This is a genomic window from Amycolatopsis sp., assembly GCF_036008905.1.
Classification (GTDB): Bacteria; Actinomycetota; Actinomycetes; order Mycobacteriales; family Pseudonocardiaceae; genus Amycolatopsis.
Window position 1 is genome coordinate 1 of the sequence record NZ_DASYMU010000245.1, and the last position, 51,630, is coordinate 51,630.

General features: G+C 68.4%; 47 protein-coding genes and 1 pseudogene. 17 read left to right on the forward strand and 31 right to left on the reverse strand.

Going from position 1 to position 51,630, the window contains the following annotated elements:
* The 3 genes from VGP60_RS39285 to VGP60_RS39295 form a co-directional block, all read right to left on the reverse strand.
* The coding region (locus VGP60_RS39285; RefSeq protein ID WP_327553303.1) for an aromatic ring-hydroxylating oxygenase subunit alpha at window positions 1–827 on the reverse strand (827 nt) is incomplete at its 3' end.
* 46 nt (window positions 828–873) lie between these two features.
* Entirely contained in the window at window positions 874–1,317 is a 444-nt protein-coding gene (locus VGP60_RS39290; protein ID WP_327553304.1) for a hypothetical protein, read from the reverse strand.
* Window positions 1,314–1,799, reverse strand: coding sequence for a hypothetical protein (locus VGP60_RS39295; RefSeq protein ID WP_327553305.1), 486 nt, complete (start codon window positions 1,797–1,799; stop codon window positions 1,314–1,316). Before VGP60_RS39295 ends, VGP60_RS39290 begins: the two co-directional genes overlap by 4 nt.
* 103 nt (window positions 1,800–1,902) lie before the next feature.
* Here VGP60_RS39295 and VGP60_RS39300 point away from each other — a divergent pair, with 103 nt between their 5' ends.
* On the forward strand, window positions 1,903–2,748 hold the full coding sequence (locus tag VGP60_RS39300; protein WP_327553306.1) for an alpha/beta hydrolase: 846 nt from the start codon (window positions 1,903–1,905) through the stop codon (window positions 2,746–2,748).
* A gap of 56 nt (window positions 2,749–2,804) precedes the next feature.
* Here VGP60_RS39300 and VGP60_RS39305 read toward each other — a convergent pair whose 3' ends face one another.
* Genes VGP60_RS39305 through VGP60_RS39325 form a run of 5 tightly spaced genes read right to left on the reverse strand, consistent with a single transcriptional unit; the run spans window position 2,805 to window position 11,002 of the window.
* Window positions 2,805–4,262 carry an NAD(P)/FAD-dependent oxidoreductase gene (locus tag VGP60_RS39305; protein WP_327553307.1) on the reverse strand — a complete coding sequence of 486 codons (1,458 nt, stop codon included), beginning with the start codon at window positions 4,260–4,262 and terminating at the stop codon, window positions 2,805–2,807.
* Window positions 4,259–4,954, reverse strand: a complete 696-nt coding sequence (locus tag VGP60_RS39310; RefSeq protein ID WP_327553308.1) for an SDR family NAD(P)-dependent oxidoreductase — start codon at window positions 4,952–4,954, stop codon at window positions 4,259–4,261. The genes VGP60_RS39305 and VGP60_RS39310 overlap by 4 nt, the downstream gene beginning before the upstream one ends.
* Window positions 4,951–6,606: an AMP-dependent synthetase/ligase gene (locus VGP60_RS39315; protein ID WP_327553309.1), complete on the reverse strand. Its 1,656-nt coding sequence runs from the start codon at window positions 6,604–6,606 to the stop codon at window positions 4,951–4,953. Before VGP60_RS39315 ends, VGP60_RS39310 begins: the two co-directional genes overlap by 4 nt.
* Before the next feature lie 11 nt (window positions 6,607–6,617).
* Complete coding sequence (locus tag VGP60_RS39320; protein WP_327553310.1) at window positions 6,618–8,909, reverse strand: hydantoinase B/oxoprolinase family protein; 2,292 nt, start codon at window positions 8,907–8,909, stop codon at window positions 6,618–6,620.
* A complete protein-coding gene (locus VGP60_RS39325; RefSeq protein WP_327553311.1) occupies window positions 8,906–11,002 on the reverse strand; it encodes a hydantoinase/oxoprolinase family protein in 2,097 nt (698 codons plus the stop codon). The genes VGP60_RS39320 and VGP60_RS39325 overlap by 4 nt, the downstream gene beginning before the upstream one ends.
* Before the next feature lie 210 nt (window positions 11,003–11,212).
* On the opposite strand from VGP60_RS39325, the gene VGP60_RS39330 reads away from it, so the two are divergent.
* The gene (locus VGP60_RS39330) at window positions 11,213–11,806 is read left to right on the forward strand and encodes a TetR/AcrR family transcriptional regulator (RefSeq protein ID WP_327553312.1); all 594 of its coding nucleotides are present in this window, start codon (window positions 11,213–11,215) and stop codon (window positions 11,804–11,806) included.
* A gap of 390 nt (window positions 11,807–12,196) precedes the next feature.
* Complete coding sequence (locus VGP60_RS39335) at window positions 12,197–12,796, forward strand: TetR/AcrR family transcriptional regulator (RefSeq protein ID WP_327553313.1); 600 nt, start codon at window positions 12,197–12,199, stop codon at window positions 12,794–12,796.
* A gap of 84 nt (window positions 12,797–12,880) precedes the next feature.
* On the opposite strand, the gene VGP60_RS39340 is transcribed toward VGP60_RS39335, so the two are convergent.
* From VGP60_RS39340 to VGP60_RS39350, 3 genes are read right to left on the reverse strand one after another with little or no spacing between them, the layout of a single operon-like run.
* Window positions 12,881–14,119, reverse strand: coding sequence for an MFS transporter (locus tag VGP60_RS39340; protein ID WP_327553314.1), 1,239 nt, complete (start codon window positions 14,117–14,119; stop codon window positions 12,881–12,883).
* An 18-nt stretch (window positions 14,120–14,137) separates the two neighbouring features.
* On the reverse strand, window positions 14,138–14,947 hold the full coding sequence (locus tag VGP60_RS39345; RefSeq protein WP_327553315.1) for a class II aldolase/adducin family protein: 810 nt from the start codon (window positions 14,945–14,947) through the stop codon (window positions 14,138–14,140).
* Between the two features lie 34 nt (window positions 14,948–14,981).
* Window positions 14,982–16,520, reverse strand: a complete 1,539-nt coding sequence (locus VGP60_RS39350; protein WP_327553316.1) for an aldehyde dehydrogenase family protein — start codon at window positions 16,518–16,520, stop codon at window positions 14,982–14,984.
* Window positions 16,521–16,689: 169 nt separating this feature from the next.
* Between VGP60_RS39350 and VGP60_RS39355 the strand changes: the two genes are divergently transcribed.
* Genes VGP60_RS39355 through VGP60_RS39370 form a run of 4 tightly spaced genes read left to right on the forward strand, consistent with a single transcriptional unit; the run spans window position 16,690 to window position 20,721 of the window.
* Window positions 16,690–17,637 carry an SMP-30/gluconolactonase/LRE family protein gene (locus VGP60_RS39355; RefSeq protein ID WP_327553317.1) on the forward strand — a complete coding sequence of 316 codons (948 nt, stop codon included), beginning with the start codon at window positions 16,690–16,692 and terminating at the stop codon, window positions 17,635–17,637.
* Between the two features lie 17 nt (window positions 17,638–17,654).
* Window positions 17,655–18,659, forward strand: coding sequence for an SMP-30/gluconolactonase/LRE family protein (locus VGP60_RS39360; RefSeq protein WP_327553318.1), 1,005 nt, complete (start codon window positions 17,655–17,657; stop codon window positions 18,657–18,659).
* Entirely contained in the window at window positions 18,656–19,465 is an 810-nt protein-coding gene (locus VGP60_RS39365; RefSeq protein WP_327553319.1) for an SDR family NAD(P)-dependent oxidoreductase, read from the forward strand. Before VGP60_RS39360 ends, VGP60_RS39365 begins: the two co-directional genes overlap by 4 nt.
* Window positions 19,466–19,521: 56 nt before the next feature.
* Window positions 19,522–20,721 (forward strand): amino acid deaminase/aldolase, encoded by a 1,200-nt coding sequence (locus tag VGP60_RS39370; protein ID WP_327553348.1) that lies wholly within the window; start codon window positions 19,522–19,524, stop codon window positions 20,719–20,721.
* 30 nt (window positions 20,722–20,751) lie between these two features.
* Here VGP60_RS39370 and VGP60_RS39375 read toward each other — a convergent pair whose 3' ends face one another.
* The 17 genes from VGP60_RS39375 to VGP60_RS39455 form a co-directional block, all read right to left on the reverse strand.
* Window positions 20,752–21,354 (reverse strand): dihydrofolate reductase family protein, encoded by a 603-nt coding sequence (locus VGP60_RS39375; RefSeq protein ID WP_327553320.1) that lies wholly within the window; start codon window positions 21,352–21,354, stop codon window positions 20,752–20,754.
* Between the two features lie 356 nt (window positions 21,355–21,710).
* Window positions 21,711–22,586 carry an amidohydrolase family protein gene (locus tag VGP60_RS39380; protein ID WP_327553321.1) on the reverse strand — a complete coding sequence of 292 codons (876 nt, stop codon included), beginning with the start codon at window positions 22,584–22,586 and terminating at the stop codon, window positions 21,711–21,713.
* Window positions 22,583–23,377 (reverse strand): HpcH/HpaI aldolase family protein, encoded by a 795-nt coding sequence (locus VGP60_RS39385; RefSeq protein ID WP_327553322.1) that lies wholly within the window; start codon window positions 23,375–23,377, stop codon window positions 22,583–22,585. The genes VGP60_RS39380 and VGP60_RS39385 overlap by 4 nt, the downstream gene beginning before the upstream one ends.
* Window positions 23,374–24,114: an ABC transporter ATP-binding protein gene (locus VGP60_RS39390; protein WP_327553323.1), complete on the reverse strand. Its 741-nt coding sequence runs from the start codon at window positions 24,112–24,114 to the stop codon at window positions 23,374–23,376. Before VGP60_RS39390 ends, VGP60_RS39385 begins: the two co-directional genes overlap by 4 nt.
* Complete coding sequence (locus VGP60_RS39395) at window positions 24,111–25,949, reverse strand: branched-chain amino acid ABC transporter ATP-binding protein/permease (RefSeq protein WP_327553324.1); 1,839 nt, start codon at window positions 25,947–25,949, stop codon at window positions 24,111–24,113. Before VGP60_RS39395 ends, VGP60_RS39390 begins: the two co-directional genes overlap by 4 nt.
* Window positions 25,946–26,818: a branched-chain amino acid ABC transporter permease gene (locus VGP60_RS39400; RefSeq protein ID WP_327553325.1), complete on the reverse strand. Its 873-nt coding sequence runs from the start codon at window positions 26,816–26,818 to the stop codon at window positions 25,946–25,948. Before VGP60_RS39400 ends, VGP60_RS39395 begins: the two co-directional genes overlap by 4 nt.
* Before the next feature lie 13 nt (window positions 26,819–26,831).
* Entirely contained in the window at window positions 26,832–28,001 is a 1,170-nt protein-coding gene (locus VGP60_RS39405; protein WP_327553326.1) for an amino acid ABC transporter substrate-binding protein, read from the reverse strand.
* A 96-nt stretch (window positions 28,002–28,097) separates the two neighbouring features.
* Window positions 28,098–29,306: a DUF5624 domain-containing protein gene (locus VGP60_RS39410; protein WP_327553327.1), complete on the reverse strand. Its 1,209-nt coding sequence runs from the start codon at window positions 29,304–29,306 to the stop codon at window positions 28,098–28,100.
* A 169-nt stretch (window positions 29,307–29,475) separates the two neighbouring features.
* Complete coding sequence (locus VGP60_RS39415) at window positions 29,476–30,564, reverse strand: hypothetical protein (RefSeq protein WP_327553328.1); 1,089 nt, start codon at window positions 30,562–30,564, stop codon at window positions 29,476–29,478.
* A gap of 121 nt (window positions 30,565–30,685) precedes the next feature.
* Window positions 30,686–31,285 carry a helix-turn-helix domain-containing protein gene (locus tag VGP60_RS39420; protein ID WP_327553329.1) on the reverse strand — a complete coding sequence of 200 codons (600 nt, stop codon included), beginning with the start codon at window positions 31,283–31,285 and terminating at the stop codon, window positions 30,686–30,688.
* Window positions 31,286–31,477: 192 nt separating this feature from the next.
* Complete coding sequence (locus VGP60_RS39425; protein ID WP_327553330.1) at window positions 31,478–33,292, reverse strand: M48 family metallopeptidase; 1,815 nt, start codon at window positions 33,290–33,292, stop codon at window positions 31,478–31,480.
* 118 nt (window positions 33,293–33,410) lie between these two features.
* Window positions 33,411–33,968, reverse strand: a complete 558-nt coding sequence (locus VGP60_RS39430) for a hypothetical protein (RefSeq protein ID WP_327553331.1) — start codon at window positions 33,966–33,968, stop codon at window positions 33,411–33,413.
* Window positions 33,965–35,116, reverse strand: a complete 1,152-nt coding sequence (locus VGP60_RS39435) for a hypothetical protein (protein ID WP_327553332.1) — start codon at window positions 35,114–35,116, stop codon at window positions 33,965–33,967. Before VGP60_RS39435 ends, VGP60_RS39430 begins: the two co-directional genes overlap by 4 nt.
* Before the next feature lie 41 nt (window positions 35,117–35,157).
* A complete protein-coding gene (locus VGP60_RS39440; RefSeq protein WP_327553333.1) occupies window positions 35,158–35,589 on the reverse strand; it encodes a FixH family protein in 432 nt (143 codons plus the stop codon).
* On the reverse strand, window positions 35,586–37,118 hold the full coding sequence (locus VGP60_RS39445; protein WP_327553334.1) for a hypothetical protein: 1,533 nt from the start codon (window positions 37,116–37,118) through the stop codon (window positions 35,586–35,588). The genes VGP60_RS39440 and VGP60_RS39445 overlap by 4 nt, the downstream gene beginning before the upstream one ends.
* Before the next feature lie 102 nt (window positions 37,119–37,220).
* Complete coding sequence (locus tag VGP60_RS39450) at window positions 37,221–37,877, reverse strand: response regulator transcription factor (RefSeq protein WP_327553335.1); 657 nt, start codon at window positions 37,875–37,877, stop codon at window positions 37,221–37,223.
* Window positions 37,874–39,064 (reverse strand): sensor histidine kinase, encoded by a 1,191-nt coding sequence (locus VGP60_RS39455; RefSeq protein WP_327553336.1) that lies wholly within the window; start codon window positions 39,062–39,064, stop codon window positions 37,874–37,876. The genes VGP60_RS39450 and VGP60_RS39455 overlap by 4 nt, the downstream gene beginning before the upstream one ends.
* A gap of 397 nt (window positions 39,065–39,461) precedes the next feature.
* On the opposite strand from VGP60_RS39455, the gene VGP60_RS39460 reads away from it, so the two are divergent.
* From VGP60_RS39460 to VGP60_RS39475, 4 genes are all read left to right on the forward strand, one after another.
* A complete protein-coding gene (locus VGP60_RS39460; RefSeq protein ID WP_327553337.1) occupies window positions 39,462–40,298 on the forward strand; it encodes an undecaprenyl-diphosphate phosphatase in 837 nt (278 codons plus the stop codon).
* Between the two features lie 121 nt (window positions 40,299–40,419).
* Complete coding sequence (locus tag VGP60_RS39465) at window positions 40,420–40,992, forward strand: phosphatase PAP2 family protein (protein WP_327553338.1); 573 nt, start codon at window positions 40,420–40,422, stop codon at window positions 40,990–40,992.
* Between the two features lie 286 nt (window positions 40,993–41,278).
* A complete protein-coding gene (locus tag VGP60_RS39470; RefSeq protein ID WP_327553339.1) occupies window positions 41,279–41,971 on the forward strand; it encodes a response regulator transcription factor in 693 nt (230 codons plus the stop codon).
* Window positions 41,972–42,007: 36 nt separating this feature from the next.
* Window positions 42,008–43,315 (forward strand): HAMP domain-containing sensor histidine kinase, encoded by a 1,308-nt coding sequence (locus tag VGP60_RS39475; protein ID WP_327553340.1) that lies wholly within the window; start codon window positions 42,008–42,010, stop codon window positions 43,313–43,315.
* Here the strand turns inward: VGP60_RS39475 and VGP60_RS39480 are convergent.
* Window positions 43,282–43,905 carry a DedA family protein gene (locus VGP60_RS39480; RefSeq protein ID WP_327553341.1) on the reverse strand — a complete coding sequence of 208 codons (624 nt, stop codon included), beginning with the start codon at window positions 43,903–43,905 and terminating at the stop codon, window positions 43,282–43,284. The two genes, VGP60_RS39475 and VGP60_RS39480, sit on opposite strands and share 34 nt — an antisense overlap.
* A gap of 118 nt (window positions 43,906–44,023) precedes the next feature.
* On the opposite strand from VGP60_RS39480, the gene VGP60_RS39485 reads away from it, so the two are divergent.
* The 4 genes from VGP60_RS39485 (at window position 44,024) to VGP60_RS39500 (ending at window position 48,923) form a co-directional block, all read left to right on the forward strand.
* On the forward strand, window positions 44,024–44,728 hold the full coding sequence (locus tag VGP60_RS39485; protein ID WP_327553342.1) for a response regulator transcription factor: 705 nt from the start codon (window positions 44,024–44,026) through the stop codon (window positions 44,726–44,728).
* Window positions 44,725–46,143, forward strand: a complete 1,419-nt coding sequence (locus tag VGP60_RS39490) for a HAMP domain-containing sensor histidine kinase (RefSeq protein ID WP_327553343.1) — start codon at window positions 44,725–44,727, stop codon at window positions 46,141–46,143. Before VGP60_RS39485 ends, VGP60_RS39490 begins: the two co-directional genes overlap by 4 nt.
* Window positions 46,144–46,215: 72 nt before the next feature.
* On the forward strand, window positions 46,216–46,872 hold the full coding sequence (locus VGP60_RS39495) for a DUF998 domain-containing protein (protein ID WP_327553344.1): 657 nt from the start codon (window positions 46,216–46,218) through the stop codon (window positions 46,870–46,872).
* Window positions 46,869–48,923 (forward strand): glycosyltransferase, encoded by a 2,055-nt coding sequence (locus VGP60_RS39500; protein WP_327553345.1) that lies wholly within the window; start codon window positions 46,869–46,871, stop codon window positions 48,921–48,923. The genes VGP60_RS39495 and VGP60_RS39500 overlap by 4 nt, the downstream gene beginning before the upstream one ends.
* Before the next feature lie 85 nt (window positions 48,924–49,008).
* Here VGP60_RS39500 and VGP60_RS39505 read toward each other — a convergent pair whose 3' ends face one another.
* Window positions 49,009–49,671, reverse strand: coding sequence for a response regulator transcription factor (locus VGP60_RS39505; RefSeq protein ID WP_327553346.1), 663 nt, complete (start codon window positions 49,669–49,671; stop codon window positions 49,009–49,011).
* Entirely contained in the window at window positions 49,668–50,786 is a 1,119-nt protein-coding gene (locus VGP60_RS39510) for a sensor histidine kinase (protein WP_327553347.1), read from the reverse strand. The genes VGP60_RS39505 and VGP60_RS39510 overlap by 4 nt, the downstream gene beginning before the upstream one ends.
* Window positions 50,787–51,002: 216 nt before the next feature.
* Between VGP60_RS39510 and VGP60_RS39515 the strand changes: the two genes are divergently transcribed.
* Both VGP60_RS39515 and VGP60_RS39520 read left to right on the forward strand, forming a co-directional pair.
* Window positions 51,003–51,434 (forward strand): DUF6223 family protein, encoded by a 432-nt coding sequence (locus VGP60_RS39515; RefSeq protein ID WP_414640475.1) that lies wholly within the window; start codon window positions 51,003–51,005, stop codon window positions 51,432–51,434.
* A 64-nt stretch (window positions 51,435–51,498) separates the two neighbouring features.
* Window positions 51,499–51,630: pseudogene (locus tag VGP60_RS39520) on the forward strand (IS30 family transposase); the annotation flags it as partial.

A 51,630-nucleotide genomic window follows, 5' to 3' on the forward strand; every position in this document is an offset into this window, starting at 1 on the left:
GGATTCACCGTCAGCCCCGCGCCGGTATTGCCGATCTGCGAGATCTTTCCCTCGTCGGGCTTCTTCTTCCACCAGCGCTTGTTGGTCCACTTGCCGACACCGGGGAAATCGGCCTCCCAGTACACCTCGTCCTGCACCCGGTAGATCCAGCGCCCAGCGGGCACGATTCTGGTGATGTTCCAGGTGGACATCGGCTTGAACAGCCGCCACAGCGACGTCCGGTGCAGGTATTTCGCGTGCCCCTCGTCAAAACCGTTCTCACACGCGAAACGCCAGTTGCCGCCGCGGCGCTGGATGCGGCCGCCGACGATGCCCTCGTTCTCGACCAGTTCCCGCGGGAGTTGCTCGTCGATCGGCGGGGCCGGCTCACTCCCGATCGGGATGTACACCCAGACCAGGCCGAGCCGCTCCCGCACCGGATAGGTCTGCACCGACAGCTTGCCGCAGATCTTCGAGTCCGGGCCGTCGGTGATGACCGCGGCCAGTTTGCCGTCGGTCAGCCGGAAGGTCCACCCGTGGTAGGGACAGCTGACCGTTCCCGGGAACTGCTGGTCGCCCTCCGACAGCGGGACACCGCGGTGCGGGCAACGGTCGTGCAGCGCATAGGCCTTGCCGTCGTCCCGGATGATCGCCAGCTTCTCGCCGCAGACGGTGTAACTCTTGGGATCCTTGGTGATGTGGCTCGACCAGGTCACCGGATACCAGTACCCCCGGTAGCCGCTGCCTGCCTCGTCGTATCGGGGCCACGCGGTCCAATCCTGCCGACCGGCAGCACGTGGTCGCTCCGGGAGCGACATGGTGGCCTCCGATGCCTCGGCACCAGTCATCTGAAGTCCTCTCGAGAAATCTTTTCGGTACACAGATCCTGCGCTGCTACCCGCTGCTCTCCAACGGATTCGGTTCGCTCGGCAGACCGAACGCGCATTTCCTCGCGACCACGGCCTCGCCGACTGCGCAGACAGTGCCGTCGTCGCTGTGCTCGACGAGTTCGAGCTCGATCCGATCGCTGTGCATCGCCCGCACCGATCCGGTGACGGTCAGCACGCAGCCGACGTACGCGGGCGCCCGATTGCGCCACCCGACGCCGAGCACGCCATCCGCGCTGCCCGCGAACCGGGCCGCCGCGCGGAAGAACAACGCACCGTGCAGTTGTGCCATCACGACCCGATCGGTAAGACCTTCGGTGTTCGCGTACGCGGTGTCGTAGTGGATCCGGTGCGCATTGTGGGTGGCGGCCCCGAAGCGCAGCACGCGGACCGGATCCGTCTGCAGCACAACGGATCCGACGGCATCACCGACGCCGATCGAGGTCGTCACCGGACGATGAACCGTTCGGTCACGGTGGCCAGCTCGCCCGCCACGGCGGCGCGATAGGACTTGACGACGGTGATCAGCAGGAATGGCGACTCCGGCCGCCCCTTGCGCTCGACCTCGGCGATCACGCGGCTGACCTCGATCTCCTCGCCGAGCGGTGGTGGATTGCGGAAGACGATGTGCTGGCCACCCGCCATCAGCCGCACGTCGAGACCGGAGGTGCCAGGCACCTCGTCGGCGAACATGCCGTCGTCACGGTATTCGGTGTCCCGCGCACCGAAGGGGCCGCGCAGCAGGCTGGGCAGGTACATCGGGTGCACCGCGAAGGCGGGGTGGGCGGCATCGAGGAACCGGGGGTCGCCCTCCGCGCACGCCCGGGCGAAGGCGATCGACTCGTCGGCGCGCACCCGGCCGAGGCGACGCCGATCGACAGCGCCGATCAACCGTCCCGCCCGCTCCTGCGCTGTACGCAGCTCGGTTCTCATCGATCGAACGTAGGTGCCGGACGGTGCACCCGGCCACGGATCCGGACTGCCCAGCGGACCGCACTCCTTCCCTCACCCGCCCGCGATGCGGTCAGGTGTGCCTATGACACCTCGACCGGACAGCTTGTACGCCACCGCGGACGGCGTGAAGTACCACTTCCATGACCTGGGTGCGGGCTTCCCCACAGTGTTTCTGCACGGAGGCGGCCCCGGGTGCACCGCCTGGTCTGACTTCGGGCCGGTCGCGCCGTTGTTCGCGCAGGATCGCCGCGCGATCCTGGTCGACATCCCGCAGTACGGCCTGTCGGACAAAGGCACTATCGAGGGCCCGATGTGGGACTTCCACGCCGCCAAGATGGTTGCGCTACTGGACGAACTCGGCATCGATCGCGCCGACTTCATCTGCAACTCGTGGGGTGGCACGATCGCGTTGAATCTGGCCGCCAAATATCCGGATCGGGTGCGCTCGCTGGTCGTCACCGGAAGCATGCCGGTGTTCTATGGTCCGCTCGCTCCGCTGCCAGAAGGCGCCCGGCGTGGCCGCAACGCCCGTGACCTCTACTACGGCGGCGAGGGGCCGACCCGGGAGAAGATGCGGCAACTGATCACCCGGCTCGAGTGGTTCGACGGCGACCGGCTCCCCGAGGAAACCCTCGACATGCGCTATCAGCAGAGCCTCGATCCCGAAGAGATGGCGCTGGCCGCGGCGTCGGACAACCCGCGCGGCGACTGGCAGGACCTGACCGCCGAGCTCGGCATGATCAAAGCTCCCGTTCTGTTCGCCTGGGGCATGTACGACGCATTTCTCAGCCCGGACTATCCGCTGATGTTGGCTCGGATGATCGAGCACGGACACCTCTACGTGATGGACCGAGCGTCACACCACCTCCAGGAGGAGCGGCCCTACGACTACCACGCCGTAGTGACCGGTTTCCTCGACCAGCAGTGACCGCGGATGTCGCTCGGAAAGCTTGACGCGCGCCCGGTCTGTCGACATCGCACAGCTCAACTCCGAACGTAATCCCCGAACCTCATCCGCCGGGTCCGCCACCAGAAATTGACCGTGGAAGAAGGCCACAGCAAAGTATTACGCCCGCTTCCCGAATGCTGATACCAGCTCCGGCATCCCCCGGTCTGCCACACAGACCCAGCCAAAGCCCCCTGCAACCATCCGTTGAACCGCCGCTCCACCTCCACCTTGACTTCGATCGCCCGAACCCTCCGCCGACGCATCCGCCTCAGGCAACTGAGCACATACCGGGCCTGGGCCTCGATCATGAACACCTGCGAATTGTGTCCGAGCCCGGAATTGGGCCCCATCATAACGAAGTAGTTGGGAAACCCGGAAACAGTGGTCCCCAGATAGGCCTCCATCCCACCGTCCCACCGATCAGCCAGCTTGACGCCATCACGTCCCACCACGGGCACCGAGGCCAACCCGTGCTGGGTGTCGAATCCGGTCCCGTAGATCAGCACATCCACCGGATGCTCATTCCCGTCCCCCGTCACCACGGAGCGATCGTGAACCTCTCGGACTGACGACGTCTCCACTGTCACATTGTCCCGCGTCACCGCCGGATAATAATTACTGGTGATCAACAATCGTTTGCAGCCGATCGCGTAATCCGGTGTCAACTTCGCCCGCAACTCCGGATCGGCGACCTGCCGCTTCAACAAGGACCGAGCCAGCCGCTCGGTTTCCGCCATCCCCGTGTCCCCGCCGGTGAACCCCTTGCGCCGGGACTCGTGAATCCAGAACAACCGCTCCCGCGCGTACCACCGATAAGGCGAAAACCCTCGCAACCGCCGGTGCGAATCCGTGAACGGCCGATCGGACTTGGGCACGATCCAGCTGGGTGTCCGCTGGAACAACGTCAGATGCTCGACCTCGCCCACGATCTCCGGCACGAACTGGATCGCACTCGCGCCGGTCCCGATCACCGCGACGCGCTTGCCCTTCAGATCGAGCTCATGGTTCCACTCCGCGGAATGCATGGTGTCGCCCTGAAACCGCTCGATCCCGGCGAGATCGGGGATCGACGGCACGTGCAACGCCCCGATCGCCGACACCAGGAACCGGCACGTATACGTCTGCCCACTGACAGTACTCACAGACCAGGTACGCGAGGACTCGTCCCACTGCGCCCCGTCCACCTGCTCACCGAAGCGAATATGCTCGAGCACCCCGTGCCGCCGCGCGAAATCGCGCAGATAGTCGAGAATTTCCGGTTGCCGCGCGAACAGCCGGGTCCACTTGGTGTTCTGCGCGAAGGAAAAAGAGTACAACGGCGAAGGAATGTCGCACGCACACCCGGGATACGTGTTGTCCCGCCAGGTACCTCCCACATCCGCCGCGCGCTCGAGGATCTTGAAGGTAAATCCCTTGCGCTTCACCAACCCCCGCGCGACACACAGCCCGCTGAACCCCGCCCCGATGATCAGGACGTCGACCTGCTCGCTCACTGAGGACGCCCCAGCGAAAGCTGGCTCAACCCGAGTCCGCCGTCGATCTCGATCTCCTGCGCGGTGACATATCCGGCTCCCTCACCGGCCAGGAACGCCGCCAGCCCGGCGATCTCCCCCGGCTCAGCGAACCGCCCCGCCGGAATCGACCCCAGCACCCGTTGCCGGACCTCGTCAGGCATCCCCAGCACCTTCGGCGTGGCCACCATCCCGGGCAGGACACAGTTCGCGGTGATCCCGTGCCGGGTGTTCTCGATCGCCACCGTCCGCATCATCCCGTGCAGCCCGGCCTTGGACGCGGCGTAAGCCACCTGTCCGGAGGCCCCCGCGTGCCCGGCCAAGCTGGAAATCGCGACGATCCTCCCCCACTTCCGCTCCCGCATCCCCGGCAGACACGCCTGGATCACCCGGAACGCCCCGGTCAGGTTGACGTCGATGTCCCGAGACCACTGCTCGGAGGTCATGCGGTGAGCGGGTGCGACCGTGTCGACGATCCCCGCGTTCGACACACAGACGTCGATGGTGCCGAACACCTCCCCGGGCAGCGGGTCGGTCCTGATGTCCAGCCGGAGGTCGCACGGCCCGCTGATGTCGAGGGTGATGACCTTCATCCCCCCGGCACGCAGCCGCTCGACGATCGCCGAGCCGATGCCACCACCGGCGCCGGTGACCAACGCGGTACGCGTGTTCACAGATACAGCCTTTCGATCGTGGCGGCGTGCTTTTCGCTGATGGGCCGCCGTTTCAGCTTCATGGTCGCGGTCAGCTCGTCGCCGTCGGGCAGCCATTCGGCGTCCATCAGCTGCCAGCGCCGGACCTGTTCGACATGCGAAAGCCGGGCGTTGGCAACGGAAACCTCCTGTGCCACAGCCTCGCGCAGCAAAAGATCAGTAACTGTCGACGCATACGCCTCCCCCGCCCGCCCGTGTGCCGCGGCCCAGGCGCTCGCGGCTTCGGGATCGACGATGAGCAGCGCCACGTTGTACGGCCGCCGGTCGCCGAGCACGCAGGCCTGCCCGATGAGCGTGCCCGCGGTTTTCAGCGCGTTCTCGATGGCGACCGGGGACATGTTCTTCCCGGCCGCGTTGATGATGATCTCCTTCTTACGGTCCACAATGGTCAGATAGCCGTCGGCGTCGAGACTGCCGATGTCCCCGGTGTGCAGCCAGCCGTCGGCGAGGGTTTCCGCGGTCAGCTCCGGGTTGTTGCGGTAGCCGCGCATGACCTGTGGGCCACGGGCGAGCACCTCGCCGTCCGCGGCGATACGGAGTTCGACGCCGGGCAGCGGCGGGCCGACGGTGCCGAACCGCCGGTCTTGCGGCGGGTTCGACGTCAAGAGCCCGCAGGTCTCCGACATGCCCCACACCTCCGACAGCGGCAGCCCGAGGTCGCTGAAGTACTGCAGGGTTTCGGCGGGAAGCGGCGCCGCGCCGACGATCAGGAACCGCACTTCCCCGAGTCCGAGCTTTTCCCGGATCGCGGCCGTCTCCTCCGCGCTCAACGCCGCCGGATCGGTGACGCCCTGCGCTTCCAAAGCCGCCCGCAGCTTTTCGAACACCCGGGGCACGGAACCCCAGACCGTCGGGCGGATCCCCGGCAGCACCTGCATGATCTTCGAGCCGTCGGCGACACAGGTGACCTCGAAACCGAGCATCATCCACCAGTAGTGCGCGGTCCAGCGGTCCGCGATATGCGCCGCCGGCAGATACGACGTCCCGCGCCCGCCGCGGCCGAGGCCGGTGACCGTGGTGTACGCCCGCAGCATCGAGCACATCGCGGAGTGGGTCAGTTCCACCGGTTTGGGCTCCCCGGTGGTGCCGGAAGTCCAGATGATCGTCAACGGCCAGTCCGCGCGCACGGCCTGCCAGGTCGCAGCGAAGTCGAAGCCCGCCGGGGCGGCCGGAAGCGCGTCCAGCTCATCGACGACGACCACGTGCTCGACACTCGTCCCGTCGAGCGATTCCTTGACCCTGGCGAGGAAGTCGCGCTCGCAGACCACCACCCGGCTCCTGGCCCCGGCGAGCACGAACCGGATCTGCACCGCCGACGAGGTCGCGTAGATCGACCACGGCACCGCGCCGAGGTGGATCGCGGCGGTGTCGACCAGGTTGAACTCCGGGCGGTTGCGCAGCAGCAGCGCGACCGTGTCCCCCGCGCCGACACCCAGCCCCGCCAAGCCTCCCGCCAGCTTTTGTACTTCTTCGGCGGACTCGGCCCAGGTCAGGCGCACGACGTCGCCGGGGGTGCGCAGAGCGACCTCGTGCGGGCGCTCGGCGGCGGTGGCCTGGAACGCGGCGCAGAGGGTGGAGGAATCATCCAGATGCGCCAGGGGGTTGCTGTCCATGTCCGCCATTTTCACGCGCCGGGAGTGAGCTGGATGTCGTGGAGCGGGGCGTCCCCGGCCCGGAGGATTTCGGAGTCGATCCGGCGCCCGGTCAGCGGGCACAGGTATTCACGGTAGAGGATCTCCCGGCCCGCCCGGCCTTCCCGCGTGGCGTACTCCGGCGCGACCTCATGGACCAGGCGTTCCCGGACCGCGCAGCCGTCCTTGTAGTTGCCCGGCACCGGTCCGAGCACCGCCCGGCCGGTCGTCGAGACGAACGCGACCGGCCGCCCGTTCTCCTCCAGCACGGCGAGTTCTCCCGACAGGACACGCAGAACTGCGTCCGAGGCGGCCTTTCCCCGTGCTTCCGCCGGAGCGGTGGCGTCCGAGAGGCGTTCCTCGAGCAGAACCCGCCGCCGCGCCCCGGTCGCCTCCGAGTCCACAATGGATCCCTCGATCACCACACCGTAAACGCGATAGGCGAGCGACGCGGCGAGCGCGCCGGAAATGACGTCCGCGAGGACTCGCCGCGGAGCCCTGGCCAGCGGGTCCCCGTAGCCGACGCCGTTGGCTCCGGTCCATTCCCAGACCGCGTCCGCGCCCATCATCAGCATCGGGCCCTTGGCGTCGATCGGCTGTTCGGTCCCGTCGAGCATGGCGAAGTCCTGCGGCACTCGGCCTTGTCCGAAGCTCGCGAGCACGTCACTGCCGTGCTTGAGCCGGAAATGTCCTACCGTGCCGGGGTTTCCGCCGAACGGCCCGACGGTCTTCGGGAACGACTCGTCCAGGTAGACCGCCGCCGCCATGCCCGGTACCGACCACGGGATCGCCGCTTCGACGAACCCGCGGCCGCCGCGGAACTCCCCGGCGCCGTCGGCCCCGGCGGGCAGCGCACGCCGGTACAGGAACAGGTTGGGCCACAGCAGTTCCAGCTCTTCGATATTGCTGGCGGTGCCTTCCGGGATCCAGAAGTGCCCGCCGAAGTCGACCCCGTCACTGTCCGGGTTCGCCGACAGCCCGCCGATCATGTTGTCGGCGTTGGTCGCGATGAACTGCTGACCCGCAGGTGTCACGCCGCCGCTGATGAAGCCGTAGAAAGCGGGCTGGGACGGGCCGATCGCGAGGCGCCGGACCTCTGGTTCCGCGCAGGACAACATCTTCGACAGCACCGCGCCGGACAGGCTGATCAGCGTTTCCATCGTGTAGATCCCCGATGGGCTGACCGCGGCGGGGAAATCCGCGCACGACAGGGTTCCCGGCACCGGTTCGAAATGCACCCGCCGGTAGACGCCGCCGTACGCGCCGGCCAGGTCCGCGGTCATCGCACCGGTGAGCGCGGCGAGGAAGGCGCCCGCGAGCCCGGCGTAGGTGACGTTGATCGACCCGGTCTGCGGGTCGGTACCGGCGTTGTCGACGTAGAGGTCCGCGCCTTCTTTCCGCACGGTGAGCTGATAGGCGTAGACGCCGTTGTCGCCGGTGTGGGCCGCTTCGGCGTACATCCGGTGGGTCCACGTGCCGTCCGGGACCTTGCGCAGGCGGTCGGCGAAGGTGCGTTCCCCGGCGTCGAGCACCCGGTTCATCACCGCCTTGACTGTGTCCGCGCCATAGCGCGCGACGAGCGCTTCGACCTTCCCCACCGCGACCAGGTTCGCCGAGACCGCGGCCCGCAGGTCCATGTGGACGTTGGTCGGGACCCGGGACTGGCGCAGGAACAACTGCTCGAGGTCGGTGCGGATCGTGCCGCCGCTGACGAGCTTGAACGGCGGGAACGACGGCGGGTCGGTGAAGCTGTCCGTCGCGTCGACGCAGAAGCTGCCCATCACCGAGCCGCCGACGTCGGTGTGGTGCAGGACGTTCGCCACCCAGCAGAACAGTTCGTCGCCGGCGAACACCGGCGCGGCGACGATGGTGTCGGGCTGGTGCGGGGTCCCGACGAACGGGTCGTTGGAGACGAACATGTCCCCTGGCTCGATGCCCGGATCCTCGCCGCGGTTCTCCAGGATCCATTTGATGGTCAGGGATTGCGCGTTGGAGAAGTACTGCAGGTACGGTCCGAGGAACACCAGGTCGCCGGCCGCGGTGGTGATGGAGGGCTGGAAGTCGCGGGTCAGCATGGTGACCGGCGAGACGCACAGGCGCTGCAGGGTCTCACCGTGTTCGAGGTTGGCGTTCAGCAACGAGTAGCGGATGACCTCGAAGGTCACCGGGTCGACCTCGTCGGTGGTCGTGGTGTGCAGCGGCGGTGACACCGGCAGTTTCAGCGTCTCGCTGGGGATGTAGCCGCGCCGTACGCCGTCCCAGACGATCTCTTCGGTGGTGGTCATCGGGACTCCTCCAGGTGCAGCCGGATTTCGCCGTTGGTGCCGGTGGACAGCGACGCGCCGGGAGGCACGGCGATGGTGGTGTGCGCGAGTTCGACCAGCGCCGGGCCGGTCAGGGTGACGCCGGTGCCGAGCGCGTCGCCGAGGTAGACGTCGGTGGGCAGGCTCTTGCGGGCATCCGGCCAGAAGACCTCGCAGCTGTCGACCGGGGTCGTTTTCCCCGCTGGCCGGACCGTGACGCGCGGAGGCGGGATCTCCGCGGTGACACTGGCGCGGGCGCGCAGGGCGAAGACCTCGACCGCCTGGAACAACGATGTCCCGCCGGCGCCGTAACGCCGCTTGTACTCGGTCTCGAATGCGCTGAGCAGCGCGTTCGAGCTGTCCGGCCCGGCCGGGAGCGCCACGGTGACCTCGAGACTGTGCATGAGCTGCTCGCGGAAGCGCATCAGTGCCTCGACTTCGACGTGGATCTCGCCCGCTCCTGCCGCCTCGGTGAGTTCACCGCGCGCCGCCGCCGAGACCTCCGTGACGGCGTCGACGAGTGCGGCGTTGTCGAAGGGCGCGAGCAGGGACCGTTCGAGTTCGCGGTAGTGCACGATGTCGCCGGAGGCGATGCCGAACGCCGAGAGTGTCGAGGCGCCGTTTCCCAGCGGTACCACCACTTCCCGCACGCCGATCTCGGCGGCGTACCCGAAGGCGTGTACCGGCCCGGCGCCGCCGTACGCGTACAGCACGAAATCGCGGGGATCGTGGCCGCGTTCGAGGGTCTGTTGCCGGATAAGGGACGCGGCGCGCATGTTGTTGATCTCGATGATGCCCGCCGCGGTCTCCTCGACGGGGAGCCCGAGCCGGTCCGCCAGGCGCCCGACAGCCGCGCGGGCCGCTTCGAGGTCCAGCGGCATCCGGCCTTCCAGGAACGATTCCGGCCGCAGCAGGCCGAGCACGACGTCGGCGTCGGTCACCGTCGGTTCGGTGCCGCCGCGCCCGTAACAGGCGGGACCGGGTTCGGACCCCGCGCTCTCCGGGCCGACCCGCAGCGCGCCGGTCGCCTCGTCGAACCGCGCGATGGTGCCGCCGCCGCAGGCGACCGTGCGCACGTCGAGATGCGGGAGGCGGTAGGTGTACTGGTCGATCACGTTCTCGTCGGTCACCATCGGGCGCCCGCCCGCGACCAGCCCGATGTCGAACGACGTCCCGCCCAAGTCGGTCGCGACCACGTTCTCGTGCCCGTAGACCCCGGCGAGCGCGGCCACTCCAGTCAGGCCGCCGGCAGGACCGGAATCGATGGTGCCGAGGGAGGTCTTGCCCGCCGCGGACACCGGGAGCACGCCGCCGTTGGACTGCATCACCAGCATCGGCGTGCCGGCCCCGCCTTCGCGCAGCTGCCCGGCGAGCTTGTCCAGGTAACGGGAGCACGCCGGGCCGACGTAGCCGTTGATCACGGTCGCGACGGTCCGTTCGAACTCGCCGAGCCGCGGCGAGACGTCCACGGAGGATGAAACGAACACCGCGGGATGTCGTTCGGCCAGTACCGCGGCCAGTGTCCGCTCGTGTGAGGGGTTGGCGAACGACCACAGCAGCGCGATGGCCACCGAGTCCAGCTCGTACTCCGTGATGAACGCCGCCAGCGCGGCGGCCGCCGCCTCGACGTCGAGTCCGACGACGACCTTGCCTGCGGAATCAACCCGTTCGTGTACTTCGAGGACCGCACCGGGGACGATCAGCGGGTCCGGCAACCGGCTGCCGTGCACGGAGTAGACCTGCTCGATGGGCCTGCCCGCGACGCGGCCGTGACCACGCATGAGCTTCAGCGCGTCGCCGTGCCCGGCGGTGGCCACCAGGCCGACGCGGGCGCCGCGGCGCTCCAGCACCGCGTTGGTGCCGATGGTCGTGCCGTGCCCGAACCGGGCGGCTCCGGCGAGCAGCGTGCTGGAGTCGGTCCCCGCGGCTCCGGCCGTCAGCGCCAGCGCGGCGAGCACGCCTTCGACGGGATCTTCCTTGGTGGACAGGGCTTTCGCGGTGAAATGCTCACCTTGTCCGGTGATCGCAACGCAGTCGGTGAACGTGCCACCGATGTCCACTCCGATGTAGTACATCGGGCCTCCCTGGTTGAGGGCAGTGTCGATCGAGACCGTGTCGATCGCTCGATCGACACCATAAGCATGCGTATTCGTTGCCGTCAAGACACCGAAGTCACTATGCCGATCATTCGATCGACATCAGCTACGATGGGCGCGAAACCAGGACGCCGCCGTGTGCTTGAGTGTGCGGACCGGACACACCGGACCTGGGTGAGGAGGCTTCCGATGGCACGCAAACTGTCACTCGACGGCGGGCCGAGCGTGGCCGAGGAGATCCTCACCGGCGCCGCACGGTTGTTCTACGACCGCGGCTACGACGCCACCTCGATCCGCGATCTCGCGGAGACCATCGGCATCTCGTCGTCGACGCTGTATCACCATTACACGAACAAGCAGGAGATCCTGCGGGCCGTCCTGCACCGGTTCATGGTCAACTTCAACGCGGCCATCATCCCCGTGCTCCGCGACCCCGCCCTGTCCGCGACCGAGCGCGTCCGCGAGGCGACCCGGATGCACCTGGAGATCACCGACGAGCGGCGGCCGGAACTGCTGCGGTTCACCCAGTTCCGCAACGTGCTCGACGAGGCCCAGCTCCGGCCCCTGATCCAGCTGCAATGGGACTACCACGACGCGGTCAAGTCGGCGATCAAGGAAGGCCGCGACACCGGCGAGTTCACCGTCGACGACGTCGACCTGGCGACCATGGCGATCCTCGACATGCTCAACGGCGTGCGCTCGTGGTTCAGCCACTCCGGCGCGCTCAGCATGAACGATGTCGTGCAGCGGTACGTGACGATGATCGACAAGCTGCTTTCCTGACCGTTCGGCAGACCACGATGTCCTGAACCTGAGTGACACCAACGCGCCCTGTGAGACATCCTCAGAGCGGTGGCGTGGCAGGGCTCGGCTTGGGTGGGGTCGTGAGTGGCTACGAGTGTTCTAACACTTGTTGCCACTCACGAGCCACCCACCCAAGCCGGGTCGCCCACCACACCCCGACCGGCCTTGCCCGGAACGAAAGTGATTTCGCGAACTGCTTGATTTGCGCGACACGGATGAATGGTTTCCAATTCCGGAATTGGTGCCGACAATGGCCTGACGTTTTTATAGCTGAGCGATTCCGGTCACGAGGTGTGCCTCGTCAAGGGGCGGGACGATAAGCTGTATCCAGTACGTGACCCGTTTCGATCGGAGAATGCAATGGCTCGGATGGCAGTGGACGACCGGCGGGAAGAACTCGTCGAGGCGGCCATCCGAGTCATGGCGCGTGACGGCGTGGCCAAGGCGACCACGAGGGCGATCGTCGCCGAGGCCGACATGACCCTCGGGGTGTTCCACTATTGCTTCGACTCTCGTGAGCAGCTGCTCCAGCGGGTCACCACCACGATCACGGACCGCACCATCGCGGCCGCGCGCGAGGTGTTCACGAGCGACTGTGGCCTGCGGGCCGGGATCCGGCAGAGCCTGCACGTGTTTTGGCACGGAGTCGAGGCGAATCCCGGCGAGAACCTGATCGGCTACGAGCTCACCCAGTACGCCCTGCGGAACCCGGGGCTGGAGGGCGTGGCGCGGCTGCAGTACTCGAATTACCTCGCGGCCCATGCGGAGTTCCTGGAAGCGGCGGCGGACGCCGCCGGTATCGAGTGGACGGTCCCGGTCCCGATCCTGGCCCGCTATGTGAACGCTCTGCTCGACGGACTCACGCTCTGCTGGGTGGTGGACAAGGAGAGTGAGCAAAGCACCGATGTGCTCGATCTCCTCGCGGACTACCTCAGCCAGAACTCCCGTCCACGGCATCCGCCTAGGTGATGTGCGCCCCAGCCTTCGGCGGACAGGTCGGCCAGGAGCGGGAGTCCGTCGACCGTACTTGTCGACATGGTGCCCTCCAAAGGGTCAGCGGACGCAGCGGACGCGGTAGACCATGACCGCGCCGAGCAGCGTGGTCAGGCCGGTGGCCAGGTAGAGCGCGGGATAGCCCGAGAACGTGATGATCAGGCTCGCCAGGAGCGGGGCGAGTGCTTGGGGCACCACGGAACCGACGTTCATGATGCCGAGGTCCTTGGCGCGGTTGCGGGCGTCGGGAAGCACCTGGGTCACCAGTGCCTGGTCGACGGACATGTAGACGCCGTAACCCGAGCCGAGGAACGCCGCGCCGACCATGGCCATGCCGAGCGTGGGGAAGAACGCGAGGAGGAGTCCCGCGATCGCCTGCAGGACCGAGGCCGCCGCGACGAACACACGGCGCCGCGCCAGCCGGTCGGACACGATCCCGCCGGTGACCGACGTGAGCACCATTCCGGCGAGGTAGATCACGGTCAGGATCAGCAGCGCACTTTCCGGATCGGATACCTGCACGTCGTCGGTGAGGAAGTAGAGCAGGTAGCACGTGCCGAAGCCGTTGCCGAGGTTGACCAGGATCCGGCTGGAAAATGCCCAGGCGAAGTCGGGGTTCTCCTTCGGACTGAGCCAAATGCCGCCGAGGATCGACCGGAGGGTGACCGGCGGCCCGGGCGCGGAGCCGGTGTCACGGAACCGCAGGACGAACGGGAGCGAGCAGGCGAGCAGCACCGCGGCCAGCAGCAGGTAGGTGACGGAGTCCGTCATCGCGACCGCGCTGACCACGGCCACCCCTGCCACCACACCCAACGCCTGCGGGGCGTAGATGGCACCGGAGATCATCCCGCGCTGCCGGTCGGGCACCTGGTCCGCGACCGCCGCGGTCAGCCCGGCGGTCGCGGCGCTGACCCCGAGTACGACGAGGAGCCAGGCCAGGCACACGCCGAGCGGTGTCGTATGCGCTCCGGTGACGACGAGCCCGAGCGCGCACAACGAGAGTCCGCCCGCTGTCCACACGCGACGGCGGCCGAACCGCGCCCGCGTGCGGTCGCACAGGGCCCCGCATACGGGCAAGGTGAGCAGGGCGACGAGGGCGGACGTCCCGTTGAGCAGACCGAAGTCGCGGACCTTGTGCACCGGGTCCAGCCGGCTGAGCGTGGAGGGCAGCAAGAGTTGGATCGGCAGCAGCTGGGCCATCCAGAAGCCGAACCACACCAGGGTGAACCGGCTAGTCCAGCCTCGTGAGACCGGGACGGCAGGTTCGGCAGTGACCGCGATCGGCCCGGAAACGTCCATTGTGGACTCCCGCCCTGGTCAGTCGAAGAGACCGGGCTCGTCCTGGATGATCTGGTCCCATAGCGGCCGGAACTGGAACCAGCCGGGCAGGGCGCCGGAGATCTGGCCGCGGACGGTGCGCGCGGTCTCGTCGTCGATCAGCTTCGGCGTGCCGGCGGCCATCGCGAGCAGCTGGGCCTGACACGATCGCTCCATGGTGAGGAAGTACCAGGCGGCCTCCGCCACCGACTGCCCGACCGTGAGCAGTCCGTGGTTCTGCAGGATCACCGCTTTGTGCGCGCCGAGGGCGAGTCCGATCCGACGTCCTTCTTCGACGTCGTTGACCACGCCGACGTAGTCGTCGTAGAGGCCGTGGTCCTCGAAGAAGGCACACGAGTCTTGCGTGATCGGGTCGAGTTTGATGCCGAGGGTGGAGAACGCCTTGCCGTTGAGCGAATGCGTGTGCGCGGCGGCGACCACTTCGGGCCGAGCCTGGTGGACCTGGGAGTGGATGACGAAGGCGGCGCGGTTGACCGGGCGGCGGCCTTCGACGACGGTGCCGTCGTGGTCGACGAGGATGAGGTCGGAGACCTTGACCTGACTGAAGGCCATGCCGAAGGGGTTGACCCAGAACTGCTCGGGGTTACCCGGATCCCTGGCGGTGATGTGCCCGGCGACTCCTTCGGAGAAGCCGAATTTGCCGAAGACGCGGAAGGCCGCGGCGAGTTCTTGTTTGCGGACCGTTCTTTCGTCCTCGACGCTCAGACCTTGCTGTGGCAGCGGGAGGGTGATTCCCTCGGGCAGCGGGCCGACGCTGGCTTGCTGTGCCGCGGTGGGTGCCATGGTCATGCGAGTTCCTCCATTGTGGATTTTCGGCGAGAAGTCAGGAGCGGCGCGCCTTGTAGCGTCCGTAGAGAAAGCCGACGAGCTTCAGGATCAAGCGGTACGACGACGGCTCGAACGGCATCATGTGCGGGTCGCGGCGCGTCGGGTGGGAGTTGACCGAAATGGACTGGAGCTTGGTGTACTTGCGGATGCCCTCGGCGCCGTGGCGCACCCCGAGCCCGGAGTTCTTCCAGCCGCCCATGGGCAGCCCGAGCGCCAGGTAGTTCGACTGCGCGTCGTTGACCGTCACAGCCCCGGCCTCCAGCCGTGCGGCGAGCCGGCGTCCGCGGTGGGCGTCGCCGGTGATGATCGAGGCCTGCAGCCCGTATTCGCTGTCGTTGACCAGCCGGACGGCCTCTTCGGCGTCGCGGACCTTCATGATCGGCAGTGTCGGGCCGAAGGTCTCCTCGCGCATGCACTTCATCGAGTGGTCGACGTCGACGAGCAGGGTCGGTTCGTAGAACCGTCCGGGACCTTCGCCCCGCTTGCCTCCGGCCAGCACACGGGCTCCGCGGGCGACCGCGTCACGCACGTGGTCGTCGACGATGTCGAGCTGTGGCGGGAACGTCATCGCGCCGACGTCGACACTGCCGAGCCCGGCCGGGACCCCCGCGCGGATCTCACCGACCCGCTGGGCGACCGCGGTAAGGAACCGGTCGTAGATCCCGGCTTCGACGTAGACCCGCTCGACGGAGGTGCAGGTCTGGCCACCGTTGAACAGCGCGCCGTGCACGGCGACGTTGACCGCGCGCTCCAGTGGCGCGTCGGCCAGCACGATGAGCGCGTCCTTGCCGCCGAGCTCCAGTGAGCTGGGGATCAGGCGTTCCGCGGCACGGGCGGCGACTCGGCGGCCGGTGCGGGTCGAACCGGTGAACATCACGAAGTCGGCTTCGTCGATGAGTGCTTCGCCCGTGGCCGCGGCGCCGGTGACGACCTGGAACACGTCGTCGGGGTAGCCGCAGTCGCGGGCCATTTCGAGCATGAGCAACGCGGTCAGCGGTGTTTGCTCGGAGGGTTTGAGCACGACGGCGTTGCCTGCCGCGAGGGCGGGAATCGCGTCTCCGAAGGAGTTGATGAGCGGGTTGTTCCACGGCCCGATGACGCCGATCACGCCCAGAGGAGCGCGGCGAGTGTGCATGCCACGGCCGAAGACGAACGGTGAGGCCGAGCGGACGGAGCGGTCCTTGAGAAAGCCCTTGGCGCGGCGCGACCAGAACGAGAAGGCGCTGACGCAGTAGATGAACTCGACCACGGCTTCTTCTTCGGCTTTGCCGTTCTCCGCGACGATGGAGTCAAGGACGCGCTGCCGGTTGTCGAGGAACCACTGCTGGCTGGTGTGGAAAAGGGCGCGTCGCCGTCGGAATCCCAGTGCCTGCCACCGAGGCTGGGCTTTGCGAGCGGCGGCGACGGCGGCGCGGACCCCGTCGGGGCTCGTCGTGGGGACATCGGTGATGGGAGCGCCGGTGGCCGGGTTGTCGACCGCGATGGCGGCCACGGCCGCGTCGAGGGTGGGTTCGGTGATGCTCCGGATGGCCATGCGGATCTCCCTGCGGGACGGGACGTGAACTTTCTTCATCATGAGTTGGTCAGTTGTACAAGTCAAGCGTCTTAGACTATTGACTTACTGTTCGCCGGGCCGTCATGCTCGGAACGGCCGGCACGTCCGCCGCCACCTCACGCACAACCCCGGGGAGATCCGCGTGGCCATGCGAGCAGATATCGTCCTCGACGGCTTCGGCGTGCCGGAATCCTTGCGATGGCACGAAAACGCGCTGTGGTTCTGCGACCTCGCGCACGGCACCGTGCACCGCTGGGACGGCTCCGGGAAGGCCGAGACGGTGCTGTCGGTGCCCGGCCGCGCGGGCGGTCTCGGCTGGCTTCCCGACGGCCGGATGCTCGTCGTGTCGATGGACGGGCATTGCGTCTACCGGCAGGAGCCGGACGGCTCGCTCGTCGTGCACGCGGACTTGGGCGCCATCGCCGGCGGCCCGGTCAACGACATGGCCGTGGACGACCGAGGACGGGCCTACGTCGGCAACTTCGGGTTCGACTACCACGCCTTCATCCGCGAGCAGCCGAACTCGATGCTCTACGCCCCACCCGGACCCACCGGCGCGCCGATCGCGTGTTTCGACGCCGACGGTGACCTACTGGGACTCACCGACCCCCTGCTGTTCCCGAACGGCGCGGTCTTCACCGGCGGCGCCTTCGTCGTCGCCGAGACACTGGGTATGCGGCTCACGGCGTTCACCGTGCTCGCCGACGGCCGCCTGGTGAACCCTCGGCCATGGGCGTCGCTGATCCCGCCGCGACTGTGGCGCGCGGTCACCCACCCCGGACTGATCGGCCGGATCACCCGGCGGGTCTCGTCATTGCTGGACCACCCCGCGATCGCCAAGCGGTCCAGCTCGCCGATCGCACCAGACGGCATCTCACTCGGCGCGGGCGGCACCATCTGGGTCGCCAACGCCCTGCGCGGCGAATGCGTCCGGATCGCAGCAGGCGGTGAAGTACTCGGCCGGGTCGCGACCAGCCAGCACACACTCAGCTGCCTGGAAGCCGGCGGGAACCTCTACGCGGGCACAGTGCCCACCGACGACCCCGTCCGTGCCGGCGCGCTCAACGGCGGCCGCATCGAGATGTACGCACTGTGACCCGGCCGCCGGGTCCGATGACCGAGACCCTCGTCGCCGAACTCGGCATCCCGCAGGCCCTGCGCTGGCACGACGGCGCACTGTGGTTTTCCGACATCGCCGCCGGCACCGTGCACCGATGGGACACCTCGACCGGCGCGCACAAAGTGGCCGACATCCCCGGCGCCGGTGGCCTCGGCTGGCTTCCGGACGGCCGGATGCTGATCGTCTCGGCGGTCGAAAACCGTGTCTACCGCCAAGAACACGACGGTTCATTGCGAGTCCACGCCGATCTGCGTGACGTCGCGGGCGGGGCGCTCAACGACATGATCACCGACGCCCGGGGCCGGGCTTACGTTGGCAACTACGGCTTCGACTACGAGGCCAGGACCAGAGACCGGGCGCACTCCTTCCTCTACCGCCCGCCAGGCCCGCCGCCGACCCCGATCGCCTGTCTGGCACCCGACGGGACACTGATCGGGCTGAGCGCACCACTCATCTTCCCCAACGGGTGCACGTTCATCGACGAACGGACGCTGGTGGTCGCCGAGACACTCGCCTTCCGCCTCACCTCATTCACGGTCACCTCCGACGGCCTGCTGGTGGATCCACGGCCGTGGGCGTCGACGATCTCGCCGCGGCTGTGGCGCGCGGTCATCAGCGGTGGGCTCGTAGGAGCACTCACGCGCCGGCTGTCCGCATTGCTGGAGCGCCCGCGGTTCTCCGCGTTGGCCCGGTCGCCGATCGCGCCGGACGACATCGCCGCGAACGCCGACGGGACGCTGTGGGTCGCCGACTCCCTGCGCGGCGAATGCGTCCGGATCGGCCCAGGCGGTCAGCTGCTGGAGCGGGTCACCACCAGCGCGCACACCCTCAGCTGCGTCCTGGGCGGTGAGGACGGCCGGACACTGTTCGTCGCCACGGTTCCGACGCTGGATCCGGTGCAGTCGGCGCAAACGCGCGGCGGCCGGATCGAACGCCGCCGACTGTCACCCGAAAAGGAAGGAACCGCTATGACAACACCAGGAGAGTGGTCGGCGTGACCGGCCAGGTCGTGTTCCTGACGGGCGCGGCCCGTGGGATCGGCGCGGCGACCGCCCGGGCCGCGGTCGGCCGGGGCTACCGGGTGATGCTCGCCGATATCGACGGCCCGGCCGCGGCGGTGCTGGCCGAGGAACTCGGGAGCGCCGCGAGTTCCGTACGGCTCGACGTCCGTGACCCCGCGCAGTGGGAAGCCGCCTACAAGTCCACTGTGGACCATTTCGGCTCGGTAGACGTCCTCGTCAACAACGCCGGCATCATCCACACGGGCAACGCCCGCGACCTGTCCTTGGCCGAGCACCGCGACATCGTCGAGGTCAACCTGCTGGGCACCATGACCGGTGTGCTCACCGCGCTACCGCGCATGTCCGCGCAGGGCCGGGGCCACATCGTCAACGTCTGCAGCATGACGTCGTTCCTGCCGCTGAGCGGATATGCCACCTACAGCGGGACCAAGCACGGGATGCGGGCGTTCCACCACAGCATCGCGATGGAGGAGCGTGGCGGGCCGGTCACCTTCAGCATCATTCACCCGCCGTCGACCCGTACGCCGATGCTCGACCAGGAACTGGCCGACCCCAGCTCGGTGATCGCGTTCGCCGAGAAGTCCCACTCCGCCGACGACGTGGCCGCGGTGATCGTCGACGCGATCACCAAGAAGCCGGTCGAAGTCGTCTTTCCCGCATGGGCCGGTCGCTTCCAGCGGGTCGCCGGCGTCTTCCCTCAGCTCATGCGTTGGGTGATCCCTCATATCGAGAACACCGGCCACAAACGCCGGGCGAAACTGGAAGGACACCGCACCCGATGACCGCTCACCCGATTTCGCCGGCCCCGGGGTCCGGGGCGCGCGCCGAGCCCGCCGTGATGACCCAGGCCGGCGCCCTGCGGTTCGAAGCCCTACAGGCCGCGACCGCGCATCTGGAGCCGCCGTTCGCGGCCGTGGACCTCGACGCGTTCGACGTCAACGCCGCCGACCTCACTCGCCGGGCAGGTGACAAACCCATCCGGCTGGCCAGCAAGTCTGTGCGGTCACGCGCACTGATCAGGCGGGCGCTCGAGCGCGAGTCCTTCCAGGGAATCCTCGCGTTCACCCTCGCCGAGGCACTCTGGCTCGCTGAGGAGCACGAGGACGTCGTGATCGGCTACCCCACCGCGGACGTCGCGTCGTTGCGCTTGCTCGCCGCGGACGAGCGGCTGGCTTCCCGGGTCACCTTGATGATCGACTCGACCGAGCACCTCGACTTCGTCGACGCCGCGGTGGGGCCGGCCCGTCCGCCGATCCGGATCTGTATCGACCTCGACGCCGCGCTGGAACTGGCCGGCGGCCGGGTGCATCTCGGCCCGCGGCGTTCGCCGGTCCACTCCCCCCGCCAGGCGGTCCAGCTGGCCCGGGCTGTGGTGGCACGGGTGGGCTTCGAGTTGGTCGGACTGATGGCGTACGAAGGCCAGATCGCCGGTCTCGGTGACAACCAGCCCGGACTGCCGGTCAAACGCGGGGTACTCCGTGCCATGCAACGGATGTCCGCCGACGACCTCAAACAACGACGGGCCGCGATCGTCGACGCCGTCGAAGCGGTGGCGCCGCTGGAGTTCGTCAACGGTGGCGGCACCGGCAGCCTCGAGCTGACGTCAGCGGAGGAGGCTGTCACCGAGTTGACCGCGGGGTCCGGTCTCTACGCACCAGGCCTCTTCGACCACTACCGCGCCTTCCACCCGTATCCCTCAGCGTTCTTCGTGCTTTCGGTGGTGCGACGGCCCTCGCCGGAGATAGCGACCGTCCTCGGCGGCGGGTGGGTCGCTTCGGGCCCGCCCGGCAACGACCGCTTGCCCACGATCGCCTGGCCGCGAGGCCTTCGGTACTCGCCGACCGAGGCGGCCGGTGAGGTGCAGACACCGGTGAGCGGTGCCGCGGCGGCGGATCTCGTCATCGGCGACCGCGTCTGGTTCCGCCACGCCAAAGCCGGCGAGCTGTGCGAACGCGTCGACGTCCTGCACCTGGTACAGGGCGACCGCGTGGTCGAAGCCGTGCCGACCTACCGCGGCGAAGGGAAGTACTTCCTGTGACCGGAACCGCCTGACCCTCACAGCGATGGGTCAGCAGCGATAGGTGACGTGTGTGACCGAGCTCGCCGCCCGCGAAGCCACCTGCTCGAGATTCAGGGGCGGGACACCGTCGAACAGCCGGGTGCCGGCGCCGAGCGTGAGCGGCACGATGTGCAGCCGCAGCTCGTCGATCAAGCCGGCGGCGAGATACTGGTTGATGGTGCTCGCGCCGCCCTGGATCGAGACATCGCCGTCCCCGGCCGCCTCGCGCGCCTGGGCCAGTGCCGACTCGATTCCGTCGGTGACGAAGTGGTACGTGGTGCCGCCGTCCATCGGCTGCGGGTCGCGCGGGTGGTGGGTGAGCACGAAGACCGCGGCGTGGAACGGCGGATTGTCACCCCACCAGCCCTTCCACTGCCGATCCCACTCGCCACGCACTGGGCCAAACATGTTCCGCCCCATGAGGTATGCCCGTGCATCCGTCATCTGGTCGAGCTCGGGCCGGTTCTCCTCGGGGTTGTCGAACATCCAGGCGTGCAGCCTGTCGCCCCAGCCGTCGCCGCCGTCGTCGCCGAACGGGCGCTTCTCGGTCTGGTTGGGCCCAGCCGAATAACCGTCGGCCGAGATGGAAAGATTGCAGGTGACCCTGCTCATGCGTGCCTCCGCAGATGTGCTTGCCCATCGGCTGATCCGATGAGCCGCGGGCAGCAACGGGTTCGGTCCGCTTGCCCGGTACACATCAGCATGAGCCATTGGATTCACGGCGTCTAATGCCGACCATCAAGATCGGCCTCGGCGTATACGGGACGCCTATCCGACGAAAGCGCCCTGTGGCACCGAATTGATGAGAAGGTCAAATGTGGCGTCGTCGTTCGGGAGCGAAGGGGGTTCCTGTCGGGCGTTTCCGCTGGGTGGGTGGCTCGTGAGTGGCTACGAGTGTTCTAACACTCGTAGCCACTCACGAGCCACCTGCCCAAGTCGAGCCGGGGCGAGCTCTTCACCGCGGTCCGTCAATCGGTGAAGAACAACTGGTTCGGGCCGTCGACCAGGATCTGGTGCAGGACTTGGGGATCCCCGGCCCAGTCCGGCAGAAGGTTCAGCAGTTCACCGGTGTCGCGCTGCCCATCCGGCAGATGCGGCCAGTCCGAACCCCACACCAGCCGGTCCGGCCGTGCCGCGACCAGTGCCCGGGCCAGCGGTGTGACGGAGGCGAGTGGCTTGTCCTTCGCGACCCGGTACGGGCCGGAGAGCTTGATCCAGCAGTTCCCGTTTTCGACCACGGCCACGAGTCGTGCGAAGTCCTCGTCGGTCAGCCCGTCGGATTCCAGCATGTACCCCATGTGGTCGATGACGACGGTGTCCTCGAGATCAGCGAGGAAAGGCAGCAGGGCTCGGACGACGGTGCCGGGGCTGTAGAACTGGAGGTGCCAGCCACGAGGTGTGGCGCGCGCGGCCATCCGGCGGATGTAGGCGATGTTCTCCTCGATCGGCTCATCGGCGCGGGCGAAGAGGTTGAGCCGGATACCCCGCACGCCGAGTTCGTGGAAACCGTCGAGTTCCGCGTCGGTGATGTCCTCTTCGACTTGGACGACCGCGCGGCACCGGGGCCCCACTTTCCTGAGCACGTCGAGGGCCAGGCTGTTGTCGGTGCGGTAGTAAGTCGGCTGCACCAGCACCATCCGGTCGATGCCCAGCACCTCCGTCAGGCGCAGGTACTGGTCCAGTGTGGCGTCCGGAAACGTGTAGAGCGGGTCCGACACCGCCGGGTAGCCGGGTTCGAAGACGTGGAAATGGGTGTCGCAGGCTCCCTCCGGGACCTGGAACACCGGTGCCGTATTGGTTTCGGCGGCCCGCATGGGAGTGGTCACGGCAAACTTCGGGGTCATATCAATTCTGTCTTTCCTCGCAGGAATTTCTCGGCTCGGGTCTTGGCGGCGGTGTAGAGCAGATCGCTGTCCATGCCCGTGAGGTACAGGGAACACACGCCGAGCGGGATCAGGGATTCGAGCAGGGCATGGTCCGCGATGCCGCCCACCATCAGCAGCTTTCCGTTGCGGGCACAGGCTTCCCCGGCAGTCGCGACAGCCTCTCGGACGCTGGGGTGGTCGTACTGGCCCGGCACGCCGAGTTCGGCGGTGAGGTCGTTCGCGCCGATGGCGAGGATGTCGACGCCGTCGACGCGCGCGATCTCGTCGGCGTTCGCGATCCCCTTCGGGGTTTCCAGGAGGACTTTGACGATCGTCGCGTCGTCCAGCGCCGGGTTGAGTTCCCGTGCGGGTGTGGGCCGCATGCCGAGTTGCGGCACCATGGCGAGCTGGGACCGCTGCCCGTGGGGCGGGAACCGGCACGCCTCGCTGATGGTCCGGGCCTCCTCGGCCGTTTCGATCCGCGGTGCGATTATGCCGGCCGCCCCGCAGTCGAGCAGCGGGCCGATCACGCCGTAGGCCCGTTCCTGCACACGCACGAAAGGCGTCAGTCCGAGGTCGCCCGCGGTGGCGCACAACTGGGCGGCCATTTCCAGCGGCATCACCGAATGTTCGAGATCGATCATCACGGCGTGGTGCCCGGTCGACCGGGCGATGCGCAGGACGTCCGCGGTCCGGCTGGTGCGGATCCCCATCATGAGGGTCGGCTCCCCCGCGCGGATCCGGTCGAGGAAAGGGTTGTTCCGGGTCATGTGGTCGCTCCGTCCGGGGTTCGGGTCGCGCTGCCGCCGAGGAAAAGCTGGGCGATGTCCGGGTTCGCGAGCAGGCCCGCGGCCGTGTCGGTCAGCAGCACCCGGCCGCTTTCCATGACGACGCCGTGGGTGGAGACGCCCAGTCCGAATCGGACGTTCTGCTCCACGAGCAGAACGGTGAGCCCGCTCTCCCGCATGGTCGCGACCGACTCGCTCACCATCGCCAGCGCACGGGGGTCGAGCCCGAGCGACGGTTCGTCGAGCAGCACCACTTTCGGTTGCAGCATCAGGGCTCTGGCGAATTCGATCATGCGCCGCTGCCCGCCGGAGAGGTTCCCCGCGGGCTCGGAGCCTCGTTCGGCGATGATCGGGAAGGTCTCGGCGAGTTCGTCGTAGCGTCTGCGCAGCATCCGGGTGTCCCGCCGCCGCACGAAACCGCCGAGGAGCACGTTCTCCCGGACAGTCATGGCGGCGAACAACCCGTTGTGCTGCGGAACCTGCACGACTCCGGCGGAGATGATCTCGGCCGGGTGGAGGCCGGAGATGGTCCGGTCGCCCAGCCGGATCTCGCCCTTGCGGGGCGCCACCAGGCCGCTGATGGCGCGGAGCACGGTCGACTTGCCCGCGCCGTTGGGGCCCACGACGCAGGTGACCGACCCCGGCTCGACCTCGTGATCGAGGCCCTGCAACACATCCCCGCCACCGTAGCCGGCGAACACACCGTCGAGAACGATCACGATGACGCCTCCGTCCCTTGGAGGGGGCGGAAATCCGCACCGAGGTACGCATCGAGCACAAGTGGATCGCTCTGCACCTGCTGCGGGCTGCCCGAGGCGATGCAGTGCCCGCCCGCGAGCACTCGCACCGATCCGCAGAGGGTCAGCACCATCGGCATGTTGTGCTCGACGATCAGGAACGTGGTGCCCGCCCGGTTGAGTTCGCGGATCAGGCCGACCATCTGCTCGATCTGCGTCGGATTGATGCCGCCGGCGGGTTCGTCGAGCAGGACCAGTGAAGGTTCGAGCATGAGGACCTGGGCGAGCTCGACCAGCTTCTGCTGGCCGTAGGACAGCCCGCCCACCGGTTGCGCCCGATAGTCGCCGAGGCCGACGAAGTCCAGCAGCTCCTGGCCCTTCGCGGCTTCCGCGCCGGTCATGGCGGGAGCGCGGAGGCCGGACAGCGACAGACCGCGCACCCCGGCCACCACATTCTCCAGTGCCGTCAGACGCGGAAACAGCCGGGTCAGCTGGTGCGTGCGGCCGAGCCCGCGATGGCTGCGTTCCCACCGGTTCAGGCCGTCGATCGGCTTCCCGTCGAACAGCACACCACCCGTGTCGGCCCGGAGGCCGCCGTCGAGGATGTTGAACAGTGTCGTCTTGCCCGAACCGTTGGGCCCGATGAGACCGGTGATGGAACCTCGTTCCACAGTCAGCGAACACCCATCGAGGACGTGGAGGCCGCCGAAGCTCTTCCCCACCCCGCTCACCTCCAGCAGCGGCTTGCTCGTGTCCACAGTGGAACTGGACCCGAGGGTCAGCCACTCCGGCGCACCGGAAGTCCCACCCTCGGCCACGGTGGCGAGTCGGCGCCCGGACAGCCCGGCCGTTCCCGCCGCCCGCACTTTTCGGAGCCTGGCTTGGACTTCCGGGATGATGCCGCGCGGCATGAAGAGGACCACCACGAGCAGCACGCCCCCGAACAGGACCAGGCGCCACGAACCCGCGTCCGGGCCGGTGAACTGGTAGTTGGTCCACTGCGAGAACGGTTCGACCAGGAACGCGCCGAGAACCGGGCCCCAGAGCGTGCCCACGCCGCCGAGCAATGCGGCGAGCACCAGCGTGATGCTGGTGACGATGCTGAACATCGCCCGCGGGTCCAGGAACGACAGGTAGTACCCGTAGATACCGCCGGCGATGCCGATGGGCACGCTGCTCGCGATGAAGCCCGCCAGCTTGTAGACCGGGGTGTTGATGCCGATGCTGGCCGCCTTCTGCTCGTCGTCCCGGATCGCCATCAGCCCGACGCCGAACCTCGTGGAGCGGATCCCCCACGACATCAACAGGGTCAGCGCGAGCAGGAGGAGCAGCAGGTAGTAGAAGGGCCAGTTGGCGAAGGCGATGTCCCAGGTGGGGATGTCGAAGGAGAGCCCGTGGCTCCCGTTGGTCACCGAACTCCAGTTGAGCGCGACCACCCCCAGCAGGGCGAGCATGGCGAAGGTGACGATGATGAACGCGATGCCGCGCGTGCGGTAGGTGGCCAGTCCCAGCAGTGTCGCGAGCAGGCCCGCCGTGACGCCACCGAGCGGTGCCGCCAGGAAGGGCGAGATCGACAGCCAGTCTGCCGACAGCGCCGTGGTGTAGGCGCCCACGCCGAGGAACGCGCTCTGTCCCAACGAGATGTAGCCGGTGTAGCCGCCCATGATGTTCCAGCCGCTCGCCATGATCGCGAGCAGGAAGACCATGATCAGCATGTTCTGGTAGTAGGTGTCGCCCACCAGCGGTGGCACCGCGGTCAGCGCCGCCACCCCGGCGAGCACGATCCAGGCCCGTGGGCGGGAAAGTATCGCCTTCATGCCGACACCGTGTCCTCTCTGACCTTGCGACCGAAAATCCCTTGTGGACGGACGAGGAGCACCAGGATGATCACCACGTAGGGCACGGCGGTCGCCCATGCCGACGAGAGGTAGGTGGTGGTCAGGGTTTCCGCGATGCCGAAGACCAGCGCGCCCGCGAGACTGCCGGCGAGACTGCCCATACCGCCCAGTACGACCACGGCGAGGCCGATCCCGATCCAGCGGTCGCCGGAGTCCGGGGTGAAGGGCGCGAGGACGGCGATGATCGAACCCGCGGCGCCCGTCAGCGCTACACCGATCGCGTAAGTGGCGAGGTTGACCCGCTCCACCCGGATCCCGGTGAGCGCCGCACCGGAGGGGTTGAGCGCGGCCGCCCTGACCGACCTGCCCAGCCAGGTCCGGTTCAGCAGCAGGTAGAGCCCGAGCAGGAGCGCACCGGCGACGACGAAGCCGTACACCTGGACGGTCGGCAGGATGATCTCGCCGATCCGGAGGGAGGAGTTGACGTAGGACGGGGTGACGCTGTGCGGTTCCGATCCCCAGACGAGTGCGTTGACGCCTTCGAGGATCATCGCCAGCGCCAGGGTCGCCATGATCACCGCCGCGTCGCCTCCCCGGTCCGCGAACCGCATCACGAAGTGGTGCAGCACGCAGCCCACCGCGAACAGCGCGGCACCGACGACGGGGATCGCGAGAAACGGGTCGAGACCCGTCCCCTGCCACAGCGAGTAGGTGAGGAACGCGGCGGCCATGAGCAGGCCGCCGTGCGCCAGGTTGACGATCCGCATGACGCCGAAGATCAGCGTCAGCCCGGACGAGGCGAGCGCGTAGATCCCGCCAAGCAGGATCCCGAATACGATGCCCTGCACCAGGACGACCATGTCACCCCGCCCAACCCGGCTTGGGGCGCACGATCTGGGTGCTGGTCACGGCGTCGGCCGGGGCCACCACCTCGAGTTGTCCCTTCTGCCACTGGACGAGCAGCATGGACGCCTTGGGCACGCCTCGTTCGTCCCAGGCGAGTGGACCGGAGATCGTGGGTACGGCGTTCGCGTGCAGCCAGTCGGCGATCGCGTTCTGGTCGATCTTGCCGACGGCCTCGACCGCGGCTTGGAGCACTTGCGCCGCGGTGTAGGACGACGCGGCGTCCTCTGTCGGGTCCTCACCGAACTGCGTCCGGTACGCCGAGACGAAGTCGACGTTGCCGGGGTTCTTCGCGTCCGGGTGCCAGGCCGCGGTGGTGAAGATCCCCTCGGTGTTGGCTTCCCCGATACCGCTGGGGAACGTCAACGGGGATGAGGGCGCCTTGGTCTGGAACAGGAACTTCGGGCTGAAGCCGACCTTCTGCAGTGACCGGATCATGGCCACGCCGTCGGTTTCCAGCGCACCGTGCACGAGGAGGTCCGGTTTCGCCTGGGCGATGGTGCTGGCGATGGTGTCGAAGTTCGTCGTGTCGGGCGGGTAGTTCTCGCTGTAGACGGTGCGGATGCCGAGCGCCTCGAACTTCTGCTTGAAGATCTCGATCGCCACGTCGGCGCTCGGGTCGTTCTGGGTGGGGTACGCCGCGGTCGCGGGACGGTCGGCTTGCGGCAGCGACGCGATGTACTCGACGAACCGGTCGGGGACGTCCTTCGTGGTTCCCGTCTGGGCGAAGAACAATTTCTTCAGGCCGCGCTCGAATATCTCCGCGGCACCACCGGACGGTTCGACGTAGACCATCCCGTTGCGCTCGGCGATGGCGGACGCGGGCAGGTTGAGGAACGAGGAGAAGGTCCCGACCAGCAGGTCGACCTTCTCCTGGCTGATGAGCTTGTTGTAGTTGGCGACCACGGTGTTCTGGTCGAATCCGTCGTCGAGGATCACGAACTCCACCTGGCGGTTCAGCAGCCCGCCGGCGTCGTTCACCTTCTTCTGCCACGCCTGGTAGCCCTGGTGGCCGGGTTTGGACACGTCGGCGACGGGACCGGTCAGCGGCAGGGAGGCGCCGATCCGGATCGGGCCGGTCGACGACGAGCCCGTGGACGGGGCTCCGCAGGCGGCCGTGACCAGCACGGCACCGGTACCCAGAAGGAAAGTACGTCTTCCGAAAGCAGGAATAGTGGCGGGAATGCGACGTTGCATGGCGACCTCTGTTCGAACGGACGGTGGTCAGCGAAGGCCTGTCGGGTAGTCGACGCCGGTGAGACCGGGCACGATCACCTTCGTCGGATCGTTGTCGTGCATGATGAGCTGGTCCACGGCGAAGTCCGTGACCGCGCCGGACAGCAGCTGGCGGGGGTCTTCCAGCACCATCCGCATTCGGGTGATCATCGCGTCGAAGTCGGTGGGCGAGTGGATCACCGGCATCTCGCTGATCACCGCGTGCTGCCGCGCCGTGAGATCGGGCGCCTCGAAGGAGTTCGGCTGGAACGCGGGATAGCCGGGGAACATGGTCCGCCCGAGTTCGACCGTGACCCTGATGAAGAACCAGAGCTCGCGCATCGCCGGTTCGATGGCCGCGACCCCGGACAGGTCGCCCTCGGCCGGGGTGTCGAAGACCGGTGCGTGCGGCGCCATGTAGAGGCGTTCGAGGGGCAGCCGCTTGCGGGACGCGCCCACGATGATCGTCGCGACGCTGCTGGTGTTCCAGGTGACGCCGGCCGTGGGCCGGCCCTGCCTGCCCGCGACCAGCACCATCGCTTCGTGCCAGTCGATCGGGTGCCGGTCGAACCACCGCATCACGCGGTGCGCCGCGTCCATCCCGGCCAGGAAGAACGTCGCCACCATCATGTGGTTGACGGGCACGGGGAGGTCGGCGGAGCCGTCTCCGGCCAGGTAGTCGGTGCGCAGTGTCGTCGAGTTGAGATAGCTGTCGTCGGCGAGCGCGCGGCGCAGATAGCGGGCCGTCACCGCGCAGGAGTAGTCGACCATGTCGGCGATCGACTTCTCCATGCCGCGGAACGCGTCCACCGCGATCTCGTCGCGCCACACCTCGGCGTCGTTGGCCGCGCGAGCGACTTGGACCTTGCCGAGCAGGCGCTCCGCGTCGGTTCGCCATGAGTCGTCGCCACGCAATTCCTTGGTGAGCACCAGGGAGGCGATGGCGGGGCCCAGGTGGGAGACGCCCGCGAGTTCCTTGAAACCCCGGTTGCCCATGCGGAAGCTCTCCACCTCGGGCGCGGCGCCGTTTCCCGCGAACAGTGCGATGTCGCGGCCGGTGGCGACGATCAGCGGGTCGGCGTGGCCGCGGTCGGCCCGGGCGGCGGTCAGCCTCGCCCCGATGGTGTCGTGGCCGGCGGTATAGGCGTGGAAGAGGTCCACCAGCTCAGGGCTTTCCCTGTGCTGGACGGCACTTCCGTCGAGTGCGGCGGTGTTCATCCGTTCCCCTTAGGGCGTGTCTTGTGGGTCTGTTCGATGGGATTCGTGATCCAGGTGGTTCCTGGTTGTGCCGGGGATTCGCCCTCGTACTGGACGTCGGGTGAATCCCCGGTGCGACCAGGGGCCGCCTGGGCGCGGATACCGCGAACAAGATCCACCAGACACGCCCTCAGTCCGTGAACTCGTAGACGACGGTCTCGGCGGCGAACCGCACGTCCGCGGTCAGGCTGTTGGACACCGCGACCAGCAGGGTTTCGCCGTCGTGGTGGACGGTGGCGTCTGTGCCACCCGTGGTGGGAAAGCGTTCGACCTCGACAAGCCGCGAGTCGTCCCAGCGGTAGAGCTGCGAGTCGACGGCCGTGACGGGGTTTTCCCGGCCGCCTACGATGAAGTTCACCCGCACCAGGTAGAGCCCGGTATCCCTGGCGATGACCGCGAACTCCCGCGCACCGGCACCGGGCAGGTCGTGGTGGTGCACGAAACGCTCGCCATTCCACTGGTGTACAACGGAATCCGCTTCGATCACGGCGCACGCCAGGTAGGTCCGCCCGTCGGCCTCGAAGGTGGCGAACGCGCGGCCGCCCTGGTCGACGAGGTCCTGATGGTGGACGAATCGCTCACCGTCCCACCGGTACAGCCTGCTCGGCTGGACGTGGTCCGCGTGCGCCAGGAAGAAGTGTCCGTCCAGCTCGAAGAAGTGCCAGTTGTAGGCCCAGGCCGACTCGATCTCCTGGAACGGCTCGAACTTCTCGCCGGACCACTCGAAGATCACCGAAGGGCGGTTCGAGGCGACGTACTGCGGCAGGGAGACGCCTTGGGCCAGTGCCAGGAAGTGCCTGCCGCCCAAGGTGAAGTGGCGCCACTGCTTGGCGGCGAAGGTCGGGAACACCTGGAACGGCGTGAACTCCGCACCGTCCCAGCGGTGCACGACCGAGTCGACCGCGTATTCGTAAGGGCCTTTGCCCGACCGGATACTCGCCACCGCGAGGAAGGCCTGGTCGTCGATGACGAAGAACTCCGCGTCCTCACCGCCGGGCGCGAACAGCGTTTGGTGCTCGGCGTAGCCGCCTGTCTCCCGGCGCAGGAGCAGCAGGTCCGTGTCACTGTCACCACCGTTCATCCCCGGCGGGGTCCCCGGCGCGTCGCGGGAAAGTTGCGGGATCGCCAGCAGGTCGTGGCCACCGGCCCGAAAAGACTCCACTGCCCTGGCTCCGGACGTCGGGATCCGATACCTCTCGCGCAGGTGCTTCCCCTCCACGGTGGACTCCTTCGTCGTATGAATCTGAATTCACTTTCATTTCGGACATTAGCAGCTGCCCCTTGGTCACGCCATACCTTCACCAGGATCGAACCGGCCGATCACGTGGCGGGCTCGGCCGTCAGGCCAGGGCTCCCCCGTAGACGAAACGGGCGAGCGCCTCGATCTCCGCATCGTCCCGGCCGCCGTTGTCGCCGACCTCCGCGCCGAGCATGACGGTGTAGCAGTGCTGCTCGAGCAGACCCCGCGTCATCACGGCGATCCGAGGGGCGTCCTCGACGGACTTGCCATGGTGCGCGCGCAACTCGCGGAAATGCGCGGACCAGATGGCGACGTCCCGGTCACGCATGTCCTCCCAGATCCCGGCGAACACGGGATCGGACATCGAGGCCTGGTAGATGGCGACCATCTCGGGGAGGAATTCGCGGTAGGTCTTCCAATACGCCTCGACGTGCTCGCGCACGTGCTCCGCCGTGGTCATGGCATGGGCATGCCCTGCACTGCCGGCCACTCGCTCGTGCAACGCCGCGATGAAGTCGTCGGCGAGTGCCTTCAGCACCGCGGCCTTCGACTCGAAGTACCGGTAGATCCCCCCGGCCGCACGGCCGGCCTCGGTAGTGATGTCGGTGATCTTCGTCGGCGCGTAGCCCTGGCGCGCGAACACCCGGCGAGCGGCAGCCTTGAACTCCGCCTCGGCACGATGGGACTTCGTCTCCCCCACCACACGACCCCCGTCCGACATCGATTGTGAAAGTGACGCCACTTTCATCCAGGTCAGACGATAGCCCACGGCACCTTTGCGAACGACATCCGCGACGAGCTCGCCCCGTACGCCCCTGGCGAGGACGGCGCTTTGGCGAGAAAGTGCCTCGTGGCGTCCCGAAAGAAGAGCACGCCACGTCTGCCTTCCCATTCAATAAGCGTGACGGGTCATCACGTCCAGGATCGTGGTGTGGGAATCGCGGTGGGAATAACCGCTGTAGACGGCGGCGATCTTGTGCACCGCTCCCCCGTGCAGGGTCAGGGTCGCCTTGATGGGCACGTTCCGATGCTTCTCGACCCGCGCGAACTCTTCGTATGGCAGCCAAAGCGAGCCCCCACGGGCCGCCAGTGCCGCCGGTGGGTTCTCCATCAGCTGGAGAAGCGCCACTTTCCCGTTGTCGTTGCTCTTGGCCGTGCAGTGGACGAAGAGCAGGCCGAGGTCGGTGACGAACAGGTAGCCGAGCCGGTCGTCGATCTTGACGTGCGCGAGCGCGCCCATGATCGTTGAACCCCGTGGCGACAACCGCCTGCTGCTTCCGGCTGCGGCCGCCAGGTCGATACCGAGCCCGGTGAGCGTGGCGCGGGCCCGGTCGGCACCCTCGGGAGTCGCCTCGATCAGATCGTCGACGAGCTCATAGCCATCCACGGTGGACCCGTCCTGACGCTGGAACTCCGAGACCTCGTCCCATCGGTGGGTATACCGGAGCGAACCGGCCTCGTACGCGGCGAGAAGGACGGCCGACACGACCTCGTCCTCGATGACGGCGACAGCCTGCTCGTCTCCGCCGGCACAGAGGGCAAGGAGCAACTCCAGGCTTCCCTGTTCCTGCCCGGCGGACCGGGCGATCGACCGATACGCCTTGTCTGCGGACTCCCGAAGGAGCGCGAGCGCCGTTTCCAGCGGGTAAGTGTCCCAAGGCACCCGGCGGCGATCGCCGAAATCGAAAACGGCCACCTCGAGCCGCGTTGCGAGCAGGGCGGCGTCGGCCACCATGGCCAGCGCGGTCCGGTCGTCCACATCGGACACCTCGGGCGTGGCTTCCAGCGCCCACAACCGATCCAGGGTCGGCGGGTGGGTGTCCCAGTGCGACAGCGGCCGGAACGGCACATCGGCTGTCACGAACCATTCGCGCCTGGCGTCCAGCATTTCGGCGAAACCACCGAAGATGTTGTCGGGCGCCAAGCCGACGACGAGCCCTGCGTTGACGTAGGCGTGCAGATACCGGTCCCAGTCGTCGCCGAGCAGCGGCAGCGCTCGCAACGCCGACTGCGCCGCGGCACGCCCGGCGATCCGACCCATGACCTTGTCCGCGTGGTACTCCTGGCGTCGGCTGGCCAAGCGCTGGGTAAGGATGAACATCCTCGCGTAGCCAAGGAACAGCCAGGACAGCGGATTGAGCGTCGAGCGGGGAAACCGTTCGAGCATCCGGGCGACGGCCACGTGCCCCTGGTACCCGAGCGCGGTGAGCCTGCCGTCCAGGCGTCCATAGTGGCCGAACTCGTGGGCGAGCACGGCACGCATCTGCTGGTAGGACAAGCCCTGCAGCAGAGGGAAGCCGACCAGCAGGATACGACGGCCGGGCAGGAGACCGAGAAGCCTCCGCCGTTCGACGACGGCAGCGTTCGGGACGGCGATGATCCAGACCTGATCGGGCAGGCGCGTGCCGACCGTGTCGGCCAACTCGGTGAGCGTGCCCCACAGCCCGGGCGCGTCATCCCGGAGGAGCGGAATACCCTTCGGTACGAATGGCTTCGCCTTGAGCTGCAGCAAGGCAGCGACACACGCGCCGAGCAGCAGGCCGAGGGTGAGACCGGCGAGAAGGAACAGCGCGACGTTGTCGATGGCGCCCAGCAGCAGGCCTCCACCGAAGGCCACCAGCACAAAGCACCCGGTGATCAGCGCGTAGAACCCCAGCAGGACAAGCAGGGAGAACGCGGCCCTGACCACGGTGTTCCATGGACGCATGGGGGCACATTACCCACTCCCGTACCGAATTCAGAATCACGGACATGGAGGACCGCCGACCGGTCGGCCCGCGCATGGCGCGAACCGACCGATCCCGGTGTGACGAGTCACCGTCGACTCAGATGGTGAGCGCCTGGCGGCCGGGACGGGTCCGTCGCCAGGCGATCACGAAGAAGACGACCAGGCCGACAAACGGCAGCGAACCGACGAGCCAGCTCAGCGCCACCGGTGGCCCCGGCTGGGCAAGCACGGTGAGGCCGGGCAGCGTCCCCTCCCCATGGCCTTGGGGGCCGTCGACGGCGAAGCCCAAACTGTAGGTGCCGGGCGCGTTGAGCGACTTGACGTCCAGGCCCCAGCTGTCCAGTTTGCGGGGATGGCGGACGAGCGGGGTGACGTGCTCGTCGTCCTTGACGCCGGGGCCGTCCATGAGCAGCGACCCGGACTTCCCGGCGATCCCGCCGGCGGGGACAAAGGTGAAGTCGAGTGACTGCATGGCGCGGATCGGCCAGGTGGAGAACCCCAGCGTCACGTCGTAAGGACCGGCTTTGACGTGTTCGGTGTGGACGATGCCGACCGGTGCGTAGGCCATCGCGGGGCCCGCAGACACCAGGCTCAACATGATCGCGGCCACGACAGTGATGACCGCGCGGCGCGGTCGGCGGACTCGAATGCTCATCGGGCTTCCTTGATGGCGGTGACGGGGGCGAGTGCGCGGAGCATGGCGGTGAAGCGGGAGCCGAGGAAACCGCCGAGGGCACCGAAAACGACACCGGCGATCAGAAGAGCCACGACCGCCGACCCGGTGATCGCCGAGGTCGGATTGATGAGGACCTGCTGCAGCGGGATGCTGGCCGCGATGATCAGCCCGGACACGGCACCGGCGACCAGCAGGACGGTCTTCCCGTCGTAGCCACGTTTGCGGCCCTGCCACAGCAGCAACTCGACGGCGGCCGCGGCGACGATCAGGAACATCGGGATGGCACCAGGCACTTCGGGCGGCTGCGGGGTGAGGCCATCACGCAGCGGAAGCCCGACCGAGGCGGCGTAGGCCGCCGATGCCCACGGGGAGAACCACCACAGGAATCCTTGCAGGGCACCGAGAACCACGGCGATCCCGATCGCCGTGCCGGGCCGGCGCAGGATACCCGCGCCGATGATCGGCAACATCGCCGCGAAGAACACGACCCCGGCGATCGTCGGATCGAACGGCAGCGGAAGACCGCTGAAAGCGTTGGCACAGATGGGCGCGAAGGTGATCAGGACCGGGATCGCCACGATGGTGCCGAGCTGACCCCAGCGGCGGTCGTGGGCCGCGGCGAACACGATCACACTGCCGACCATCGTGGTCGAGATCGACAGGAACAACGCCACGTGCGGCGGGGAGTTCAGGACGGCGTCGAAACCGTAGAGCGAGTGCCACCACAGGTCGAGCAACCCGTAGAGCAGGAACGACGCCGCGCCGATCCCGGAGATCAGGTAGCCCAGCGGCGCGGTGAACGTGCCGCCGAAGACCCGGACGGGTGTGCCGCCCGCCGCACGCGGCCATGATCGGCCGGCGCGCTGGGCGGAGGTCGACAGCAGCACCATGACCAGGCTGGCGATCCCGGCGATCGTGGTACCGGAGTAGAGCGCCAGGTGCGACAAGGTGAAGAAGGTGTCCGGGCCGACCGAGACGTGCCATTGCACGTCCCAGCTGATGCCCGCGGTGGTGATCAACGTGCCGGCGAGCACGCCCCAGGCGCCCGCTCGGGCCGCGAAGCCGACATCGGCGGCTTCCGGAGGTTCGGCGCGGCCGGTCTCCGCGGCCGAAGTGACGAGATCCATGGTGTGCCCTTTCGTCGTAATTGCGTGGTGTGGCAAGGGGTTCAGTTGCCAACCGAGATCGGCAGTGTGAGGTTGTCGACGCCGTCGGCTGTGCTGATGGACAGCCGTAGTTCCCAGGGGCCGGCCATCAGCAGCGGTACGGCGTCGGCGCGGTAGTGGCCGCCGCCGCTCGGGACGGCCGTGACCGGCGGGGTGGCATGACCCATCAGCGGCATCACCGCCTCGATCTCCACCGTGGCCGGGAGCGCCGGGCCGCCCGCGCGGTCGGTGAGGTCGATGTCGATGGCGGTGGTCCCGGTTTTCGCGCTTCCGACGGTGGCGGTGACGGCGTGGTGCGGTGTCCCGGCGTGCATCACCACGGGTCCGGCCGGGGTGGGCCGCAGGAACCAGACGAGAACTCCGATGACGACGATCGCCGCGGCGGCGACGCCCGCGATGAGTATCCGGCGGGTGGTGGGAATAGTGGCGGTCATCGCCTGCCTCCTTCGGTTGCGGCGGGTACGTCGAGGACGACGGGGATCGTGATGACGGCGTAGGCGCGTTCGACCTGGATCCAGAGCCGGTACCGGCCCGCCGTGGGAAAGCTGTAGGTGAACGAGACGTCGGGGCCGTAGGCGGCGACGGTCTCGTCGGGGGTGCTGTCCCCGTTGACCGGGGGCATGGCCACCCGACCTGTCCCGGCGGCGCCGCCCATGGAGTGGGCGTGCGCCCAGACCGGCGCTTTCCCCACCGCTGTCCCGATATCGGTGTCGCTGAGCAAAGGTCCCGCGACGATCATGTGCCCGGCCATGCCCAGCCAGGGCTGCAGGTCGGCGGTGCCCCCGACCTGGACCGTGACGGCGGCGGGACGTCCCGCTGCCGGGTTGGCCACCTCGACGCCGATCGAAGTCCCGCCGATGTCGGCCGAACCGGCCGTGGCGCCATCAGCGAGGACGACCGGATTCACCGGGGCGCTGACCGGCCCGGTGCCGGAGACGTCGAGACCCGCGGGGACGCGCACGAGCTGGACCCCGCCCCCGCGGCGAACCATTTCTGCCGACACCGCGTAGTGGCCGGGTTCGGGCAGCGTCAGATGTTGCTGGTAGCGGCCGGATGCGGTCCGGATCGGGTGCAAGTGCCACAGCCGCCCGGACGGGCTGACGACCAGCAGGTGGATCAGCGCACTGTCGTGGATGATCAGGTCGTCGACCGGGGCACCGGTGGCGCCGTCGGTGAGATTCAGTTCCAGCTCGCCGGGTTTTCCCGCGGTCAAAGGGTTTCCGCCGGGAGCGAGCAGGACCGGCGGGCGGGAGAAGTCCGTGATGAGCGGGCCGTTGCGCGCGTAGGGATCGGTGACGTTGTCGATGGTGGGGTCGAGCTGGCTGCCCGGTTGCGGCGGAAGCGGGAGCGACGCCGACAGCACCGCGCCCGTCACCGCCACCGCGATCGCGGCCACCAGGCCAGCGGCGGGCAGCAGCACCCAGCCACCGCGCCGGGCTCGCGCCGCCACCAGTACCGACACCAGCAGCAGGATCCCGGCGGCGACGAATCCCCCGTACACCGCGCGTTCCGGTGGCGAAGTGGCCTGCACCGGCACCAGGAACGGGATGTGTGCCACGCGGTAGCCGTCGCCGAGGGCCAGTTCCCATGGGCCGGGGCGGTCGACGTCCAATCCGGTGGAATACGTTCCCGGCGTCTGTCCGATGTCGAGTACAGCTTGGGTGGTCGGGACTCCGGCCGCGGGTAGCGCGGAGGACGCGCCGGTAATCCCCATCGGTGTCGCGGACATGGTGAGCCGTCCTGGGGCGGTGCCCGCGTGGGTGATGACGTCGACGTGGAGTGGTCCGGGGGTCCCGGTGACCCGGCGCAGCACGAGGGTGAGTTCACGGTCGCCGAGGCTTTGGGCGATCGTGAGATCCCCGCCGGTGGACGGGGAATCGGCGAACGCCGGTGCGTTTCCGCCTGCCAGGAACAGCACGCACAATCCCGCGATCAGCGCGGGCCGCAGACGTTCGAAGATCATGCGGATAACGCTAGGAGTCGCGGCGGTCCGAAACGTCACCGTCAGCGGGGAGTGAAGATCACTCGTTTTGGGGACTCGTCAAGCCACGGTTTCTGGGACTGTTCAGCGTTGTCGCACGAGACCGTTCACGTGGGCATAGGCGACGGCTTGCACGCGGTCGCGGAGGCCCAGTTTCGCGAGCATCCGGGAAATGTGGGTTTTGACGGTTTCCTCGCCGACGTGGAGCAGTCCCGCGATTTCGGCGTTGGCATTCCCGTCGGCCAGCAGGAGCAAGACTTCCCGTTCCCGAGCGGTCAAACGCGACAGTTCCGCGGGCTCTTCCCTGGGTGCGATACCGCGGGCGAACCGGCCGGCGAGGCGCTGGGTGACCGAGGGATCGATGAGCGCGTCTCCCCTCGCCGCTATCCGCACCGCGGTCACCAGTTCCGCGGTGGGCATGCTCTTCAGCAGGAATCCGCTCGCCCCGGCCTGCAACGCGCGGTAGACGTAGTCGTCGTTGTCGAAGGTCGTGAGCACCAGGACCTTCGTCTCGACGCCGGGCACCGCGAGGATCATTTCGGTGGCGCCGAGCCCGTCGAGTTTCGGCATGCGGACGTCGAGGATCGCGATGTCGGGTCGCAGCCGCAGGGTTTCGGCGACCGCTGACCGGCCGTCCCCGACTTCGGCGACGCAGCGCAGGTCAGGCTGCGTCTCCAAGGCCAGGCGAAGCCCGGAGCGGAACGTGGCGTGGTCGTCGGCCAGCAGGATGCGCAAGGTCATGACGCGGGGGCCAGCGGGAAGACGACGGCGATGCGCCAGGCGCGGCCGTCGGGATCGGGGCCGTAGCTGACGTCGCCGTCGAACAACGCGGCGCGGTGGCGGATCCCGGCCAGCCCCCGGTGGTTTCCGGCGCCGGGTTCACGAGCCGGGTGCGGGTGCACGGCGTTTTCGCTCGACAGCGTCACGGCGTGGTCCTCGTGGTCGATACGCAGGTCGACGGTGGTCCCGTCGCCGTGGCGCAGGGCGTTGGTCAGCATTTCCTGGGTGATCCGATACAGCGCGACATCCAGCGAACCGGACAACCGGTCCTGCCGGACACCGGTGATCCGCGTCCGCACGGCCATTCCCGCGGCGCGGACTCCGTCGACCAGCTCGTCGAGGTTGTCGAGTCCGGGCTGGCGGGCTCCGTCGACGTCGTCGCCGTGGAGCAGGTCGAGCATCCGGCGAAGGTCCATCAGGGCGGCCTGGCTCGAGCTTTCGACCTCGCTCAGTGCTTTGGCCAGCACCACCTCTCCCGACGACGTGGCCAGGCCGAGTCGCGCGGCGCCCGCGTGCACGCCGATCGCGCTGACATGGTGCGAGATGACGTCGTGCAGGTCGCGGGCGATCGCGCCGCGTTCGTCGGTGACGGCCCGCGCGATGGCGTGCTGGGCGTCCCGGCGTTCGTTCTCCGCCCGCTGTTCGAGTTCGGCGAGATGCGCGCGCCGGGCGGTGGTGTAGCGGCCGACGAGCCACGGCAGCACCGCGCCCTTGAGTGCGCTGAACAGCAGGTCGGCCCAGTCGGTCTCCCCGCCCAGCGCGTGGCCGACGACGACCCCGCAGATCAACGCCACGAGCGCGAAGATCGCGGGCCCGCCGCGAAGCCAGGCCCCGGCTCGGTAACCCGCGATCAGGCTCCCGGCGTCGTTCGCGTCGGCATCCGCCCCCGAATGGCTGGGCAGGATGACCGCCGCGGCCACCTGGACCAGGGCGTGGACGACGGCGACCTGGCCGGAAAAGCGGGCGGGGGCGGCGAGCGCGAGGTCGGCGAGGACGGCCGCGACCACCAGAAACCAGTACCAGGGCGGGACCGATGCCCGGGACGCATGCAGCAGCAGGGGCGCGACGTCGGCGACCAGGCACACGACGGCGACCAGCTGCGACTGACGCCCCAGCGACCGGCTCAGGTCGCCCAATCCTGCGAACATAGGTCCAGCTCCCCCTCCCGCGCGATGTCGAGATCATCATCTCAAGCCGGCGGACCACAGACGTCACTCGCAGGAGGGACCCCGCGGCGGACGTCAACAGTCGCGGATCCGGACAGCGTTCACCTCGAGTCCCGGGACGGTTCACCTTGTTCCGAAATTCACAGCCGACCACCAAGGGCCCACAATACGGACATTTACCCAAATAATGTCCGCTATTCCACCTGACTACCCGAGCCCTCCCTGACGGAGGCAACCAGGCGGTTAACGCACGGCAATTTCGCGCGCGTTTTCCGCTCCACGCTGACTTCGGACGGAATTCGTCATGGTGTAGAACTACCGCACGGCCGAGCGGAGGACCGCGGCCCGTATTCCCCATTTACCTGAGGACGGAAATCCAGTGAGCGTGATCGATATCGGCCAAGCCGTCGTACTGGGAATCGTGGAGGGGCTCACCGAATTCCTCCCGGTTTCCTCGACCGGGCACCTGAAGATCACCGAAGGGCTGATGCACATCCCCGTCGAGGACCACGCCGTCGTCGGGTTCACCGCGGTGATCCAGGTCGGCGCCATCGCCGCGGTCCTGGTGTACTTCGCCCGCGACATCATCCGCTTCGCCGCGGCTTGGGGACGCGGTATCGCCAGCGCGGAAGCCCGCCAGAGCCACGACTACAAGTTCGCCTGGTGGATCGTGTTCGCCACCATCCCGATCGTGATCGCCGGACTGCTGTTCCAGCCGCTCATCAAGGGCGCGCTCGCGTCGCTGTGGGTCGTGGCGGGCTCCCTGATCGTCGGCAGCGCGCTGATGTGGGCCGCCGAACGCGTCGGCAAGCTCAACCGGGGCGAAGCCGAGATCACCTTCGCCGACTCCATGCTCGTCGGCTGCTCACAGATCCTCGCCCTGCTGTTCCCCGGTTTTTCCCGCTCCGGGGCGACGATCTCCACCGCGCTGATCCGCGACCTCGACCGGGTGGCCGCCACCAGGCTGTCGTTCTTCCTCTCCATCCCCGCTCTGACCGGCGCGGGCATCTACGAACTGAAGGACGCCGTCGGCGGCGGGGTCGACATGCTGCCGCTGATCGTGGGCACGGTCGTGTCCTTTGTGGTCGCCTACGCCTCGATCGCGTGGCTGCTGAAGTTCGTCGCGAAGCACTCGTTCAACGGTTTCGTCATCTACCGGATCATCCTGGGCGTGGTGATCTTCGGCCTGCTCGGCACCGGCGTACTCGCTTCATAGGCGCTAACCCACCGCTAACCTTATGACTGCACAGCGTTGACCGTCGCCGCCCTACCGTTGACCAGGTGCCTCTCACCGTTAACCTCATGTTCGATTCCCCCTCCCGAGCGGAGGGCAGGCGATGATCGACGACTCGTGGTACCTCGACGTCGTCGGCTTCGCCCAGCACACGCCGTGGCTCAACGCGATCGGGATCGGCGTCACCAACTACTCGCTCATCCTCGAAGGACTCGTCATCCTCTGGCTTCTGTGGCGGGCCAGGCACGGCGACGACGAGACCGTGGCGAAGGCGTTGTGGATCCCGATCGCGGTACTGGCCTCGTACCTGCTCGACTCCGGCCTCAAACAGTTGATCGCCGAGCCGCGGCCGTGCCAGGCCCTGCCGAACGTGCTCACGATCCTGCCGTGCGACGCGCACACGGATTACTCGTTCCCCAGTAACCACACCGTGTTGGCGGCGTCGTTCGCGGCCGCGTTGTTCCTGACCTCGCGTCGCTGGAGCTTTTTCGCCTGGATCTACGCGCTCGTGTTGGCGGCGTCGCGGGTGTATGTCGGCGCGCACTACCCACACGACGTCGTCGCCGGCCTGCTCGTCGGCGCGGTGATCGGCTACAGCGGCGTCCTTCTCCTCGGGCCGCTGACCTCGTCGGTCAGCTCGGTCCGGACGCGGCATTCCGTGCGGGCGAGGCGATAAGCGGGGTGTCCGGACCTTCTTTTTCTTGCCGCGCTTTCCTCTACCATGATTCCGACGGTAAGGATCGCGCGGTGCGCTCCGAGCCAGCCCAGAGTTAGTGGCAGGCAAGAGCCTTCGCCATCTGTCGACAGATGGCGATCCACAGTGGAGTGTCATGGGATTCAGGAGCCACGAGCATATCCGAAGCCGCGCCAACATCCCGCTCACGGTCGGCAAAATCCGGTTTTACCCTTCGACCACCGGTTCGGGTTCGACGCGGCCCGATATTTGTGGCTACGCTGCGATCATGTCACGGCTGCTGGTGGTGGAAGACGACAAGACGATCGGCGACGTGCTCCAGACCAGCCTTCGCCGTCACGGCTACGACGTCTCGTGGCGGCAAACGGGCCGCGAGGCGCTGGAAGACGCCACGCGCGGCGACTTCGACCTGGTGCTGCTCGACCTCGGACTGCCCGATCTCGACGGGGTCGAGGTCTGCCGCCGGATGCGGGCACTGGCCCCGGCGGCGGTACTGGTGATCCTGACCGCCCGCCAGGACGAGATGGACGTCGTCGTCGGCCTCGAAGCCGGAGCCGACGACTATCTCACCAAACCGGTTCGGCTGGCCGAACTACACGCCCGGGTCCGCGCACACCTCCGGCGCAGGTCGACCGACGGCAGTGGTGCGGCGATCACGATCGGGGCGCTCCAGCTCGACGTCGCCGGGCGCCGGGTCAGCGTCGGCGGGATCGAAATCTCGTTACGTACCAAGGAGTTCGACCTGCTGGCCAGGCTCGCACAGGAGCCCGGTGTCGCGGTCAGCCGGAGCACGCTGATGAACGACGTCTGGGACGAGCACTGGTACGGCTCCACGAAGACCCTCGACGTGCACATCGCCGCGCTGCGCCGCAAGCTCGCCGAGTCCGGCGCCGATGTCCCGGCACCGCAGATCTCGACCCTGCGTGGACACGGGTACCGCCTTGAGCGCCCCGATGAATAAGCCCCCGCGGCCACGACGGACAGGAAGCCGGAGACCGTGCGCCGACGTATCGTCACCCTGACCGTGGTGGCCGCCGTGCTCGCCATCGGCCTGTTCGGCCTGCCCTTCGCGTTCATCGTGGCTCGGTACTACCTCGACGACGAACGCGCCGAACTGGAACGCGCCGCGGATTCCGCCGCGCTGACGATGTCCGACGACCTCTCCGACCCCGGCCGCACCCCCGTGCTTCCGGCGACGGCCGCCGAGGACAACGTGGGGCTGTACTCCCCGGAAGGCCACCTTCGCCTGGGCATCGGCCCGGCGACAGCCGACTTCGTCGTCATGGCCGCACGCGACACCGACCTGGCGAGCGGCGAGGTCGGCAGCGACCTGGTGATCGCCGTCCCGGTGATCAACGGCGCCACGCTGACCGGCATCGTCCGCGCCGCGACCCCGCTGACTGAACTCGACCGCCGGAACATCGTGACCTGGCTGGCGATGCTCGGGCTCGCCGCGGTGGCCGTCGGTGCCACTTGGCTGGTGGCCCGTGGGCTGGCCGCACGGCTGGCGCGCCCGCTCGAAGAGCTCTCGGCGTCCGCGGAACGGCTGGGTGACGGCGATTTCACGGTACGGACCCGTCGCGCGGGGATCTCCGAGATCGACCAGGTCGCCGACGCACTGGACACCACGGCCGAGCGGATCGGCAAGACCCTCGAGCGGGAGCGCGCGTTTTCCGCGGACGCCTCGCATCAGCTGCGCACGCCGTTGACCGGGCTGCGGATGCAGCTCGAAGACGCGCTGGAGACCCCGGACGAGGATCTGCGCGGCGCGATCACCTCGGCGATCACGTCGGCGGACCGGCTGGAAAGCACGATCGACGACCTGCTGACGCTGGCCAGGGAAACCCGCACCCCGCGCACGGTCATGGATCTCGACGCCCTGCTCGACGAGGTGCGCCAGGGCTGGCACGGACTACTCGCCGGACAAGGCCGGGAGCTGCGGATCGAGTCCCGGGAGCCGCCACCGCCCACGGCGTCGGCGGCGGCCGTCCGTCAGGTGCTCGGGGTGCTGCTGGACAACGCCGTCACCCATGGCCGGGGCACGGTGACCGTGACCGTTCGGGACGCGGGTGACGCCGTCGCCGTCGACGTGAGCGACGAAGGCCCCGGCGTCAGCGGGGACCTGGATCTGTTCACCCGCGGGTCGAGCACGGGCGTCGGCAACGGCATCGGGCTGGCACTGGCCCGCAGCCTCGCCGAGGCCGAGGGTGGACGGCTGCGGCTGACCACCCCGGCGCCGCCGATGTTCACCTTGCTGCTGCCGGCCAAGGCTCAGGACGTGCGCTTGGCACGGCGCGAGCGGTAGAACTCCAGGAGCAGCGGGCTCAGGGAGACGAGCACGATCACGGCGATGATCGGCAGCAGGTAGGTGTCGATGTTCGGCACCGAGGACCCGAGCGCGTACCCGGCCAGGATCACCCCGACCGTCCACAACAGACCGCCGAGGATCTGCCAGATCGCGAAGGTCCGCGCGGGCACCTCCACGATCCCGGCGAGCGGGTTGAGTACCGTGCGGACGACCGGGATGAACCGCGCCAGCATGATCGCCTTGCCGTGGCCGTACTTCTCCAGCAGCTTCGATGCCCGCTCGACGCCTTCGTTCACGCTGGGCCGGTTGATGCGTTTCAGCAGCGCGGTGCCGCCTCGGCGGCCGATCACGTAACCGACCTGCGCGCCGATGAGCGCGCCGGCCGCCGCCGCGATCATCAGCGTCAGCAACGACGACCCGCCACCGAGCGCTCCGGTGGCCGCGAGCACGCCCGCGGTGAACAGCAGCGAGTCGCCGGGCAGGAAGAACCCGATCAGCAGGCCCGTTTCGGCGAACATCACCAGGAAGACGCCGAACGCGCCGAGCCCGGTGAGCAGGGACCGCGAGTCAAGGATGTTCAAAGCCATAGTGTGCACGATGCCGACGCTAAGAGTCCCCAGGGAAACAACCGGCCCTGCGTTGGTTAATCCGGAGTTTGCCTTCCGCGGCTGGTTATGGTGTGAAGAAAGGAGACCGAGGAGTGCCGTGCACATTGTGATCGTCGACGACGAAGCCGCCGTGCGCGATTCGCTGTCCAGGACCCTGCGGTTCGAGGGCTACACCGTGTCGATCGCGGCCGACGGGGCCCGCGCGCTGGAGGTCATCCGGGCGGAGAAACCCGACGGGGTGATCCTGGACGTGATGATGCCGGTGCTCAGCGGGCTCGACAGCTGCCGGGTCCTGCGCGCCGAGGGCAACTACGTCCCCGTGCTGATGCTCACCGCGCGCGGCGACGTGTCCGACCGGGTCGCCGGGCTCGACGCGGGCGCCGACGACTACCTCGCGAAGCCGTTCGCCCTGCAGGAACTGCTCGCCAGGGTCCGGGCGCTCCTGCGGCGGACCGAATACGCCGCGGCGCCGCCCAGCCCGCCGAGCACTGGTGGTGACCAGCTGTCCTTCGCCGATCTCGTGCTCGACCCCGGCACCCGGGAAGTCACCCGAGGGCCCCGGCCGATCCGGTTGACCAGGACGGAATTCGCGATGCTGGAGACGTTCCTGCGCCATCCGAGGATGGTGCTGACCCGGACGATGATGTTCGAGCAGGTGTGGGGCTACGACTTCGGCGCGTCCTCCAACGGGCTCGACGTCTACGTCAGCTACCTGCGCCGCAAGCTCGAGGCCGACGGCGAGCCCCGGCTCCTGCACACCGTGCGCGGGGTCGGGTACGTCCTGCGCGAGGACCCGCTGTGAAGGCGTGGCTGCGCAAGCGGCGGTGGCGGGAGATGTCGCTGCGGACCCGCCTGACAGTGATGGCCGCGGCGGCGGTCGCCATCGCCGTCGTGGGGGTTTCGCTCACGTCGTGGTTGCTGGTGCGGGCCAAGCTCTACCAGCAGTTCGACGCGCAGCTGTCCACCTCAGCGCAGCTCGCGGCGAAGACCGGGTCGCCGGCCGACGCGCTGGCGACGCTGGCCACCACCGACCGGCGAAACATGCAACCCGACTCGGACCACCCCCCCAGGGTCACCGTCCAATTCCTGGACCAGGCCGGGAACCCGGCGGGTGCGGCCGGTGAGGTGCCGTCCATCCCGGTGAGCACGAACGCGCGGCACGTCGCCGCGGGCGGCCTCGCCGACGAGAACGAGGTCGTCAAGATCGGCAACGACCGCTTTCGCGTGTGGACGGTGCAGCGTCCAGACGGCGCCGCGCAGGTCGCCAGGGACGCCGAGGGAATCGAAAACACGCTGGCGGAACTGGGCCTGTGGCACGGCCTGGTCGGGCTCGTCGGCATCGCGATGGCCACGCTGGTCGGCCTGGTGGTGGCGCGCGCGGCCTTGCGGCCGGTGGACGTGCTCACGGCCGGGGCCGAGCGAGTGGCCCGCACCCAGGACCTGACCGCGAAGATCCCGGTGAACGGCCAAGGCGAGATCGCCCGGCTGGCCGAAGCGTTCAACGCGATGCTCGACGCGCTCGCCGGTTCCCGCGCGGCGCAACGGCGGCTCGTGGAGGACGCCGGACACGAACTGCGGACCCCGCTGACGAGCCTGCGCGCCAACGTCGAGCTGCTCATCCACGCGTCCGTGCAGAGCGATCCCGCCAAGGTCCTGTCCGACGAGGACAGGAACAGGCTGCTGACCGATCTCGACGTCCAGTCCATCGAGCTGTCCACACTGGTCGGCGAGCTCGTCGAACTGTCCAAAGAAGACACGACCCCGGAACCGCTGGAACGACTCGAACCGGCCGACGTGGTCGCGACCGCCGTCGAACGGGCACGGCCACGGGCGCCGCAGGTGCGCTTCGAGACCTCGCTGATCGCCGCCGAAGTACTCGGGCGCCCGGTTTCCCTCGAACGCGCGGTGCTGAACCTGCTGGACAACGCGGCCAAATGGAGCCCGCCGGGCGGCACTGTCCGGGCGAGCGTGGTGGCCGACGACGGCGTCGTGCGGATCACCGTCTCCGACGAGGGACCGGGCATCCCGGAGGAGGACCTGCCCCACGTCTTCGAGCGGTTCTACCGCGCCGAAGCCTCCCGGGCGCTACCGGGCTCGGGACTGGGCCTGGCGATCGTCGAACAGGTCGCGCACCTGCACGGCGGCACGGTCTCGGCGGCGAACACCGAGTCCGGCGGGGCACGGGTTTCGATGACGCTGAAACGCGGCGGTTCTTGACGCGGCGGGTTCTTAACCAAAGCCCGCCGGATCTTCATCGGATTCTCATGATCGGCGGCCACCGTTCATGGGGTGACGACCACCCTCCGCACCGCCCCGGCGAAGACCGGATCCGGGCTCCGCGCCCGGGCGGACGTGCTTGCCCGGCTGGCGGTGACGCTGGCCGTTAGCGCCCAGGTCGTGATCTGTTACCTGACCGTCGTGCTGTGGCGGCAGGTCGACCTGTTCCGCGACCCCGTCAGCGACTACGCCTTCTTCTCCGCCGGGCGCGCGTGGTTCGTCGTGGCGATCCTGCTGGTACTGCTTGCCGGTCTCGCCCTGGTCATGGCGATGAGCGACGCGGGACTGGTCCGCACCACGCTCACCAATGTCCTTTTCGGACTGTGGGCGGCCGGACTGCTGCTCGTCGCGGTCTTCCCGGGCAACCGGGCCGCCGACGATCCGACCCTGCACGGCGAGATCCACCGGTTCGGCGGCGCGGTGTTCCTGACCTGCCTGCCGCTGGCCTGCTGGACGCTCGCGACAACGCTGGCGGCGAAACCACTGTGGACGTCAGCCGCCCGGCTGGTCCGTCGTCTGAGTGTGGTGGGAATGATCACCGCGGCGTCCTTCGGGTTCGCGCAGGTCGTGCCCGCGTTGCCGGAGGGCCTTCTCGAACGGTTCGCACTCATCGCGGAACTGGCCCTGCTCGTCGCGGTGGCCACGACCGTGCGGAGGGCAGCACGATGATCGCGCTCGCCATCGGCTGTGCGGTGCTGGCGGCCTTTTTCTTCGCCGCGGCCGTCCGGCTGCAGCACGGCGCGGTCCGTGCCACGAGCGACGGCGAGACACTGGGGGCCGGCGCGCTGGGGCGGGTCGTCCGCAGCCCGCGGTGGCTGGCCGGAACCGCGCTCGCGGTGACCGGCAGCACCCTGCACATCATCGCGCTTTCCCTCGCGCCACTGGCGGTCGTGCAGCCGATCGGTGTGCTCAGCCTGGTGCTGACGGTCTTGCCCGGCTCCCGGACGAGCCGGGTTCGCACAGCGGTCTTCGCGGTGTGCGCCGGGGTCGGCGGTTTTGTCCTGCTCGCCGCGCTCGCGGGCGGTTCTCCCGCGACGACGTCACCGGATCCGTGGTCGGCGCAGTTCGTCGTCGTGGGCGCGCTGGCGCTGGCCGCGGCGGGACTGTCCGCCCACGGCCGGGCGCGCTGCCTCGCGCTGGCGACGTCGGCGGCAGTCCTCTTCGGCCTGGGTTCCGCGTTGATCAGGGCGGCTTCCCTGGACATCCTCGGCAGCGGCGCGTTGGGCAACGGGGTGGTGCTGGCCGCCGAAGCCGTGCTGCTGATGGTCATGGGTGGCTGGTTGATGCACCAGGCCTACGCCGCCGGGCCGACCGGCATCGTCGTCGCCGCGACCACCGTGGTCGATCCGCTCACCGCTGTCACCGTCGGTCTCGTGTTCTACGGCGAGGCCGCCCACACCCTCCCGGTCCTCGCGTTCGCGCAGGCCGGTTTCGCCCTGGTCGCCGTGGCCGGGGTGCTCGTACTGGCGCGATCGGTGCCCGATCCGCACGACTCCAAGGAGCCCGACATGCCGACTACGCCGCCGCCCGGGCAAGGATTGCGGATCCTCATCAGCGCGGACACCTTCCCGCCGGACGTCAACGGCGCCGCGCACTTCGCCGACCGGCTGGCCCGGGGCCTGGCGGCGCGCGGGCACGACGTCCACGTGGTCTGCCCCGCGGACACGCCGAAGCCGGCCGTGGTGTCGGACGGGCAGATCACGATTCACCGCGTCAGATCACTGGGAACGCCGTTCCACCCGACCTTCCGCATCTGCGCGCCGTGGCAGGCAACGCGCGCGGCACCGGAACTGTTCGACCTGATCCAGCCGGACGTCGTCCATGTGCAGTCCCATTTCTCGCTCGGCCGGGCGATGGTGAAAGCCGCACACGACCGTAGGGTTCCGGTGATCGCGACCAACCACTTCATGCCGGAGAACCTGCTCGGTTACGCGCCGGTGCCGCAGGCCCTGCGGGACCCGATCGCGCGGTGGGCGTGGCGGGACCTCGTGCGGGTGTACCGGCAGGCCGACGTCGTCACCGCGCCGACACCACGCGCCGTCGAACTGCTCGAAACGAACGGGCTGCCCGGCAGCGCGCGGGCGGTGTCCTGCGGGATCGACATCGGCCACTACGAGTCCGGCGAAAACGTCGCGGGCACAGGAATGTCAGTGCTGTTCGTGGGGCGGCTGGACAAGGAGAAGAACGTCGACGAACTCATCCGGGCGATGGCAACGCTGCCGGACGTGCGCGCCGACATCGTCGGAGACGGGGCGTGCCGGGACAAGCTCGTCGCGCTGGCGGCGGAGATCGGTGTGCTGAACCGGATCCGGTTCCACGGCTTCGTCAGCGACGAGGAACTCGTCCGGGCCTACCGGCGCTGTGACGTGTTCTGCATGCCCGGTACCGCGGAACTGCAGAGCCTCGCGACGATGGAGGCCATGGCCGCCGGACGTCCGGTGATCGCCGCCGACGCGATGGCGTTGCCACATCTCGTTCGCCCGGGTGTCAACGGTTTCCTTTACCCGCCAGGTGATACCGGCCAGCTCACCCGGTGTCTCGCCGAGCTGGCGCGCAACCCGGCGCTGCGCGGTGAGATGGGCGAGGCGAGCCGGAAGATCATCGCCGGGCACGGGATCGACCGGACCCTCGACGTCTTCGGCGACCTCTACCACCAGGCCATCGATGCCCGGCATCCCTCGGCGGCCCTCGCTGCCGGGGTAGCCTCTCCGGTCGCCTGAGCGAGTCCGGGGCTCCGCTCACGCGCAAGCCGGCCTATGGAGCTTCAGTCATCGGCGGGCATGCCTGCATCCCGGACCGCGGAGGTCAGGAGTTCCGAGGCACGACCAGGCCGGATTCGTAGGCGAGGACGACGAGCTGAGCGCGGTCGCGGGCGTGGAGCTTCGTCATGGCGCGGTTGATGTGGGTTTTCGCGGTCATCGGGGTGATCACCATGCGGTCGGCGATCTGGTCGTTGGACAGGCCCTGCGCGACCAGGGCCACAGCCTCGCGTTCGCGGTTGGTCAGCTGTTTGAGCACAGTGCCGGTGTACGGGTGGAGCGGCTGAGTGACGTACCGGTTGATCAGCTTGCGGGTGATCGACGGGGCGAGCAGCGCGTCGCCGCGCGCGGCGACCCGTACGGCATGCAGGAAGTCTTCCGGCTCGATGTCCTTGACGAGGAATCCGGCGGCGCCGGCGCGCAACGCGTCGAAGACGTATTCGTCCAAGCCGTAGTTGGTCAGGATGACCACGTGTACCCCGGCCAGGGCCGGGTCCGCGGCGATGCGCCGGGTCGCCTCGATGCCGTCGACAACCGGCATCTGGATGTCGATGAGCGCGATGTCGGGCAGATGTTTCCTGGCGAGCGCCAAGCCGTCGCTCCCGTCGGCCGCCTCGGCCACCACCTCGATGTCGGCCTCGGCCTCGAGGAGTGCACGGAATCCGCTGCGCAGGAGTGGCTGGTCGTCGACCAGCAGGACACGGATCACGACGTTCGGTCCACAGGGAGTTCGGCTTGCACGGAGAAGCCGCCCTCGTCTCGCGGTTCCGCGCGCAGGTGACCGCCGAGGGCGGCGACTCGCTCACGCATTCCCAGCAGCCCGACGCCGGGCGTCGGCGCGGTGTCCGGCGTGGCCATGCCGTCGTCATCAATCCGGATGGCCAGCGTGTCAGGACGGTAGTCGATCCGGACCGACGCCGTCGCGGCGGCGGCGTGCCGGGCGATGTTGGTCAGCGACTCCTGAACGATCCGGTAAGCGGTCCGGCCCACCGCGGCCGACACGTCGTGTCGTTGTCCTTCGATCGTCAGCTTGGCGTCCAGACCGGTCGCCCGAGCCCGTTCCACCAGATCCGGAACATGGTCGAGCCCGTGCGACGGGTGCTTTTCGTCGTCTCGCAACGCCTCCAGGGTCGCTCGCAGCTCCCTGGCCGCCTCACGACCGGCCCCGAGGATCGCCAGCAGTGCGTCCGGCACCGGTTCACCTCGCTTGCGGGTCAGGTGGACGGCGACTTCGGCCTGCACTTTGATGACGGAGATCTGGTGGGTGAGCGAATCATGCAGTTCCCGCGCGATGTGCAGCCGCTCCTCGTCGGCGCGGCGCCGCGCGGTCTCCTCACGGGTGCGCTCGGCCTCGTCCGCCCGGCGCTCGGCCTGTCGCAGCGCTTCACCCGCCGCAGCGGCGGCGATCAGCCAGGCCAGTTGCAGGACGTCCCGGCTCTGCGTGAACGCCTCGGCCACGGACCAGTCCTGGGGAGAGGCCAGGGTCGCGAACGGAAGAGCAACCACCATGACCACCGAACCCGCCACCGTGACGATGTGGTGTCCCGCCCGTACCGTGGCGTACACCGCGACCAGATACGCGACGGCCGGCACATCGAAACCGACGGCTTGATAACCCAGCACACACAACCCGGTGACGGCCAGCACGGTGACCGGAGCCCGGCGGTGCGCGGCCAGCGCCAGGCCACCAGCTGTCAACAACGCGTAGCCCAGCGGGTCGAGAATCGTGGGCGAATGATCCCTCGACAGTCCGGTAGCCAGCAAGATCGCCGCCGCGCCGACAGCGATCGCCCAGTCTCTGACGCCGATCCGTCCCCCGCGCATGAGTGAACCCTAGCCAGATGTTCGCGCGGGCAACTCCCGCGCGCGGATGATCTGCGGCCTACCGCACACGCGGTACTTTCGCGGCTCCTACGGCACGCGCGGCAGCCGGCTACCGCGGCGACGGCAGCGCGAATTGCCCGCGCTGGCGGGACGACCAGCGGTGGTCCGGTGGACATGCTCAGCAATGTCCAGTCGTAGGAGGAAGAGGAGCACTTCATGTCCGTCCGTTACCTGCTTGCCGCCGCCTCAGCCACCCAGCTCAGCGTTTTCGGGTTCGCCACACCGGCAGCCGCGCACGTCTTGGCCCAACCGATCGCCGCCAGTGTCAGCACCATGACCGCCGGGCGTCTCTGGTCCTTGGTAGCCGTAGCGCTGGGGCTGGCCGGCACGGTCATCGGCGGGCTGGCTCTGGCGCGCTCCGCCGGCCGTATCGGCAAGGGCAACGGAAGAAAGGGGGCCATCCAGGCCCTGATGGCAGGGCTGACCGGCACGGTCATCGGCGGGCTGGTCGTCGCCGCGGCCGGCGGTGGTCCCGGCACCGGCTACGGAATCGTCGGCGGCTTCGTGGCACTGGCGGTGGGTGTGATCGCCATGGTCCTCGGTGGGCTGGCGCTGATCCGCGCCCGCCGCACCCAACTGACCGGCTGAATACAAGCAGTGGGGCGGCCGGGCTCGGCTTGGGTGGGTGGCTCGTGAGTGGCTACAGCCGAGGATGCACGTGACCCACGAGACGATCTACCAGGCACTGTATGTGCAGGGCCGGGGTGCGTTACGCCGTGAGCTGGCGGAATGTTTGCGCACCGGGCGGGCGATCCGCCGCCCGCGGCGGACCCCGGACGGGCGC

Bases quoted from the DNA above. Each gene is read 5' to 3' on its own strand.
- VGP60_RS39295 (WP_327553305.1), bottom strand. From the start codon at position 1,799: ATGAGAACCGAGCTGCGTACAGCGCAGGAGCGGGCGGGACGGTTGATC.
- VGP60_RS39465 (WP_327553338.1), top strand. From the start codon at position 40,420: ATGATCGACGACTCGTGGTACCTCGACGTCGTCGGCTTCGCCCAGCAC.
- VGP60_RS39300 (WP_327553306.1), top strand. From the start codon at position 1,903: ATGACACCTCGACCGGACAGCTTGTACGCCACCGCGGACGGCGTGAAG.
- VGP60_RS39455 (WP_327553336.1), bottom strand. From the start codon at position 39,064: ATGTTCGCAGGATTGGGCGACCTGAGCCGGTCGCTGGGGCGTCAGTCG.
- VGP60_RS39325 (WP_327553311.1), bottom strand. From the start codon at position 11,002: ATGTACTACATCGGAGTGGACATCGGTGGCACGTTCACCGACTGCGTT.
- VGP60_RS39425 (WP_327553330.1), bottom strand. From the start codon at position 33,292: ATGCGTCCATGGAACACCGTGGTCAGGGCCGCGTTCTCCCTGCTTGTC.
- VGP60_RS39315 (WP_327553309.1), bottom strand. From the start codon at position 6,606: ATGGACAGCAACCCCCTGGCGCATCTGGATGATTCCTCCACCCTCTGC.
- VGP60_RS39380 (WP_327553321.1), bottom strand. From the start codon at position 22,586: ATGACCCCGAAGTTTGCCGTGACCACTCCCATGCGGGCCGCCGAAACC.
- VGP60_RS39330 (WP_327553312.1), top strand. From the start codon at position 11,213: ATGGCACGCAAACTGTCACTCGACGGCGGGCCGAGCGTGGCCGAGGAG.
- VGP60_RS39450 (WP_327553335.1), bottom strand. From the start codon at position 37,877: ATGACCTTGCGCATCCTGCTGGCCGACGACCACGCCACGTTCCGCTCC.
- VGP60_RS39350 (WP_327553316.1), bottom strand. From the start codon at position 16,520: ATGGCCATCCGGAGCATCACCGAACCCACCCTCGACGCGGCCGTGGCC.
- VGP60_RS39385 (WP_327553322.1), bottom strand. From the start codon at position 23,377: ATGACCCGGAACAACCCTTTCCTCGACCGGATCCGCGCGGGGGAGCCG.
- VGP60_RS39340 (WP_327553314.1), bottom strand. From the start codon at position 14,119: ATGGACGTTTCCGGGCCGATCGCGGTCACTGCCGAACCTGCCGTCCCG.
- VGP60_RS39440 (WP_327553333.1), bottom strand. From the start codon at position 35,589: ATGACCGCCACTATTCCCACCACCCGCCGGATACTCATCGCGGGCGTC.
- VGP60_RS39375 (WP_327553320.1), bottom strand. From the start codon at position 21,354: ATGAGCAGGGTCACCTGCAATCTTTCCATCTCGGCCGACGGTTATTCG.
- VGP60_RS39445 (WP_327553334.1), bottom strand. From the start codon at position 37,118: ATGATCTTCGAACGTCTGCGGCCCGCGCTGATCGCGGGATTGTGCGTG.
- VGP60_RS39370 (WP_327553348.1), top strand. From the start codon at position 19,522: ATGACCCAGGCCGGCGCCCTGCGGTTCGAAGCCCTACAGGCCGCGACC.
- VGP60_RS39430 (WP_327553331.1), bottom strand. From the start codon at position 33,968: ATGAGCATTCGAGTCCGCCGACCGCGCCGCGCGGTCATCACTGTCGTG.
- VGP60_RS39345 (WP_327553315.1), bottom strand. From the start codon at position 14,947: ATGACCATGGCACCCACCGCGGCACAGCAAGCCAGCGTCGGCCCGCTG.
- VGP60_RS39320 (WP_327553310.1), bottom strand. From the start codon at position 8,909: ATGACCACCACCGAAGAGATCGTCTGGGACGGCGTACGGCGCGGCTAC.
- VGP60_RS39500 (WP_327553345.1), top strand. From the start codon at position 46,869: ATGATCGCGCTCGCCATCGGCTGTGCGGTGCTGGCGGCCTTTTTCTTC.
- VGP60_RS39360 (WP_327553318.1), top strand. From the start codon at position 17,655: ATGACCGAGACCCTCGTCGCCGAACTCGGCATCCCGCAGGCCCTGCGC.
- VGP60_RS39480 (WP_327553341.1), bottom strand. From the start codon at position 43,905: ATGGCTTTGAACATCCTTGACTCGCGGTCCCTGCTCACCGGGCTCGGC.
- VGP60_RS39435 (WP_327553332.1), bottom strand. From the start codon at position 35,116: ATGGATCTCGTCACTTCGGCCGCGGAGACCGGCCGCGCCGAACCTCCG.
- VGP60_RS39355 (WP_327553317.1), top strand. From the start codon at position 16,690: ATGCGAGCAGATATCGTCCTCGACGGCTTCGGCGTGCCGGAATCCTTG.
- VGP60_RS39395 (WP_327553324.1), bottom strand. From the start codon at position 25,949: ATGAAGGCGATACTTTCCCGCCCACGGGCCTGGATCGTGCTCGCCGGG.
- VGP60_RS39510 (WP_327553347.1), bottom strand. From the start codon at position 50,786: ATGCGCGGGGGACGGATCGGCGTCAGAGACTGGGCGATCGCTGTCGGC.
- VGP60_RS39470 (WP_327553339.1), top strand. From the start codon at position 41,279: ATGTCACGGCTGCTGGTGGTGGAAGACGACAAGACGATCGGCGACGTG.
- VGP60_RS39335 (WP_327553313.1), top strand. From the start codon at position 12,197: ATGGCAGTGGACGACCGGCGGGAAGAACTCGTCGAGGCGGCCATCCGA.
- VGP60_RS39410 (WP_327553327.1), bottom strand. From the start codon at position 29,306: ATGAACACCGCCGCACTCGACGGAAGTGCCGTCCAGCACAGGGAAAGC.
- VGP60_RS39515 (WP_414640475.1), top strand. From the start codon at position 51,003: ATGTCCGTCCGTTACCTGCTTGCCGCCGCCTCAGCCACCCAGCTCAGC.